This window comes from Streptomyces sp. T028, from assembly GCF_048159505.1.
Classification (GTDB): Bacteria; Actinomycetota; Actinomycetes; order Streptomycetales; family Streptomycetaceae; genus Streptomyces.
Genome location: NZ_JBLRVZ010000012.1, coordinates 170,513 through 227,144 on the forward strand (window position 1 = coordinate 170,513; position 56,632 = coordinate 227,144).

General features: G+C 71.2%; 51 protein-coding genes, 1 pseudogene and 1 riboswitch (2 of these 53 cut by a window edge). Of the genes and pseudogenes, 22 read left to right on the plus strand and 30 right to left on the minus strand.

Annotated features, from left to right (window positions below; all coding sequences use genetic code 11):
* On the minus strand, positions 1-397 hold the beginning of the coding sequence (locus tag ACLZN2_RS13100) for a glycosyltransferase family 4 protein (RefSeq protein ID WP_416978593.1). It extends 746 nt beyond the left edge of the window; 397 of the gene's 1,143 nt are visible here — the first part of the coding sequence; it begins with the start codon at positions 395-397; its stop codon lies off the left edge, out of view.
* Positions 398-519: 122 nt separating this feature from the next.
* Between ACLZN2_RS13100 and ACLZN2_RS13105 the strand changes: the two genes are divergently transcribed.
* Together ACLZN2_RS13105 and ACLZN2_RS13110 are read left to right on the plus strand one after the other, a co-directional pair.
* Positions 520-1,776, plus strand: coding sequence for a glycosyltransferase 87 family protein (locus ACLZN2_RS13105; protein WP_416978594.1), 1,257 nt, complete (start codon positions 520-522; stop codon positions 1,774-1,776).
* Positions 1,777-1,918: 142 nt separating this feature from the next.
* A pseudogene (locus tag ACLZN2_RS13110) lies at positions 1,919-2,110 on the plus strand (PadR family transcriptional regulator); the annotation flags it as partial.
* Here the strand turns inward: ACLZN2_RS13110 and ACLZN2_RS13115 are convergent.
* The 5 genes from ACLZN2_RS13115 to ACLZN2_RS13135 all read right to left on the minus strand — a co-directional run bounded on the left by ACLZN2_RS13115 (position 2,098) and on the right by ACLZN2_RS13135 (position 8,271).
* Positions 2,098-3,315: a hypothetical protein gene (locus tag ACLZN2_RS13115; RefSeq protein ID WP_416978595.1), complete on the minus strand. Its 1,218-nt coding sequence runs from the start codon at positions 3,313-3,315 to the stop codon at positions 2,098-2,100. The pseudogene ACLZN2_RS13110 and the gene ACLZN2_RS13115 sit on opposite strands and share 13 nt — an antisense overlap.
* A gap of 812 nt (positions 3,316-4,127) precedes the next feature.
* A complete protein-coding gene (locus tag ACLZN2_RS13120) occupies positions 4,128-5,150 on the minus strand; it encodes an NlpC/P60 family protein (protein WP_416978596.1) in 1,023 nt (340 codons plus the stop codon).
* 247 nt (positions 5,151-5,397) lie between these two features.
* Positions 5,398-6,438 (minus strand): NlpC/P60 family protein, encoded by a 1,041-nt coding sequence (locus ACLZN2_RS13125; protein ID WP_416978597.1) that lies wholly within the window; start codon positions 6,436-6,438, stop codon positions 5,398-5,400.
* A 212-nt stretch (positions 6,439-6,650) separates the two neighbouring features.
* Entirely contained in the window at positions 6,651-7,994 is a 1,344-nt protein-coding gene (locus tag ACLZN2_RS13130; protein WP_416978598.1) for an NYN domain-containing protein, read from the minus strand.
* Between the two features lie 37 nt (positions 7,995-8,031).
* Positions 8,032-8,271 carry a hypothetical protein gene (locus ACLZN2_RS13135; protein ID WP_055541554.1) on the minus strand — a complete coding sequence of 80 codons (240 nt, stop codon included), beginning with the start codon at positions 8,269-8,271 and terminating at the stop codon, positions 8,032-8,034.
* A 163-nt stretch (positions 8,272-8,434) separates the two neighbouring features.
* Here ACLZN2_RS13135 and ACLZN2_RS13140 point away from each other — a divergent pair, with 163 nt between their 5' ends.
* A complete protein-coding gene (locus tag ACLZN2_RS13140; protein WP_416978599.1) occupies positions 8,435-9,169 on the plus strand; it encodes a rhomboid family intramembrane serine protease in 735 nt (244 codons plus the stop codon).
* Entirely contained in the window at positions 9,166-9,447 is a 282-nt protein-coding gene (locus tag ACLZN2_RS13145) for an Lrp/AsnC family transcriptional regulator (RefSeq protein WP_089101146.1), read from the plus strand. Before ACLZN2_RS13140 ends, ACLZN2_RS13145 begins: the two co-directional genes overlap by 4 nt.
* Before the next feature lie 33 nt (positions 9,448-9,480).
* On the opposite strand, the gene ACLZN2_RS13150 is transcribed toward ACLZN2_RS13145, so the two are convergent.
* From ACLZN2_RS13150 to ACLZN2_RS13175, 6 genes are all read right to left on the minus strand, one after another.
* Complete coding sequence (locus ACLZN2_RS13150; protein ID WP_416978600.1) at positions 9,481-10,857, minus strand: aminotransferase class V-fold PLP-dependent enzyme; 1,377 nt, start codon at positions 10,855-10,857, stop codon at positions 9,481-9,483.
* 139 nt (positions 10,858-10,996) lie between these two features.
* Positions 10,997-11,113, minus strand: a riboswitch (SAM riboswitch).
* A gap of 193 nt (positions 11,114-11,306) precedes the next feature.
* Complete coding sequence (gene trpD / locus ACLZN2_RS13155) at positions 11,307-12,371, minus strand: anthranilate phosphoribosyltransferase (protein WP_416978601.1); 1,065 nt, start codon at positions 12,369-12,371, stop codon at positions 11,307-11,309.
* A gap of 138 nt (positions 12,372-12,509) precedes the next feature.
* Positions 12,510-14,147: a cytochrome b gene (locus ACLZN2_RS13160; protein WP_416978602.1), complete on the minus strand. Its 1,638-nt coding sequence runs from the start codon at positions 14,145-14,147 to the stop codon at positions 12,510-12,512.
* Entirely contained in the window at positions 14,144-15,205 is a 1,062-nt protein-coding gene (locus tag ACLZN2_RS13165) for a Rieske 2Fe-2S domain-containing protein (protein ID WP_416978603.1), read from the minus strand. Before ACLZN2_RS13165 ends, ACLZN2_RS13160 begins: the two co-directional genes overlap by 4 nt.
* Positions 15,202-16,014 (minus strand): c-type cytochrome, encoded by an 813-nt coding sequence (locus ACLZN2_RS13170; RefSeq protein ID WP_416978604.1) that lies wholly within the window; start codon positions 16,012-16,014, stop codon positions 15,202-15,204. Before ACLZN2_RS13170 ends, ACLZN2_RS13165 begins: the two co-directional genes overlap by 4 nt.
* Positions 16,015-16,112: 98 nt before the next feature.
* Complete coding sequence (locus ACLZN2_RS13175) at positions 16,113-16,733, minus strand: cytochrome c oxidase subunit 3 (RefSeq protein WP_416978605.1); 621 nt, start codon at positions 16,731-16,733, stop codon at positions 16,113-16,115.
* Positions 16,734-16,912: 179 nt separating this feature from the next.
* Here ACLZN2_RS13175 and ACLZN2_RS13180 point away from each other — a divergent pair, with 179 nt between their 5' ends.
* Positions 16,913-17,314 (plus strand): hypothetical protein, encoded by a 402-nt coding sequence (locus ACLZN2_RS13180; protein WP_416978606.1) that lies wholly within the window; start codon positions 16,913-16,915, stop codon positions 17,312-17,314.
* Between the two features lie 75 nt (positions 17,315-17,389).
* Here the strand turns inward: ACLZN2_RS13180 and ACLZN2_RS13185 are convergent, their stop codons facing one another.
* From ACLZN2_RS13185 to coxB, 4 genes are all read right to left on the minus strand, one after another.
* Entirely contained in the window at positions 17,390-18,652 is a 1,263-nt protein-coding gene (locus ACLZN2_RS13185; RefSeq protein WP_416978607.1) for an Ig-like domain-containing protein, read from the minus strand.
* 131 nt (positions 18,653-18,783) lie between these two features.
* The gene (locus ACLZN2_RS13190; RefSeq protein WP_416978608.1) at positions 18,784-19,182 is read right to left on the minus strand and encodes a cytochrome c oxidase subunit 4; all 399 of its coding nucleotides are present in this window, start codon (positions 19,180-19,182) and stop codon (positions 18,784-18,786) included.
* Complete coding sequence (ctaD, locus tag ACLZN2_RS13195; RefSeq protein WP_416978609.1) at positions 19,179-20,906, minus strand: cytochrome c oxidase subunit I; 1,728 nt, start codon at positions 20,904-20,906, stop codon at positions 19,179-19,181. The genes ACLZN2_RS13190 and ctaD overlap by 4 nt, the downstream gene beginning before the upstream one ends.
* Positions 20,903-21,862, minus strand: a complete 960-nt coding sequence (gene coxB / locus ACLZN2_RS13200) for a cytochrome c oxidase subunit II (protein ID WP_416978610.1) — start codon at positions 21,860-21,862, stop codon at positions 20,903-20,905. Before coxB ends, ctaD begins: the two co-directional genes overlap by 4 nt.
* A 284-nt stretch (positions 21,863-22,146) precedes the next feature.
* Here coxB and ACLZN2_RS13205 point away from each other — a divergent pair, with 284 nt between their 5' ends.
* On the plus strand, positions 22,147-23,496 hold the full coding sequence (locus ACLZN2_RS13205; protein ID WP_416978611.1) for a cysteine desulfurase/sulfurtransferase TusA family protein: 1,350 nt from the start codon (positions 22,147-22,149) through the stop codon (positions 23,494-23,496).
* Positions 23,497-23,588: 92 nt separating this feature from the next.
* Here ACLZN2_RS13205 and ACLZN2_RS13210 read toward each other — a convergent pair whose 3' ends face one another.
* A complete protein-coding gene (locus ACLZN2_RS13210; protein ID WP_416978612.1) occupies positions 23,589-24,563 on the minus strand; it encodes a carbohydrate kinase family protein in 975 nt (324 codons plus the stop codon).
* A 130-nt stretch (positions 24,564-24,693) separates the two neighbouring features.
* Between ACLZN2_RS13210 and ACLZN2_RS13215 the strand changes: the two genes are divergently transcribed.
* Positions 24,694-24,906 carry a hypothetical protein gene (locus ACLZN2_RS13215; protein ID WP_416978613.1) on the plus strand — a complete coding sequence of 71 codons (213 nt, stop codon included), beginning with the start codon at positions 24,694-24,696 and terminating at the stop codon, positions 24,904-24,906.
* A gap of 158 nt (positions 24,907-25,064) precedes the next feature.
* Entirely contained in the window at positions 25,065-26,816 is a 1,752-nt protein-coding gene (locus tag ACLZN2_RS13220) for a hypothetical protein (RefSeq protein WP_416978614.1), read from the plus strand.
* A 76-nt stretch (positions 26,817-26,892) separates the two neighbouring features.
* On the opposite strand, the gene ACLZN2_RS13225 is transcribed toward ACLZN2_RS13220, so the two are convergent.
* On the minus strand, positions 26,893-27,249 hold the full coding sequence (locus ACLZN2_RS13225) for an iron-sulfur cluster assembly accessory protein (RefSeq protein ID WP_046727393.1): 357 nt from the start codon (positions 27,247-27,249) through the stop codon (positions 26,893-26,895).
* 259 nt (positions 27,250-27,508) lie between these two features.
* Between ACLZN2_RS13225 and nadA the strand changes: the two genes are divergently transcribed.
* Complete coding sequence (gene nadA / locus ACLZN2_RS13230) at positions 27,509-28,705, plus strand: quinolinate synthase NadA (protein ID WP_416978615.1); 1,197 nt, start codon at positions 27,509-27,511, stop codon at positions 28,703-28,705.
* Between the two features lie 48 nt (positions 28,706-28,753).
* Here the strand turns inward: nadA and ACLZN2_RS13235 are convergent, their stop codons facing one another.
* From ACLZN2_RS13235 to ACLZN2_RS13260, 6 genes are all read right to left on the minus strand, one after another.
* On the minus strand, positions 28,754-31,009 hold the full coding sequence (locus ACLZN2_RS13235) for a protein kinase domain-containing protein (protein WP_416978616.1): 2,256 nt from the start codon (positions 31,007-31,009) through the stop codon (positions 28,754-28,756).
* A gap of 109 nt (positions 31,010-31,118) precedes the next feature.
* Positions 31,119-31,244, minus strand: a complete 126-nt coding sequence (locus ACLZN2_RS13240; RefSeq protein ID WP_416978617.1) for a hypothetical protein — start codon at positions 31,242-31,244, stop codon at positions 31,119-31,121.
* Positions 31,241-31,924: a response regulator gene (locus tag ACLZN2_RS13245; RefSeq protein WP_416978618.1), complete on the minus strand. Its 684-nt coding sequence runs from the start codon at positions 31,922-31,924 to the stop codon at positions 31,241-31,243. Before ACLZN2_RS13245 ends, ACLZN2_RS13240 begins: the two co-directional genes overlap by 4 nt.
* Positions 31,921-33,144 (minus strand): sensor histidine kinase, encoded by a 1,224-nt coding sequence (locus ACLZN2_RS13250; protein ID WP_416978619.1) that lies wholly within the window; start codon positions 33,142-33,144, stop codon positions 31,921-31,923. Before ACLZN2_RS13250 ends, ACLZN2_RS13245 begins: the two co-directional genes overlap by 4 nt.
* Positions 33,145-33,214: 70 nt before the next feature.
* Positions 33,215-33,493 (minus strand): PspA-associated protein PspAA, encoded by a 279-nt coding sequence (pspAA, locus tag ACLZN2_RS13255; protein ID WP_416978620.1) that lies wholly within the window; start codon positions 33,491-33,493, stop codon positions 33,215-33,217.
* Positions 33,494-33,531: 38 nt separating this feature from the next.
* Positions 33,532-34,341 (minus strand): PspA/IM30 family protein, encoded by an 810-nt coding sequence (locus tag ACLZN2_RS13260; RefSeq protein ID WP_416978621.1) that lies wholly within the window; start codon positions 34,339-34,341, stop codon positions 33,532-33,534.
* Positions 34,342-34,648: 307 nt separating this feature from the next.
* Here ACLZN2_RS13260 and ACLZN2_RS13265 point away from each other — a divergent pair, with 307 nt between their 5' ends.
* From ACLZN2_RS13265 to ACLZN2_RS13275, 3 genes are all read left to right on the plus strand, one after another.
* Positions 34,649-35,245, plus strand: coding sequence for a DUF3043 domain-containing protein (locus tag ACLZN2_RS13265; protein ID WP_416978622.1), 597 nt, complete (start codon positions 34,649-34,651; stop codon positions 35,243-35,245).
* Between the two features lie 83 nt (positions 35,246-35,328).
* Positions 35,329-36,045, plus strand: coding sequence for a methyltransferase domain-containing protein (locus ACLZN2_RS13270; protein WP_416978623.1), 717 nt, complete (start codon positions 35,329-35,331; stop codon positions 36,043-36,045).
* A 155-nt stretch (positions 36,046-36,200) separates the two neighbouring features.
* On the plus strand, positions 36,201-37,280 hold the full coding sequence (locus ACLZN2_RS13275; protein ID WP_416978624.1) for a S1C family serine protease: 1,080 nt from the start codon (positions 36,201-36,203) through the stop codon (positions 37,278-37,280).
* Positions 37,281-37,340: 60 nt separating this feature from the next.
* On the opposite strand, the gene ACLZN2_RS13280 is transcribed toward ACLZN2_RS13275, so the two are convergent.
* Entirely contained in the window at positions 37,341-37,553 is a 213-nt protein-coding gene (locus ACLZN2_RS13280) for a hypothetical protein (RefSeq protein WP_416978625.1), read from the minus strand.
* A gap of 324 nt (positions 37,554-37,877) precedes the next feature.
* Here ACLZN2_RS13280 and ACLZN2_RS13285 point away from each other — a divergent pair, with 324 nt between their 5' ends.
* Positions 37,878-39,086: a bifunctional adenosylcobinamide kinase/adenosylcobinamide-phosphate guanylyltransferase gene (locus ACLZN2_RS13285; RefSeq protein WP_416978626.1), complete on the plus strand. Its 1,209-nt coding sequence runs from the start codon at positions 37,878-37,880 to the stop codon at positions 39,084-39,086.
* Positions 39,087-39,281: 195 nt separating this feature from the next.
* Here the strand turns inward: ACLZN2_RS13285 and ACLZN2_RS13290 are convergent, their stop codons facing one another.
* Positions 39,282-40,190: a class I SAM-dependent methyltransferase gene (locus ACLZN2_RS13290; protein ID WP_416978627.1), complete on the minus strand. Its 909-nt coding sequence runs from the start codon at positions 40,188-40,190 to the stop codon at positions 39,282-39,284.
* Between the two features lie 154 nt (positions 40,191-40,344).
* Between ACLZN2_RS13290 and cobT the strand changes: the two genes are divergently transcribed.
* From cobT to ACLZN2_RS13305, 3 genes are all read left to right on the plus strand, one after another.
* Positions 40,345-41,442, plus strand: coding sequence for a nicotinate-nucleotide--dimethylbenzimidazole phosphoribosyltransferase (gene cobT / locus ACLZN2_RS13295; protein WP_416978628.1), 1,098 nt, complete (start codon positions 40,345-40,347; stop codon positions 41,440-41,442).
* Between the two features lie 89 nt (positions 41,443-41,531).
* Positions 41,532-43,193, plus strand: coding sequence for a phosphatidylglycerol lysyltransferase domain-containing protein (locus ACLZN2_RS13300; RefSeq protein ID WP_416978629.1), 1,662 nt, complete (start codon positions 41,532-41,534; stop codon positions 43,191-43,193).
* On the plus strand, positions 43,190-43,894 hold the full coding sequence (locus ACLZN2_RS13305) for a hypothetical protein (protein WP_416978630.1): 705 nt from the start codon (positions 43,190-43,192) through the stop codon (positions 43,892-43,894). Before ACLZN2_RS13300 ends, ACLZN2_RS13305 begins: the two co-directional genes overlap by 4 nt.
* On the opposite strand, the gene ACLZN2_RS13310 is transcribed toward ACLZN2_RS13305, so the two are convergent.
* Complete coding sequence (locus ACLZN2_RS13310; protein ID WP_416978631.1) at positions 43,891-44,649, minus strand: hypothetical protein; 759 nt, start codon at positions 44,647-44,649, stop codon at positions 43,891-43,893. The genes ACLZN2_RS13305 and ACLZN2_RS13310 overlap by 4 nt on opposite strands.
* 73 nt (positions 44,650-44,722) lie before the next feature.
* Between ACLZN2_RS13310 and ACLZN2_RS13315 the strand changes: the two genes are divergently transcribed.
* On the plus strand, positions 44,723-45,505 hold the full coding sequence (locus ACLZN2_RS13315) for an adenosylcobinamide-GDP ribazoletransferase (protein ID WP_416978821.1): 783 nt from the start codon (positions 44,723-44,725) through the stop codon (positions 45,503-45,505).
* A gap of 6 nt (positions 45,506-45,511) precedes the next feature.
* Here ACLZN2_RS13315 and ACLZN2_RS13320 read toward each other — a convergent pair whose 3' ends face one another.
* The 3 genes from ACLZN2_RS13320 to ACLZN2_RS13330 all read right to left on the minus strand — a co-directional run bounded on the left by ACLZN2_RS13320 (position 45,512) and on the right by ACLZN2_RS13330 (position 49,249).
* The gene (locus ACLZN2_RS13320; protein ID WP_416978632.1) at positions 45,512-46,351 is read right to left on the minus strand and encodes an endo alpha-1,4 polygalactosaminidase; all 840 of its coding nucleotides are present in this window, start codon (positions 46,349-46,351) and stop codon (positions 45,512-45,514) included.
* The gene (locus tag ACLZN2_RS13325) at positions 46,348-47,034 is read right to left on the minus strand and encodes a hypothetical protein (protein ID WP_416978633.1); all 687 of its coding nucleotides are present in this window, start codon (positions 47,032-47,034) and stop codon (positions 46,348-46,350) included. The genes ACLZN2_RS13320 and ACLZN2_RS13325 overlap by 4 nt, the downstream gene beginning before the upstream one ends.
* 178 nt (positions 47,035-47,212) lie before the next feature.
* The gene (locus tag ACLZN2_RS13330) at positions 47,213-49,249 is read right to left on the minus strand and encodes a hypothetical protein (protein WP_416978634.1); all 2,037 of its coding nucleotides are present in this window, start codon (positions 49,247-49,249) and stop codon (positions 47,213-47,215) included.
* A 552-nt stretch (positions 49,250-49,801) separates the two neighbouring features.
* On the opposite strand from ACLZN2_RS13330, the gene ACLZN2_RS13335 reads away from it, so the two are divergent.
* From ACLZN2_RS13335 to ACLZN2_RS13355, 5 genes are all read left to right on the plus strand, one after another.
* The gene (locus tag ACLZN2_RS13335) at positions 49,802-51,328 is read left to right on the plus strand and encodes a leucyl aminopeptidase (protein WP_416978635.1); all 1,527 of its coding nucleotides are present in this window, start codon (positions 49,802-49,804) and stop codon (positions 51,326-51,328) included.
* 632 nt (positions 51,329-51,960) lie between these two features.
* Positions 51,961-53,349 (plus strand): dihydrolipoyl dehydrogenase, encoded by a 1,389-nt coding sequence (gene lpdA / locus ACLZN2_RS13340; protein ID WP_416978636.1) that lies wholly within the window; start codon positions 51,961-51,963, stop codon positions 53,347-53,349.
* Positions 53,350-53,410: 61 nt separating this feature from the next.
* Complete coding sequence (sucB, locus tag ACLZN2_RS13345; protein WP_416978637.1) at positions 53,411-55,225, plus strand: 2-oxoglutarate dehydrogenase, E2 component, dihydrolipoamide succinyltransferase; 1,815 nt, start codon at positions 53,411-53,413, stop codon at positions 55,223-55,225.
* 216 nt (positions 55,226-55,441) lie between these two features.
* Complete coding sequence (locus tag ACLZN2_RS13350; RefSeq protein WP_416978638.1) at positions 55,442-56,080, plus strand: GntR family transcriptional regulator; 639 nt, start codon at positions 55,442-55,444, stop codon at positions 56,078-56,080.
* A gap of 117 nt (positions 56,081-56,197) precedes the next feature.
* Positions 56,198-56,632 carry the beginning of an HAD-IC family P-type ATPase gene (locus ACLZN2_RS13355; protein WP_416978639.1) on the plus strand. It continues 4,620 nt past the right edge of the window, so 435 of the gene's 5,055 nt are visible here — the first part of the coding sequence; it begins with the start codon at positions 56,198-56,200; the stop codon falls past the right edge of the window.

Consider the following 56,632-nt stretch of genomic DNA (forward strand, 5'->3'; position numbering starts at 1 on the left):
GGGCCGCGGGCAGCTGCGCCCAGCCGGCCTCGTGCCCGTGGGTGGTCGCGACCAGCCGCTCGGCACCGGCCTTCCGCAGCGCGGGCGCCATCAGCCCGAGCGGCGCTGCCGCCCCGAACCACACCGAGGTGCATCCGTGCTCCCGCAGCAGCCCCACGGCACGCCGGGTCGCCCCGGGCGTCGGCAGCAGCATCGTCGTGGAGTCCCGTACGACGGTGAAGGGCTGCTCGGCGTCAAAGGCGGCGGTCGCCTCGACACCCTCCCGGGTCCGCTTCCAGGTGGAGGCGTGGACGACGAGCCGGTCGGGGTCCAGCCGGAGCGCCATGTTGTGCAGGAACGCCTGGATACCGCCGGGACGGGGCGGAAAGTCGTTCGTCACGATCAGGGTCTTGTGCATCGGGGCCGACCCTATCCAAACCGCCGTCCACACCCCACTCACAGCCGTGCCGGGCCGCGCTTCACAGCCGACCGGGGAATCATGGGCCGCACGGACCGACAGGACGGACAGGACGGACACCGGTGGAGATCACGGAAGCGCGACGGCCACTCACCTGGTTGCTGGCGACCTGGGGCGTGACGCGGCTGGTCCTGCTCCTCTTCGTCTTCAAGGTCTTCCTCTTCCCCGGCCCGGACGTGACGACCGACGTGTCGTCCATCTACCAGGGCTGGTACGAGGTGCTGCGCACCGGGAGCTTCCCGCGGACGGACGTCACCTGGCAGTACCCGCCCGCCGCCGCCTTCGCGATCCTCTCCCCCGGCCTGCTGCCCTTCCTCGACTACGCGCAGGCGTTCTTCGTCCTGGCCTTCCTGGCCGACCTGGCCGTCCTCGTGCTGCTGCTGAACGCGGGCCTGCGCCCCCGCCGCTCGCCGCGCGGCGCCTGGATGTGGGTGGCGGGCGTCCCGCTGCTCGGCCCGACGGTCTACGCCCGCTACGACCTGATGGTCACCGCGGTCGCCGTGGCCGCCCTGCTCGCGGGCGTCCGGCACCCCCGGGCGATGGGCGCCCTCACCGGTCTCGCCGCGCTGCTGAAGGTGTGGCCGGTGCTGCTGCTGGCGGGCGCGGTGCGGCGGAGGGCGTGGGGCGCGGCGGCGGTCACGGTCGCCGCTCTCTCGGGGCTGTTCGCCCTGCTGATGCCGGGCGCCTTCGCCTTCCTCACCTTCCAGCGCGACCGGGGCACGGAGGTGGAGTCGCTGGGGGCGCTCGTCTTCCATGTGGCCCGGCAGTTCGGCTGGCAGGGGCAGGTGCTGCTGAACTACGGCTCGGTGGAGTTCCTCGGCCCGTACGTGTCCGTGGTGAGCGACCTGGCGCTGTTCCTGACGGCGGTCGCGTTCGGCTGGCTGCTGCTGTGGCGGCTGAGGGCACGCCGCTTCGCGCCGCACACTCTCGCCGACGCCGCCTTCACGGCCGTGCTGCTCTTCACGGTCACCAGCCGGGTGATCAGCCCGCAGTACCTGGTGTGGCTGGTCGGCCTCGCCGCGGTCTGCCTGTGCTCCCGCGCGACCCGGATGACCGGCCCCGCCGCGCTGGTCCTCCTCGCGTCCTTCGTGACGGTGCTGGAGTTCCCGGTGTACTTCGCGGACGTCGTCAACAGCACCCCCCTGGGCGTGACCCTGCTGTTCGTACGCAACGGCCTCCTGCTGACCGCCGCGTTCACGGCCGCCGTACGGCTGTGGCGCTCCACCGTGCCGGATCCCGCGCAAGAGGCTGTACGGGTCCCGGATCCCGTCGCTGATCAGGCCACCCGCGCCGGAAGGGCCGCCTCCGCCTCCTCCTGACCCCACGTACCTCGCGACACCAGCGAGCGCCGGCGCGAGGAGAACCATGCTGGAGCTGTCGATCCTGGGCTTCCTGGCCGAAGGGCCCCTGCGCGGCCCCGCGCCGGGTGCTGCCCCTCACGGACGAGGGGCGCGAGGACCTGCCGTACTGCGCCGCCGGCTGGACTTCCTGGAGGCGCCGACGAGCTTCTTCTACGAGGGCGGCGAGCCGGTGGCCGCGGAGGGGACCGGCGACCTGTTCCGGCAGGGCATGCCGCGGGTGGCGCGGGCGACGGGCGCGGCCGAGCGGGCGTGGCTCGGGGAAGCCCTGGAAGTGCTGAGTCAGCCGAGCTGAGCGCGCAGATACGCGCGCCAGTCCGCGGTGAGCTCCGGCAGGGACACCCCCAGCACGTTCCGCAGCGCGCCCTCGACCGCGCCCGCCCGCTCCTGGTGGGCCCCGACGGCCCGGTAGAAGGCGTCCAGCTTCACCTCGCCCCACCGCTCGGCGATCATGCGGCAGGCCAGCCAGCCGCCCTCGTAGGCCCTGGCCAGCCGGGCCGGGTCGCCGGAGAAGCCGAAGTCGGCGTCGGTGGGCAGCGCGGCGGGGAGGCGTCCCTCGGCGACGGCGCTCTGGAGTTCGGGCGCGACCTGACGCGGCGTGCGTCCGCTGTCGCGGTAGCCGACCCAGTCGGCGTATCCCTCGGACAGCCAGAGCGGGGTCGCGGCGGTGGTGTGGGCACGGGTGGCGACATGCGCGGTCTCGTGGGTGAGGACGACCTGCCGGCCGACCGCGCCCAGCATGGCGTACGCGTCGGGATTCACGACCACCCGGTCGGCCGGGGTCTGTGTTCTGCCGTCGGCCTCGCCGCCGGTCTCGCCGGTGGTGACGGCGGCGATGCCCCGGTAGGAGGAGGCGGGCGAGCCGAGCAGGGCCGCCATGCCGTCCAGCGACTTCGGTACGAGGACGACGACGTGCCCCGCCCAGTCCGTGCCCCAGGCCGCCGACACCGACGGGACGGCGTCGTCGGCGAGACCGGCGAAGGCGCGCAGCCGCGCGGTGGTCTGCCCGGTGCCCAGCACCAGGCTGTGCTCACCGCGTACGACGGTCACCGCACCCTGGTCCCACAGCTGCTCCGCCGCCTTCTTCGCGGGCTGCTCGGCGGTCACGCCCCACCGCCCGGCGGCGTCCCGGGCCAGCCGCAGGGCGCGGCCGACGGTGACCGGGGCGCTGTCGTAGCCCCGGATGCGGTAGCTCAGCTCGGCGTCGGCGGTCAGCGCGTCGCCGTCCCGGCGCACCGAGGTCACCCGGTACGACCAGGCCTCAAGCGGTACGGCGCGGAGCCGGGCGTAGTCCTCGCGGGCGCCGGTGGCTGCGTAGGCGTCGGCGTCGTGGTGCAGGACGGCCGCCGCCCGCCGGTCCAGCACCTGCTGCACCTCGGTCTTCCCGGTGTCCGTGGCGGGCCGCCCGCCACAGCCGACCAGGGAGGAACCGGCCAGGACGACGAGCAGCAGCCAGACACCCGGCACCCGGGCCCCACGCACCCACCTGTGACCAGCCATCCTCCCGATCCTACGGCGACCCACAAGGACGGCCTCCCACCAGGCCCGGCCCGGGGCCCAGGTCGGGGCCCGGTCAGGACCCAGCCAGGGCCCGAGGCAGGACCCGGGCAGCACCCGAGGCAGCACCCGAGGCAGCACCCGGTCAGGGCCCGAGGCAGCACCCGAGGCAGCACCCGGTCAGAGCCGAGGCAGCACCCAGGGCAGCACCCGGGGAAGGACCCAGGGCAGCACCCGAGGCAGCACCCGGCCAGGCCCGAGGCAGCACCCAGGACAGCACCCGGCCAGGGCCCGAGGCAGCACCCAGGACAGCACCCGGTCAGGGCCGAGGCAGCACCCAGGACAGCGCCCGGGGAAGGACCCAGGGCAGCACCCGAGGCAGCACCCGGCCAGGCCCGAGGCAGGACCCAGGACAGCACCCGGCCAGGGCCGAGGCAGCACCCAGGGCAGCGCCCAGGGCAGCGCCCGAAGCAGGACCCAGGACAGCACCCGGCCAGGGCCCGCGGCAGCGCCCGGGACAGGACCCAGGACAGCACCCGGCCAGGGCCCGCGGCAGCACCCAGGACAGCGCCCGAAGCAGGACCCAGGACAGCACCCGGCCAGGGCCCGCGGCAGCGCCCGGGACAGCACCACAGCAGCACCCACAGCAGCACCCGAAGCAGGACCCAGGGCAGCACCCGGTCAGGGCCCGCGGCAGCGCCCGGGACAGGACCCAGGGCAGCACCCACAGCAGCACCCGGGACAGGACCCCGGGCGGCACCCGAGGCAGGACCCAGGGCGGCGCCCGGGACAGGACCCCGGGGGCAGGGGCCAGGTCAGGGGCGGGTCACCGCGGTCACCGGCATTATTCCGACCGGGTCGTAGCGCACCGGTGCGCCTGGGTAGGGGGCGTGGATGACCTGGCCGTTGCCGGCGTACATGCCGACGTGGCTGGCGTCGGAGCGGTAGGTGACGATGTCGCCGGGCCGCGCCTGGGAGAGCGGGACGCGGTGGCCGGCGTGCGCCTGGGCCTGTGAGGTGCGCGGGAGGGCCACCCCGGCCTGCGCGTACGACCACTGCATCAGGCCCGAACAGTCGAAGCCGGAGGGCCCGTTGGCGCCCCAGACGTACGGCCTGCCGAGGGCGGAGCGGGCGGCGGCGAGGGCGGCTGCCGCGCGGCCCGAGACGGGGACCGCGTCCATGAGGCCGGGCAGGTCGGTGCGGCCGGAGCGGGAGGCCCGGCCGTAGGCGGCGCGCTCGGCGGCCGGCAGGGTGTTGAGGAGCTGCCGGGCCCGGGTGAGCTTCTGCTCGACGGCCCGTTTGTGGCCGGCGACGGCCTTGCGGCTCTTCTCCAGCTCGGCGAGCTGCCCGGCGGCCTCGGTCCGCTCCTGGGCGAGTTCACGCAGCGCGATCTGGAGTTCCCGGAGTTCCCCGGCCTGGTGGGTGGTGATCCGGTCCAGGACGGACGCCTTGTCGAGGTAGTCGGCCGGGTCGTCGGAGAACAGCAGCGCGAGGGAGGGGTCGAGGCCGCCGGAGCGGTACTGGGCGCCGGCCAGCGAACCGAGCTGCTCACGCAGGTCGTTGATGTGCCCCTGCTGCCGGGCGATCCGGTCCCGCGCCAGGCGCAGCTGCCGGCGCAGGGCGCCGGCGCGCTCGTCGGCCTTGTTGAAGGCCTCGGTGGCGTGCTCCGCCTCCTCGTAGAGGCGGTCCATCTCGGCACGGGTGTCGTCGTGCGGCGCGGCCGAGGCCGGTACGGCGGTCAGGGCGCCGAGTGCGGCGGCCGCGGCGGACAGCACACCCAGGGCGCTGGTGGCTCCCCGGTCGAACCCGGACGGTGCAAGGCGGCGATGGGACCCCACGGGAAGCCGCACTCCTTCCACTGGCGGACGAAACGCGGCAGACAGTAGCCCCGTGTCAGGGGGGTGGCCAAAGACCTCGGCGGGCAGCACAAGGCGACGCCCCGCCGCTGACGCAGGTCACCGGCGGGGCGTGGGGTCACATCGGGTTGTGGCAATTCGCCCGTTCGGGCGGTGCCGTGTCCTGATCTTGGACGGATCCGGACCTCGGACGGGTCAGGACCTTGGTCGGGTCAGGACCTTGGCCGGGTCAGACGCGGACGCCCCACATGAAGGGGCCGCCGATCGTGCTCATCGACTCGTAGCGGACGACCGTGCCGGTGCGCGGGGCGTGCAGGATCTGGCCGTTGCCCGCGTACAGGCCCACGTGGTGCAGGTCGTTGAAGAAGAACACCAGGTCGCCGACCTTGAGGTCGCTGACGGAGTAGATCTTCGTGCCGTAGCTGGACTGGGCCTCGGAGGTGCGCGGGATGGAGACGCCGGCCTGGGCGTAGGCCCAGGAGGTCAGGCCCGAGCAGTCGAAGGAGTTCGGGCCGGACGCGCTGTAGACGTACGGCGAGCCGATCTTGGACTGGGCGGCCGAGAAGGCGGCGGCGGCGCGGCCGGAGGCGGTCCCGGTGTCGCCGAGGTCGACGCGCGAGGCGGAGGAGCGGCTGGCACGCGCGTCCTCGGCGGCCAGCGCGGCCTTCTCCTTGGCCGTCAGGGAGTTCAGGAGCTTCTGCGCCTCGGCGAGCTTGCCCTGGGCGATCTTCTTCTGCTTCGCCAGCTCGGCCCGGGCGGCGGAGAGGTCCTTGAGCTTGTCGGCGGCCTCGGCGCGCTCCTGGGCGAGCTCGCGCTGCTTCTCCTGGATCTTCTTCAGCGCCTCGACCTGCTGGGCGCTGAGCTGGTCGGCGGTGGACGCCTTGTCCAGGTAGTCGTCCGGGTCGGAGGACAGGAAGAGCTGGAGGGAGGAGTCGATGGAGCCCGTGCGGTACTGGGCGGCGGCCGCGAGGCCTATGGAGTCGCGCAGCTCGTTGAGCTCCTCCTGGCCGCGGGCGACGTTGTCCTGGATGGTGGAGATCTCCTTCTGGAGCTTCTCCTGCTTCTCCTCGGCCCCGTTGAGCTTCTCGGTGGCCTGCTCCTGCTCCTCGTAGAGCTTGTCGACCTTCGACTTCACCTCGTCCTTGGAGAGCTTCTCGGCAGGCGCCGCGTTGGCGGCCTGGGAGCTCAGGGCGACGGCAGCAGCGGCTGCGGTGGTCAGCAGGGTCACGCGTGCGCGACTCGGCTGCTTCGGTCGACGGTGGGACGCCACGGAGACGGGCTCCTTCTTTTGAGTGATCACCCGTGTGGAGGTTCGAGCACCAGACCTTAGTGACATCGCTGTGATCAGTTCAAATCCCCGGCCACAAAAATCGCGTTACGCAACGCAGTTTTTTCCCGTAACTCACGGCCCGTGACGCACGCTTGACCCTACGTTGCGTGACGATCCCGCTAATTCGGGCATTAAACCTGCAACTTCGACCTTCAGGACAGTCGCTTCAGAAGCACCGCGGAAGCCACCGGTCGGGCGCCCGCCTTCGCGACCCCGTCGGCGACCTCGCGGTCGGTCGAGGCGACGATGACGGGCCGCCCCGGGGGCTCGGCGCGGACGAGTTGGCGGATGAGTTCGTCGGCGGTGACACCCGCCTTGGAGAACAGCACCCGCACCCCGCGCGGCGGCGCGAGCAGCACCGGAGCAGCCAGTTCGGCCCCGTCGAAGACACAGGTGACCTCGGCGCCGGTCTGCGCGGCGAGCGCCGAGAGCTGCCCGAGCAGCCGCAGCCGCTGCTTCTCCAACGGCATCTGCGGATAGCCGGTCTTGGTCACGTTGTAGCCGTCGACGACCAGATGAGCCTGGGGCAGTGCCAGCAACTGGTCGAGAATGGCCGGATCGTGTTCCGACAGCGCACGAGCGGCGATGTCCTTCGGGGTCATTCGTCCCGGTTCGACCGCATCGACGGTTTCGGCGGGGCGCACGGACACCGGGGGCAACGCCAGTTCGCGGCGCAGCCCTTGGGCCGCGTCGAGCACGGTGTCCAGCAGCAGCCGTACCCGCATGTCCTCGACACTGCGCCCTTCGCGGGCCGCCCGCCGGGTGGCCTCCAGGGCCGCCTCGGCCTCTCCGAGGCGCGCCTTGAGCCGCCGGGTCTCGCTCTCGGCGGCGGACACCTGGGCCTGCCCCTCGGCGCGTACGGCCTCGATCTCGCCCTGCACCTTGCGCAGGGCCGCCTCGCCGCGCTTGACGTCGCTGAGGGCGGAACGCAGCTTGCGGTGCAGCGACTCCGCCTCCTTCTTCGCCGCGTCCAGCTCGGTGCGCAGCCGCTCTGTGTCGGTGCGGGTCTGCTCACGGGCCTGGGCGAGTTCCTCGCGCAGCCGCTCCAGTTCGGCCCGGTTCTCCTCGTCGACGCGCTCGGCGTCCGCCCGCTGGGCCTCCTCGCCGGCCGCGGTCACCAGCTTGACCCAGCCGGTGGGGCGCAGCACATAGGCCGCGGCCGCCACGTCGAGCGGGTCCGCGGCCGGGGTCGGCGAGCCGGAGTCCAGGGCTCCGGACAGCTCCGGCTGGGCCTCTCTGAACTTCTCGGCGATGCGCTGCCGGAACAGCGGATCCGTCTCCAGCGCGGCCGCCATCGCGTTGCCCGCGAACTTCGCCCGGCGGTTCGGCGCGAACCGGGCGTACTGCCGCAACTGTGCGGGCAGTTCGACGACGGTCAGGCCACCGAAGCCGTCCGAGACGATCTGCACGACCCGGCGGCGCACGCCGTCGGGCAGCGGACGGTCGAGCACCTCAGCGGCGCCGTCGCCCGGCCCCCCGCCTGCGCTCTCCACCATCCGTCACACCCCAATACCTGTACGGGGCCAGCTCCGCTCAGGAGCCGGCGCCCGGCCGATCCACGAGTTCCACCTGATCCACGGCGTTGCACCAGCGGCACCGCACCGACTCGATGGTCTCACTGACCACCTCGCGCTCCTCCACCTTCGGCTCACCGGCGAGGTCGAGGTGCACGTACTCGACGACCTTCGACGAACGCGTCACGTCGAACCGGGTGAGGTTGCCGCAGAGGGTGCAGCGCCACCGCGTGGTCGCGGTGGGCAGGGGAACCGTCATCGTGCCTGTCCTTCTAGTGTCGGTCTTCCGGTCGGGTCGCGCCGGAGGCTCCCCGCTGTGCATGGCTCGTAACCCTACGGCCTGGCGGGTACTCGCCGCTTGCCCGTCCACGGCGGCGAGGCGGAGCAGGCGGTTCTGCCCCATTACGTCATGCTCTGTGTTCATGATCGGGAACTGGAGCGGGACCGTCCGCAAGGCCCTTCGCGGCCCTTCGGCGCCGGTGACGTACGGACTGATCGCCCTGTGCTGTGCGGTCTTCGTGATCGGCCCGGCCTCGGGGCTCGACCCGGCGTACGGCTCCGGGGACGGGCTGATGGCCGCCCAGCGGGCCTACTTCCGCCGCTGGGGCGTGGTCCCGGTGGAGCTCTTCGAGGGCTCCGCGCGCGCCGTCCTGACCCCGGCCACGGCCCTCTTCGTCCACGGCAGCTGGGTGCACCTGCTCGGCAACATGCTCTTCCTCCACGTCTTCGGCGCGATGACCGAGGAGCGGATGGGCCGCGTCGAGTACACCTTCTTCTACCTCGGCTGCGGCTGTCTCGCCCTGCTCGGGTACGCGGCCGCGCACTCCGGGTCACCGCAGTCGCTGGTGGGGGCCTCCGGGGCGATCTCCGCGGTCCTCGGAGCGTTCCTGTACCTGTTCCCCCGGGCGCGGGTGACCAGTCTTCTGCCGTTCCTGTTCTTCCTGCCGCTGCGGTTCCCGGCGTGGGTGGTGCTGCCGTTCTGGGCGGCGCTGCAGTGGGTGGCGGCGGGGCAGGCCACCCAGGGGCCCGGCGTGGCGTACCTGGCGCACCTGGTGGGCTTCGGGCTGGGGTTCTGCTACGCGTGGGCGCGTTTCGGCCGTACGACTAGAGTGAGGGCCGCCCCTGCTCCGGCCCCCGAGGGAGAGAACCAGCCGTGATCACCGCGATCGTCCTCATCAAGACCAGCGTGGACCGGATCCCCGAGATCGCGGAGCGGATCGCCGCGCTGGACTCCGTCAGCGAGGTGTTTTCCGTGACCGGGACGTATGACCTGATCGCCATGGTGCGGGTCAAGCAGCACGAGGACCTCGCGGAGGTCATCCCGGGCAGCATCAGCAAGATCCCCGGGGTCGAGGCGACGGACACGCACGTGGCGTTCCGCACCTACTCCCAGCACGACCTGGAGGCGGCGTTCGCGATCGGCCTGGACTCCTGACCGCCTGAGCACCGCCTCCGGGACGACAACTTTCTACACCGCCGGGACGCAGCGGCCCTCTTCCGTCCTGTACGTCCACTTCGCGCCCTCGGTCACCAGTTCGCGTACGGCGGTGACGAAGCGGTCCACGTGCTCGTCGGGGGTGCCCGCGCCGAAGCTCACGCGGATGGCGTTGAGGGACTTCTCGCCCGGTGCCGCCTCGGGGGCGCCGCACTCGCCCTGGGCCTGCGGGGCGCTGCCCAGCAGGGTGCGGACCAGGGGGTGGGCGCAGAAGAGGCCGTCGCGGACGCCGATGCCGTACTCGGCGGACAGGGCCGCGGCGAAGTGGGAGCTGTTCCAGCCCTCGACGACGAAGGAGATCACGCCGACCCGGGGCGCGTCGTCGCCGAACAGGGACAGCACCTTCACCTGCGGGACCTCGGCCAGGCCCGCGCGGACCCTGTCGATCAGGTGCTGCTCGCGGGCGACCAGGGTGTCGAAGCCGGCCTCGGTGAGCGCCTTGCAGGCCGAGGCGATGGAGTAGGCGCCGATGACGTTGGGGGAGCCGGCCTCGTGGCGGGCCGCGCTCTCGTGCCACTCCACGTCCACTCCCCCGTCCTCGCGCCGGGTGACCCTGCGGCTGGCGCCGCCGCCCGCGAGGTAGGGGTCGGCCGCCTTCAGCCAGTCGGCGCGGCCGGCCAGGACGCCGGAGCCGAACGGGGCGTACAGCTTGTGGCCGGAGAAGGCGACCCAGTCGACGTCCAGGTCACGGACGGACACCGGGTGGTGCGGGGCCAGCTGGGCGGCGTCCAGGACGATCCGGGCGCCGTGCGCGTGGGCGGCCGCCGCGAGCTCGCGTACGGGCCACAGCTCGCCGGTGACGTTCGAGGCGCCGGTGACGCAGACCAGGGCCGGGCCGTGGCCCCCTTCAACGGACACAGCGCGGTCGGCGAGGGCGCGCTCCAGGGTCTCCACGGCCTGGCCCGGGGTGCGCGGGGCGTCGAGGTAGGTGACCCGGGCGTCCTTCCAGGGGAGCAGGCCGGCGTGGTGCTCGGTCTCGAAGACGAAGACCTGGCAGCCGTCGGGGAGGGCGGCGGCGAGAAGGTTGAGGGAGTCCGTCGTCGAGCGGGTGAAGACCAGTTGGTCGTCCGCGCGGCAGTCCAGGAACTCGGCGACCGTGCGGCGGGCGTTCTCGAAGAGGTCCGTGGAGAGCTGGGAGAGGTAGCCGGCACCGCGGTGGACACTGCCGTAGTACGGGGCGTAGGCGGCCACGTCGTCCCAGACGCGCTGGAGGGCGGGGGCGCTGGCGGCGTAGTCGAGCGCCGCGTAGGTGACTTCGCCACCCGTGACGAGCGGGACGGTGACATCCCGGCCCAGAACGGGCAGAGGGGCACAAACAGTCTGGACGGAGGCAGCGGTGGAGACGGACATGGCGGAACTCCCGTGAAGGCAGGTGGAATTCACCCCGCGAGCGGCATGGCTCGAGCGTGGGTGTGAAGGGTGAAAGGGGATGCGGAGGCGGGGCTCTGCGGCCCTATCGCATTCGCTTGCTCACGGAAGACTCCTCGACGACCCGCGCTTGCCGTAGACCTCGCTGCCTACGGCCTGGTCTTCACCCGGGGCACCCCGCCACGGACGGAGGGTTGCCGGACAGTCGGCCGGGGCCTCATGACTGTCACTCATGACCTGGTACAGCAACGTACGCGAAGTGATCGCACCCCCGCAACTCACGTCCGAATGCCGGACCCGCGCCCCTGTGGCTGCGCCCCTGTGGGCGCGCCCACAGGGGCGCGGGGCTGTATCGATATGCGGCTCCGCCGCGTGGGCGCGACCAGCCGAGACGGCGCAGCAGACGAATTACAGCTCCCCCAGCAGAGCGCTCACGCGTGGGTGGCAGCCACCCACCGCTCCAGCGCCCCCTTCGCGGCCCCCGAGTCGATGGACTCGGCCGCCCGGTCCATCCCGGACCGGAGCTGCTCCGCGAGCGTCCCCGTGCCCGGCTCCAGAGCGACCAGGGCGGCCGCCGAGTTCAGCAGGACGGCGTCCCGGACGGGGCCCTGCTCGCCGTCCAGGAGACGGCGGGCGACCTCCGCGTTGTACGACGGATCACCGCCGCGCAGAGCCTCCACGGGCACCAGCTCGATGCCGACGTCCCGCGGGTCGAAGGTCTCCTCGGTGACCTTGCCGTCGCGGACCACCCACACCCGGGAGGTGGCCGTGGTGGTCAGCTCGTCGAGGCCGTCGTCGCCCCGGAAGACCAGGGAGGAGTGGCCGCGCTCGGCGAAGACGCCCGCGACGACCGGCGCCATGCGCGGGTCCGCGACCCCGACCGCCTGGGCCCGCACCCGGGCCGGGTTGGTCAGCGGGCCGAGGATGTTGAACACCGTGCGGATGCCCAACTGGCCGCGTGCGGCGCCCGCGTGACGCAGCGCCGGGTGGAACTTGATCGCGAAGCAGAAGGTGATCCCGGCCTCCCGGGCCACCTCGGCCACCCGCGCCGGGGTCAGCTCCAGATTGACGCCGAGCTTCTCCAGGACGTCCGAGGCGCCGGAGGCGGAGGACGCGGCCCGGTTGCCGTGCTTGACGACGGTGGCGCCGGCGCCGGCGACCACGATCGCGGACATGGTGGAGATGTTGACGGTCTTGGCGCCGTCGCCGCCGGTGCCGACGATGTCGACGGTCCGGCCCGGCACCTCGATCGTGTTGGCGTGCTCGTACATCGTCCGCACGAGCCCGTTGATCTCCTCGACGGTCTCGCCCTTGGCCCGCAGCGCCACCACGAACCCGGCGATCTGCGCGTCCGTCGCCTCCCCGCGCATGATCCGGTCCATCGCCCAGGCGGTGTCCTCGGCGCTCTGGTCACGGCCGTACAGCAGGGCGTTCAGCACGTCGGGCCAGGAACGGCCCGCCGCGGTGTCGCCTCCAGCGGGGGTCACAGCGCTCATAGCCGCTCCTGGGTGTCGTACGGGTGTCGAACTCAAACATAAGAGTGCCCCCACCCTATCCAGCTCACGGGCACGGCGAAGGGCCCCGTCCGAACACCGGACGGGGCCCCTCACCTCTGGCGTGGCGACGCCGGATGATCAGTGGTGGCCGTGGCCGCTCGTGATCTCCTTGTACTCCTCGACGGTCGGCTTCGGGATCTGCTGGTCCTCACCGAAGTACGCGTTGCTGATCTTGGCGCGCAGCTTCTCGGAACGCTTGATCTTGCGCTCGACACCGTTCTCGTCGACCGTCGGTCCGACCATGGCCGGCTCGTACTGCTCGTGGGCCGTGATGGTGTGGAGCTGCTCCTGGCTGAGCGGCTCGTGGATCTCGATGAACTCACCGTGCGGCAGGCGCTTGATGGTGCCGGTCTCGCGACCGTGCAGCACCTTGTCCCGGTCGCGGCGCTGCAGGCCGAGGCAGATCCGCTTGGTGAGGAGGTACGCGATGACCGGTCCGACGAAGAAGAAGATCCGGACGAACCAGGTGATCGAGTTGATCGACAGGTTGAAGTGGGTGGCCCACAGGTCGTTGCCACCACCGACCAGCGTGATCATGTACATCGTGACCCAGGCGACGCCCAGCGCGGTGCGCGTGGGGGCGTTGCGCGGACGGTCCAGGATGTGGTGCTCGCGCTTGTCCTTGGTGATCCACGACTCGATGAACGGGTACGCCGCCATCGCCGCGAGGACGACACCGAACAGCGTCAGCGGGATGAACACGCCCAGGACCAGCGTGTGGCCCCAGAAGTCGACCTCCCAGCCCGGCATGAAGCGGATCAGACCCTCGGCGAAGCCCATGTACCAGTCGGGCTGGGCGCCGGTGGACACCTGGTCCGGACGGTAGGGACCGAAGATCCACACCGGGTTGATCTGGGCGAGGGCCGCGATGGCGGCGATCACGCCGAAGACCAGGAAGAAGAAGCCGCCGGCCTTCGCCATGTACACCGGCAGCAGCGGCATGCCGACGACGTTCTTGTTGCTCTTGCCGGGGCCCGCGAACTGCGTGTGCTTGTGGTAGAAGACCAGGATCAGGTGGCCGACGACCAGGCCGAGCATGATGCCCGGCAGCAGCAGGATGTGGATCGAGTAGAACCGCGCCACGAAGTCGTGGCCCGGGAACTCGCCGCCGAACAGGAACATCGAGATGTACGTGCCGACGATCGGCGTCGCCAGGATGGCGCCCTGGGTGAAGCGGACACCGGTGCCGGAGAGCAGGTCGTCCGGGAGCGAGTAACCGGTGAAGCCGGTGAACATGCCCAGGACGAACAGCAGGAAGCCGAACAGCCAGTTGATCTCACGCGGCTTGCGGAACGCGCCGGTGAAGAACACGCGCATCATGTGCACGAACATGCCGGCGAGGAAGATCAGCGCCGCCCAGTGGTGGATCTGCCGGATGAGCAGACCACCGCGCACATCGAAGGAGATGTGCATGGTCGAGTTGAACGCCTCGGACATCAGCTGTCCCTGGAGGGGGACATAGCTGCCGTGGTACTCCACCTCGTTCATCGACGGGTGGAAGAACAGCGTCAGATAGACACCCGTCAGGATGATGATGATGAAGCTGTAGAGGCAGACCTCACCCAGCATGAACGACCAGTGGTCGGGGAAGATCTTGCGCATGTTGGCCTTGGCCAGGGAGTAGATCCCCAGTCGGCCGTCGGCCCAGTCGGCGATCCGCTCGCCGGCCGGCGCCTTCCCGCGTTCGCGGGACTGTGTCGTCTCGTTGGTGCTCATCCGCGCTCCCAGAAGGCAGGACCGACGGGCTCTTCGAAGTCGCCGAGCGCCTCGAGGTAGCCCTCGTCGTTCACGCCGATGCGCAGCTGCGGCAGGGCGTGACCGGCCGGGCCGAAGATGACCTTGGCGCCGTCGGAGAGGTCGAAGGTGGACTGGTGGCAGGGGCACAGCACGTGGTGCGTCTGCTGCTCGTACAGCGAGATCGGGCAGCCGACGTGGGTGCAGATCTTCGAGTAGGCCACGATGCCCTGGTGGGACCACTCGAGTTCCTGCTTGTCCTTGATGTCCTCCGGCTGGAGCCGGACGATCATCAGGGCGGCCTTGGCGATCTCGTTCTGGAAGTCCTCGTCGTGCTCCTCCAGGCCCTCGGGCTTGGCGAAGGTGAGCGAGCCGACGGCCACGTCCGAGGCCCGCAGCGGCTCGTTCGTGTTCATGTTGACGAGGAGCTTGCCCTTGGCCCACAGCGTGTGGCGCAGCTTGTCCTCGGGCAGCGGACCGAGGTCGCGCAGCAGCATGACGCCGGAGAGCGGCACCAGGGCGAGCGCGCCGAACATCGTGTTGCGAATCAGGTTGCGACGGCCGAGCGCCGATTCCTTGGCGCCCTGCTTGAAGTCCGCGTGGACCTTCGCCCGGACGTCGGGCTCGGCGGCGATCGGGTGACGCTCGTCGGCGACCTCGACGTCCGACATCAGGGTGCGGGCCCAGTGGACCGCGCCGGCGCCGATGGCGAACAGCGCCGTGCCCAGGGTCAGACCCAGCGCGAAGTTCAGCGCGCTGACGTGCCCGATCGGGAAGACGAAGATCGACTTGTCGATCGGGATCGCCACGTACGAGGCGATGAAGCCGACGGTGGCGAGCATCGACACCGTGAACAGCAGGGCGACCGTGCGCTCGGACCGCTTGGCGGCCCGCTCGTCGATGTCCTGGACGCGGTGCTCGTGGGGCGGCAGTCCCGGGTCGGCGAACGGGTTCTTCTCGTCCGCGACGGCTACCCCACCGTGGCCGTGGGTGTCCTGCTCAGCGGGCAGGTTCTCTTCTGGAATGTCTTGGCTACTCATGACTTCTTGGCCTTTGCGGTCCGAGCGGCGACCCAGACGGCGACCGCGATCAACGCACCGAGACCGAAGATCCACGCGAAGAGACCCTCGCTGACCGGGCCGATGCCGCCCAGCTCCAGACCGCCCGGGTTCACCGTCTCGTCGCTGTCGATCGCGTTCAGGTACGCGATGATGTCCTTCTTGTTCTGCTCCGTCAGCGTGGTGTCCGGGAAGGACGGCATGTTCTGCGGGCCGGTCTGCATGGCCTCGTAGATGTGCTTCGCGTCCACGCCCTCGAGCGTCGGGGCGAACTTGCCGTCGGTCAGGGCGCCGCCCTTGCCGCCGGTGGCGTGGCACTGGCTGCAGTTGGTGCGGAACAGCTCGCCGCCCTTGGCGATGTCGGCGCCCTCCGTGCCGTACTCGGCCTCGGTCGGGACGTTCGGGCCTGCGCCGAGGGAGGCGATGTACGCGGCCAGCTGGTCGATCTCGGCCTGCGTGTAGATGACCTTCTTCCGCGGCACCTGGGCGCCCTGGGAGGTCGCGGCCGGCATACGCCCGGTGCCGACCTGGAAGTCGACGGCGGCGGCGCCGACGCCGACCAGGCTCGGGCCGTCGGAGCTGCCCTGACCGTCGGTGCCGTGGCAGCTGGCGCAGCCTACGGCGAAGAGCTTCTTGCCCTCGTCGATGGCCAGGGACTGGGCGGTTTCATCTGCCTGCGCCTTGCTCGCGGGCGCGAACGCGGCGTACAGCCCCCCCGTGCACGCCAGCGCGAGGAGTAGGACGACGAGCGCCGCCAGCGGATGGCGTCGTCGTGCGGAGAGCTTTTTCACGGATTACCCCGGTGTCAGGATCTTCTGCGTCGATGCTTCTGGGATGTGCGCTCGCGCGGCGCGAGGTGCGCTGCCGCGGGCGCGTGGAACGGGCCGGGCTACTTGATCATGTAGATCGTGGCGAAGAGGCCGATCCAGACGACATCGACGAAGTGCCAGTAGTAGGACACGACGATCGCGGCGGTCGCCTGCTCGTGGGTGAACCTCTTGGCCGCGTAGGTACGACCGAGGACCAGCAGGAAGGCGATGAGGCCGCCCGTCACGTGCAGTCCGTGGAAACCGGTGGTCAAGTAGAAGACCGAGCCGTACGGGCCGGAGGAGAGCGAGAGCCCGTCCTTCTTCACCAGCTCGGTGTACTCGTAGATCTGACCGCCGATGAAGATCGCGCCCATGATGAAGGTAACGATGAACCAGCCCCGGAGCTTCTTCACGTCACCGCGCTCGGCGGCGAACACACCGAGCTGGCAGGTGAGGGAGGAGAGCACCAGGATCGTGGTGTTCGTCGCCGAGAACGGGAAGTTCAGGAACTCGGCCTGTTCCTTCCAGTACTCGGTCCCCGTCACCGATCGCAGGGTGAAGTACATCGCGAAGAGGGCCGCGAAGAACATCAGCTCGGAACTCAGCCAGATGATGGTTCCGACGCTGGTGAGGTTCGGCCGATTGACCGACGGGTGCGCGTGCCCGGTTTCTACTGTCGTTGCTGTCGCCACGACCGACATTATGTCGGTCGCTTATCCCGCCCTCACTCCGGGGGGTGCCGTTCGGAGTGTTCGCAGGCAGGGTAGGGCCCGTATGGCCCATCGAAGTGGTGTTCCAAGCGCTGTTGACGAGGTGTTCCAGGGAGTAGCATCCGCCGCATCGGTTCTGTCCGTACGACGCTTGAGGGCACGGAGGAAGCATGCAGGCGACCGCGACGGTGCTGGTCTACAGCGACGACTCCAACACGCGTGAGCAGGTGCGGTTGGCCACCGGCCGACGGCCGGCTCCCGATGTGCCCGTGGTCGAGCTCGTGGAGTGCGCCACGCCTGCGGCGGTGGTACGGGAGCTCGACAAGGGCGGTATCGATGTCGTGGTCCTGGACGGTGAGGCCGTGCCCATGGGCGGTATGGGGCTGTGCCGGCAGATCAAGGACGAGGTGTTCCAGTGCCCGCCGGTGCTGTTGCTGATCGCCCGGCCGCAGGATGCGTGGCTGGCGACTTGGAGTCGCGCCGATTCTGCTGTGACCTTGCCGGTCGAGCCTGTGGAGTTCGCCGCGGCGTTGGCTTCGCTGTTGCGGGAGAAGAGGCTTCTCAGCGCCTGAGGGTGCCCTGTGGGGGTGTGGGCGGGTGCGGCGCCGTCGTGGCTTGTCGCGCAGTTCCCCGCGCCCCTAAAGGCCTTACAGCGCCGCCGGTCGGAGGGTGGACGTGTCCGGTTGGGTCTTGTGCTTGCCCTTGGTCAGGGCGCTGCCCGTTTTCCACTTCGGCCAGTCGACGTTCCAGTCGCCGAAGCCGTTGCCGAAGGGTTCCATCGTGTTGCCGTGGCTGTTGACGACCTTGACGACGTCGCCGGGGCGGACGTGTTCGAAGAACCACTCGGCGTTGGCGGTGCTCATGCCGGTGCAGCCGTGGCTGACGTTCGCGTAGCCCTGGGAGCCGACGGACCAGGGGGCCGCGTGGACGTACTCGCCGCTCCAGGTGACGCGGGTGGCGTAGTAGACGGGCAGGTCGTACGACTCCGAGGAGCCCTCGGCGATGCCGACCGTGGTGCTGCGCATCCGGACGAACTGTTCCTTGCCGAGGACGACCTTGACCCCGTTGCGGGTCTCGAAGCCGGGCTTGCCGGTGGTGACCGGGATGGTGTTGACCACCTCGTCGTTCTTGTAGAACGTCAGGGAGTGGGACGAGGCGTCGGTGACGGCTATGACGCGGTCGCCGATGGTGAGGTTGACGTCCTTCGACGTGGTGCCCCAGAGGCGGTCGCTGATCCGGATGCCGTCGAGGTTGCTGTGGGCGCGGATCGTGGCGCGGGCGGGCCAGTACTCCTGGGGGCGGTAGTGGAGTTCCTTGTCGTCCACCCAGTACCAGGCGCCCTGCACGGAGGGCGTGGAGTCGACCTTGAGGCCGCGCTCGACTATCGCCCGCTGGGCCGGGTCCTTGACGGGCTCGCTGAGCTTGGCGGTGACGGGCTGGCCGACCCCGTACGTCCCCGAGTCCGGGCCGAGCTCGACGGACAGGCGCTTCTTGCCGCTGGGCTTGCCGGTGTCGAAGGTGAGGACCCGGCGGCCGGGAGTGCCGTCGGCTTCCTCGGTGCTCACCCGGACCGTGTAGTGGGCGTCGGCGGCCAGCGGCTCCGTACTGTGCCAGCGGCTGCCGTCGGCGGAGAGTTCGCCCGCCACGTAGCGGCCTGAGGCGTCCACGGCGGTGACGTCGGTGATGGGCTCGTCGTCGTCCCGGGCGACGATCTCCAGGGGCTTGTCCGGGTCGGCCTTCTTCCTGCCGTCGCCGTCGGGGCCGTTGAAGGAGATCCGGTCGCTCGCGTCGTAGGGGCGCTCTGCGAGGGGGTTGCCGTCGGATCCGCAGGCGGTGACGACGCCCGCTCCGAGGGCGATCACCAGCACCGTGCAGCTGACGACTGTGCGGGGGCGGGGTGAGTGGCTCATGGCTTCACGCTAGGGAGCCGCGTCAACCGCGGCGCGCTGGGCGCCACGTATGGAGGACAAGGGTTGCGGCAAACGAAGGAGCCCGGACTCTCCTTGACGGAGTGTCCGGGCTCCCGCGGGTTCGGCGCGTGCTACTGGGTGCGGTTCTCACCGCGGTAGTACTCGAAGACCCAGCCCCAGATGCCGATGAGGATGATCGGGGCGGCGAAGTACAGCAGCCACCAGCCGATCGCGACACCGAGGAAGGCGATGGCGCCACCGGCGGCGAGCGCGAGCGGCTGCCAGCTGTGCGGGCTGAAGAAGCCCAGTTCGCCGGCGTCGTCCGCGACGTCCGCCTCCTTGTTGTCCTGCGCGCCCGCGTCGACCCGCCGGGCGGTGAAGCCCAGGTAGTAGCCGACCATGATGCACAGGCCGAAGGCCAGGAAGAGGGCCGTGGTACCGGCCGGCTCCTTCGACCACACGCCATAGACGATCGCCATGGCGAGGATGAAGACGCTCAGCCAGACGAACATCCTGCCTTGGACCTTCACTTGCCGGCCTCCTTGCTGCCCGCGATGGCACCGTGGCCGGCGTACTCCAGCTGCTCGAGCGCGGCGATCTCCGGGTGGTGCAGGTCGAACGCCGGGGATTCACTGCGGATCCGCGGCAGGGTGAGGAAGTTGTGCCGCGGCGGCGGGCAGGAGGTCGCCCACTCGAGGGAGCGGCCGTAGCCCCACGGGTCGTCGACCTCGACCTTCTTGCCGTACTTCGCCGTCTTCCACACGTTGTAGAAGAACGGCAGCATCGACATGCCGAGCAGGAACGAGCTGATCGTCGAGATCGTGTTCAGCACCGTGAAGCCGTCGGCGGCGAGATAGTCGGCGTACCGGCGCGGCATGCCCTCGACACCCAGCCAGTGCTGCACCAGGAACGTGCCGTGGAAGCCGACGAACAGCGTCCAGAACGTCATCTTGCCGAGCCGCTCGTCCAGCATCTTGCCGGTCATCTTCGGCCACCAGAAGTGGAATCCGGCGAACATCGCGAAGACGACGGTTCCGAAGATGACGTAGTGGAAGTGGGCCACCACGAAGTACGAGTCGGAGATGTGGAAGTCCATCGGCGGCGAGGCCAGGATGACGCCGGTCAGACCACCGAACGTGAAGGTGATCAGGAAGCCGGTCACCCAGAGCATCGGCGTCTCGAAGGACAGCGAGCCCTTCCACATCGTTCCGATCCAGTTGAAGAACTTCACACCGGTCGGGACGGCGATGAGGAACGTCATGAAGGAGAAGAACGGCAGCAGCACGCCACCGGTGACGTACATGTGGTGTGCCCACACCGTCACGGAGAGACCGGCGATCGCGATCGTCGCGGCGATCAGGCCCATGTAGCCGAACATCGGCTTACGGGAGAAGACCGGGATGACCTCGGAGATGATGCCGAAGAACGGCAGCGCGATGATGTACACCTCTGGATGGCCGAAGAACCAGAAGAGGTGTTGCCACAGCAGGGCACCGCCGTTGGCCGGGTCGAAGATGTGGGCCCCGAACTTGCGGTCCACCTCCAGCGCGAACAGCGCGGCCGCCAGCACCGGGAAGACCATGAGCGCCAGCAGCGCGGTCAGCAGCACGTTCCAGGTGAAGATCGGCATGCGGAACATGGTCATGCCGGGGGCGCGCATGCAGATGATCGTGGTGATGAAGTTGACCGCGCCGAGGATGGTGCCGAAACCGGACAGGGCCAGGCCCATGATGCCCATGTCGGCGCCGATACTCGGCGAGTGGACGGCGTCCGAGAGCGGGACGTACATGAACCAGCCGAAGCTGGGGGCGCCGTCCGGGGTGAGGAAGCTGGCCGCCGCGATCAGCGAGCCGAACAGGTACAGCCAGTAGGCGAACATGTTCAGCCGCGGGAAGGCCACGTCCGGCGCGCCGATCTGCAGCGGCATGATCCAGTTCGCGAAGCCGGCGAACAGCGGCGTCGCGAACATCAGCAGCATGATCAGGCCGTGCATCGTGAACGCCTGGTTGAACTGCTCGTTCGACAGGATCTGCAGGCCCGGGCGGGCCAGCTCGGCGCGCATGAAGAGCGCCATCACACCGCCGACGCAGAAGAACGCGAACGACGTGACCAGATACAGCGTTCCGATCGTCTTGTGGTCGGTGGTGGTGAGCCACTTGACCACGACGTTGCCGGGCTGCTTGCGCCTGACCGGCAGCTCGTTCTCGTACGAGTCAGCCGCCGCGGCACCCTGAGGTTCGTTGAGGATGCTCACAGTTGGTTCGTCTCCCGGTTCTTCTCGTGGGCCGTCTGCTCGATGCCCGCGGGAACGTAACCGGTCTGCCCCTTCTTGGCGAGGTCCTTGAGGTGCTGCTCGTAACGCTCGGGGGAGACGACCTTCACGTTGAACAGCATCCGGGAGTGGTCGACGCCGCAGAGCTCGGCGCACTTGCCCAGGAAGGTGCCCTCATGGTTGGGGACCACCTGGAAGGCATTGGTGTGACCCGGGATGACGTCCTGCTTCATCAGGAACGGCACCACCCAGAAGGAGTGGATGACGTCACGCGAGGTCAGGACGAAGCGGACCGTCTTGCCCTCGGGGAGCCAGAGGGTCGGGCCCGGGTTGTTGGTCTGCGGGTTCCGCTCGTTGGGGACACCACAGGTGTAGACGCCGCCCGCGTCCGCCGGGAAGTCCGCCTTGTACCGGTCCGGGATCGCGGACAGGTTCTCGTCGGTCTTCGCGTCGCCGGTGGAGCCTTCGACGTTCGCGATGTAGTTGAAGCACCAGCTCCACTGGAAGCCGACCACGTTGACCGTGACGTCGGGCTTCTTCTCGAGGCTGAGGAGCTTCGACTCGTCGCGGGCGGTGAAGTAGAACAGCACCGAGACGATGATGATCGGGACCACCGTGTACAGCGCCTCGATCGGCATGTTGTACCGGGTCTGCGGAGGAACCTCGACCTTGGTGCGGCTGCGCCGGTGGAACATGGCGCTCCACAGGATCAGGCCCCACACCAGCACGCCGACGGCGAGCGCGGCAGCCCAGGAGCCCTGCCACAGGGAGAGGATCCGCGGAGCCTCCTCTGTGACGGGGGTGGGCATGCCAAGGCGGGGGAAGTCCTTGTATGTGCAACCGGTGGCGGTCGCCAGGACCAGGCCCGCGGTCATTGCCTGCAGCAGCTTCCGCCGCATCGGGCGCCGCGGCGAGCGGTCGGAGCCGTTGGGACTCACGTAGCGCCTTCCCGAGAGTCTCGCCCGCGCTGATCGGCTGCGGCCTTCTCGCTGGTCGGTCGCCGCCCTGCGTCGGGCAGGGGTTTGGATGTTTATGCGGACCAAACCCTAGCCGACGCCCTCCGGGGGTTCTCGGGGAGGGGGGCCTACTGACTCGGGTGGTTCGCTTGTTTGGCGGCCGCGGCATCCGTCGTGGCTTGTCGCGCCCACGCGGCGGAGCCGCACATCGAAACAGTCCCGCGCCCCTTGGGTGTTGCCGTTCCCCCTCGTTTTAACGTTGCTGTGTGTCCTACTTCGACGCGGCGTCCGCCGCCCCTCTCCATCCCGTCGCCCGTCAGGCGCTGTTGGCCTCTCTGGATGAGGGGTGGGCGGATCCTGGGCGGTTGTATCGGGAGGGGCGTAGGGCGCGGTTGCTGTTGGACGCGGCGCGGGAAGCGGCCGCGGAGGCCGTGGGGTGCCGGGCGGACGAACTGGTCTTCACCTCGTCCGGGACGCGGGCCGTCCAGACTGGTATCGCAGGGGTGTTGGGTGGGCGGCGGCGGATCGGGCGTCACCTGATCGTGTCAGCTGTCGAGCACTCGGCGGTGCTCCATTCGGCCGAAGCGCACGAGGCGGACGGCGGGACGGTGACGCGGGTGCCGGTGGTGCGGAGCGGGGCCGTGGAGGTGGGGGCGTACGAGGAGACGGTGCGGGCGGACACCGCGCTGGCGTGCCTGCAGTCGGCCAATCACGAGGTGGGGACCGAACAGCCGGTGGCGGCCGTGGCCGAGGTCTGCCGGGCGGCCGGGGTGCCGTTGCTGGTGGACGCGGCGCAGTCGCTCGGGTGGGGTCAGGTGCACGGTGACTGGTCGGTACTGACCGCCAGTGCGCACAAATGGGGCGGGCCGTCGGGGGTCGGGCTGCTGGTGGTGCGCAAAGGGGTGCGGTACGCGGCCCGTGAGGCCGAGGAGTTCGGGAACCTGCCGGCCATCGTGGCGGCCGCCGCGTCCCTGCGGGCGGTACGGGCCGAGGCCGACCGGGAGGCGGTACGGCTGCGGGAGCTGACGGAGCGGATCCGGGTACGGGTGCCCGAACTGGTTCCGGACGTCGAGGTGGTGGGCGATCCGCGACGGCGGCTGCCCGGGATCGTGACCTTCTCCTGCCTCTACGTCGACGGGGAGGCGCTGCTGCACGAGCTGGACCGGGAGGGCTTCTCGGTGTCCTCGGGCTCCTCCTGCACCAGCAGCACGCTGACGCCGAGCCATGTGCTCAAGGCGATGGGGGTGCTGAGCGAGGGGAACGTGCGGGTGTCGTTGCCGGCGGGCGCGGCCGAGGAGGACGTGGAGCGGTTCCTGGACGTGCTGCCGGGGGCCGTGGCGGGGGTGCGGGAGAAGCTGGGGGCACCGGCCCCGGCCACGGCCGTACGGGAGGACGAGCTGATCGTGGACGCCCTCGGCAAGCGGTGCCCGATCCCCGTCATCGAACTGGCGAAGGTCATCGGAGACGTGCCGGTCGGCGGCCGGGTCCGGGTCCTCTCCGACGACGAGGCGGCCCGCCTGGACATCCCGGCGTGGTGCGAGATGCGGGGCCAGGAGTACGTGGGCGAGGAGCCGGCGGAAAAAGGAACGGCATACCTGGTCCGCCGGACGAGCTGACCCACCCAGGGGCGCGGGGCTGTGTCAACGTGCGGCTACCGCCGCGTGTGCGCGACCAGCCCCCACGCACCCGCACCCGAAAACGGGCTCACTCACGCAAGGTGAGCTCGCACATCCTCGGCCGCCTCATCCCCGTACGCCTTGGTGAACCGCTCCATGAAGTGCGCCCGGCGCAGCTGGTACTCCTGCGTGCCCACGGTCTCGATGACGAGCGTCGCCAGCATGCACCCGATCTGGGCGGCCCGCTCCAGCGAGACCCCCCACGCGAGACCGGAGAGGAACCCGGCGCGGAAGGCGTCGCCGACGCCGGTGGGGTCGGCCTTGCGCTCCTCGTCCGGGCAGCCGACCTCGACCGGGTCGTCGCCGTCCCGCTCGATACGGACGCCGCGCGCGCCGAGGGTGGTGACGCGGTGGCCGACCTTGGCGAGGATCTCGGCGTCGGACCAGCCGGTCTTGGACTCGATGAGGCCCTTCTCGTACTCGTTGGAGAACAGGTACGTGGCGCCCTCCAGCAGTATCCGGATCTCCTCGCCCTCCATCCGGGCGATCTGCTGGGAGAAGTCGGCGGCGAAGGGGATGCTCCGGGAGCGGCACTCCTCCGTGTGGCGGAGCATGCCCTCGGGGTCGTCGGCGCCGATCAGGACCAGGTCGAGGCCGCCGACGCGGTCCGCGACGGTCTTCAGCTCGATCAGCCGGGCCTCGCTCATCGCGCCCGTGTAGAAGGAGCCGATCTGGTTGTGGTCGGCGTCGGTGGTGCACACGAAGCGGGCGGTGTGCAGGGTCTCGGAGATGCGGACCGACTCGGTGTCCACGCCGTGGCGGTCCAGCCAGGCGCGGTACTCGTCGAAGTCCGCGCCCGCGGCGCCGACCAGGATCGGCCGGGTGCCGAGCTGTCCCATCCCGAAGGCGATGTTCGCGCCCACTCCGCCCCGGCGTACGTCCAGGTTGTCGACCAGGAAGGAGAGCGAGACCGTGTGGAGCCGGTCCGCCATGAGCTGGTCGGAGAAACGTCCGGGGAACGTCATGAGGTGGTCGGTCGCGATGGAGCCGGTGACTGCGATGCGCACGGCGTGGACTCTCCTGTGGGGAGTGGGATTGACAGTTCACGCTACCCGGTCGAGGGGCGCCACTGAAGCAGCCGAAACTACCCGATAGTAGATCTTTCTTCGCGGGCTTCGGCGTGCTTACGGTTCCGCCATGACGAACCTCGAACTCCGTATCGCCCCCGCCCCGGCCGACCTCGACGGCGGCCTCGCGTCGCTGCGGGGCGACTGCGCCCGGATGGCTCCGCACTGGGCGGCTCCGGAGAAGATCACTTCCCGTCCGGTCTCCCCGTCACTCATCCACGGCGTCACCGTCCCGGCGAGGTCGGCACGACTCCTGGAAGCCATGCCGGACTACGGCAACTAGGGTTCGGCCACCCGACCAGGGGGTCTCCCCGCATTTTCTTACGGCTTTTCCGGCCGGGGCGCTCACAGGGAACCGTGCGCTCCCCCGCCGCGTCCCATCGCTGTCCCCCGTAAAGGGGATGTGAGGTACGACAGCAGGGCAGCCGAAGGAGCGATGCGGTGAACACCGAGCGACCCGACAACGACGACGCCGCGCGCCAGCCGGAGGAGACGGGCTCCGCCGAGCAGACCGAGAAGGTCGCACAGCGGGACGGGGCCGAGGAGACCCCTGAGGCCCCTGAGGCCCCTGAGACGTCGGCGGCCGAGGCGGACGGCGAGAGCTCGGGGGCCGAGGAGAGCGCGGCGGCCGAAGTGGCGGAGACGGTCGCGGACGCGCCGGAGGTCCAGAAGGCGACGGCGGCCCAGGAAGCCCCCGAGGCTCCGGAGGGCCCGGAGGGACCCGCCGTCGACCTGGGCGACCTGGGTGAACCCCCCTCGGCCCCTCGCCGCCGCTCCCCCCTGCTCGTGGCCTCCGTCGCCGCTGCCGTGCTGCTGGTCGGTGGCGGTGGGGCGTATCTCAGCGCGCAGGCCGGCGGGGGCGGCGGTACGGGTTCCGGGGCGCCCTCCGGCGGCGGCACCCCCGGACCGCTGGTGCTGGACGACTACGCCGGGACCGGCTCCGGCGGGGCTTCGAACGGCATCGCGCCCGGTGAGCCGAACCCGTACGGGGTGGTGACGTACAAGGCCGACGGCACGCTCCCCGACGGTCCCGGTTCGGCGCCCGTGTACTGGGCGAAGGGCGCGGTCGGCAAGGACGAGGTGGCGCGGCTGGCGAAGGCGCTCGGCGTGGACGGGACGCCCGTGGTCGACGGGGAGGCATGGAAGGTGGGCGCCGGGAACGACGGCTCGGGGCCGGTGCTGCGGGTGAACCGGCAGGCGCCGGGCATGTGGACGTTCAGCCGGTACGCGCCGGGTACCGACGTCTGCAAGGGCGGTGTCGCCAAGTGCACCCAGGACCCCGCGGCCCCGGCCGCCGACCCGGTGAGCGAGGCGGCCGCGAAGAAGGCGGCGGCACCGATCCTGAAGGCCGTCGGGCAGGACGACGCGAAGGTGGACGCGAGCCAGGTCATGGGCGCCCAGCGGGTGGTGAACGCGGACCCGGAGGTCGGCGGTCTGCCCACCTACGGGTGGACGACCGGGATCAGCGTCGGCGCCGACGGGGTGGTCATCGGCGGGAACGGGCAGCTGAAGGCGCCGGCCAAGGGTGACACTTACCCCTTGCTGACCGCAGAGGAGGCGCTGAAGGCGTTGAACGCGGCGCCGGGCGGCGACCAGCGGATGGGCATCGGCGGATGCGCGAGCCCGGTGCCGCTGAAGGACCGGCTGGAGAGCCCCTGCGGCTCGTCCACGACCGGCTCGTCCACGGGCTCCCCCCAGGGAGAGACCGTGACCGTCGACGACGCGGTGCTCGGGCTCGCCCCGCACACCTCGGGCGGGCGGCAGGTGCTCGTGCCGTCCTGGCTGTTCGAGGTGAAGGGCACGGGGGCCGCGGACGAGTACCGGGTGACGCAGCCGGCGGTCGACCCGGCGTATCTGAAGGCGGCCACGACGCCCACACCGGCGCCGAGCGCCACCTCGGGCACCCGGAACGTGCAGGTGGACGGCTACACGGCCGAGGGCGAGGAACTGGTCGTCAGCTTCACCGGCGGGGTGTGCGCCGACTACGAGGCGACGGCGAAGGAGTCCGGGGACCAGGTGACGGTCACCGTGACCGAGACGCCCTGGCCGGACAAGGTCTGCATCCTGATCGCCAAGCAGTACCACCGGACCGTGCAGTTGGACGAGCCGCTCGGCAGCCGGAAGGTGGTCGGCTCGGACGGCAAGGCCGTACCGCTGGAGAAGGCGGGCGCGCGGCTGCCCGACGTCCAGTAGGAGCCGCTGCGGGAGTACGACGAAGGCGGCGGCCCCGGGGAGGGGTCGCCGCCTTCGTCGTACGTCTCGGCAAGGCTCAGCTGAAGGAGTCGCCGCAGGCGCAGGAGCCCGTGGCGTTCGGGTTGTCGATCGTGAAGCCCTGCTTCTCGATGGTGTCGACGAAGTCGATGGAGGCGCCGCCCAGGTACGGGGCGCTCATACGGTCGGTGACGACCTTGACGCCGTCGAAGTCCTTGACGACGTCGCCGTCGAGGGAGCGCTCGTCGAAGAAGAGCTGGTACCGCAGGCCGGAGCAGCCGCCGGGCTGCACGGCGACGCGCAGCGCCAGGTCGTCACGGCCTTCCTGGTCGAGCAGGGCCTTGACCTTCGCCGCGGCGGCGTCGGACAGGATGATGCCGTCGGTGGCGGTGCTGGTCTCGTCCGATACGGACATCTACATCTCTCCCGGGTTGTACGGAGGCTGCTTGCCGACGGTTGCAACCGACGGGGCCGCGGATTCATTCCGGGCCGCTGTTCTTTCATGCTCGCACACCGGCGGCGAAGCGAACAGCGACCACCCGGAGCGCCCCACGGCCTCCGCGCGCCACGTCCGGGATTCATGTCACATCGACGCGATGACCATCGTCAAAGTGACACGAAGCAAGCTATCATAGATAGCGTCAGTTCGACGAAAAGTAGAAAGGGTGCGTGACGTGACCACCGCCCAGACCACGGAGCTCGACGTACAGCCGACTCCGCTCGCCCTGTTGCTGCTCGGCCGCGAGGCCGACCCCAAGAGCGAGCGAGGTGTCGAGTGTCCCGGTGACCTGCCCTCGCCCTCCGACCCGGACCTGGTCGAGCGCGCCCGGGCGGCCAAGGAGAAGCTCGGTGACAAGGTCTTCGTGCTCGGCCACCACTACCAGCGCGACGAGGTCATCCAGTTCGCCGATGTCACGGGCGACTCCTTCAAGCTGGCCCGGGAGGCGGCCGCCCGCCCGGAGGCCGAGTACATCGTGTTCTGCGGTGTGCACTTCATGGCCGAGTCGGCGGACATCCTGACGTCGGACGACCAGAAGGTGGTCCTGCCCGACCTCGCGGCCGGCTGCTCGATGGCCGACATGGCGACGGCCGAGCAGGTCGCCGAGTGCTGGGACGTGCTGACCGAGGCCGGCATAGCCGAGCAGGTCGTGCCCGTCTCGTACATGAACTCGTCCGCGGACATCAAGGCGTTCACGGGCAAGCACGGTGGCACGATCTGCACCTCCTCCAACGCCAAGCGGGCCCTGGAGTGGGCGTTCGAGCAGGGCGAGCCCTCGACGACGAAGGTGCTGTTCCTGCCCGACCAGCACCTGGGCCGCAACACGGCCGTCCGGGACATGGGCATGTCCCTGGAGGACTGTGTCGTCTACAACCCGCACAAGCCGAACGGCGGGCTGACCGCCGAGCAGCTGCGCGCGGCGAAGATGATCCTGTGGCGCGGCCACTGCTCGGTGCACGGCCGCTTCAGCCTGGAGTCGGTCGACGACGTCCGCGCCCGCGTCCCCGGGGTGAACGTGCTGGTGCACCCCGAGTGCAAGCACGAGGTCGTCGCGGCCGCGGACTACGTCGGTTCGACCGAGTACATCATCAAGGCGCTGGAGGCGGCCCCGGCCGGCTCCAAGTGGGCCATCGGCACCGAGCTGAACCTGGTGCGCCGCCTGGCGAACCGTTTCGCGCCCGAGGGCAAGGAGATCGTCTTCCTCGACAGGACGGTCTGCTTCTGCTCGACCATGAACCGCATCGACCTCCCCCACCTGGTCTGGGCCCTGGAGTCGCTGGCCGAGGGCAACCTGGTCAACCGCATCGAGGTCGACAAGGAGACCGAGGCGTTCGCGAAGCTGGCGCTGGAGCGGATGCTGGCGCTGCCGTAGGCGGAGCGGAGGCCGGCGCTTCCGTAAGCGGTCCGCGCCGGCCGTGGTTCACCCCGACACCGGTGTCCTGTCGGGGTGAGCCGGGTCGAGGGTGAAGACCGTGCCGTCGGCGGTCGCCACCACCACGGCCCCCTTGTTGATCAGCACGACGGACAGGTTCCCGCTGCCCAGGACCTCGGCGCGGGCGGAGGACTCCCACAGCGCGGTGCCCGCCGCCGCGTCCAGAGCCGCCACCCGTCCGCTCCCGCTGGCCAGGTACACGGTGCGCCCGCTGTCGTCCAGCACGACTTCGCCCGGTGCTTCGAGGGTCGTGCGCTTCTCCCACACCAGGATTCCGGTACGGGGCGAGACGGCGCTCACCTTGCCGCTGGAGGTGCTGAAGTAGAGCGTGCCGTGCGCCAGTACCTCGAGCCCCTGGTACTTCTCGGTCAGCTTCGTCACCTCGCGCTCCCCGGTGTCGGGGTCGACGCGCACGATGCGGCTGTACGTCGCGTCGCCGCTGATGGCCGTCTGGTCGGTATCGGGTTCGACGAAGACCAGCAGGCCTTCGTCGGTGCCCACGAAGGTGCCGCTGCCCGCCGGTGACGTCAGCAGCCGCGCGGAGCCGTCGGTGGGGTCGACGACGAAGAACTGCGTGGCGTCGGAGTCCTCCTTTTCGGTGACGCACTCCACGTACAGGCGGTCGTCCTTGGCGATGGGTGAGCAGAGGTGCTTGGCAGGCAGGGACATCTTCCAGAGCTGCTCGCCGTCAGCGGCCGAGCGGGCGGTCACCGAGCGGCCGTCGCCTTCCTGCAGCAGGACCGTCCCGGCGGCGTAGACGGACCCGGGGCTGTCCTTGTTCACCTTCTGGGACCAGATCATCGTGCCGGTCCCGCTGTCGAGGGCGACGACGAACTGCTCCTTCGTCCAGCCGGACTTGTCGTTGACGATCATCTGCGCGAGGACCACGTCGTCGTCCACGCCCAGGATCGCCGACAGGTACTGGTCGGCGGGGATCCCCTCGGGCGCGATGTCGGCACGCCAGAGCGTTTTGCCCGTGGCGCCGTCGATCCGTTCCGGGAGGAGCGCGCTGCCCCCGCAGTAGACGGCCCCTTGGTCCGCCCCGCAGAACGGCGTCTGGTCCCCGTCCGTGCCCGGCGCCTTCTTCACACCGCTCTCGGCGTCCTCGGACACCGTCGTCTGCCAGGGCTTCCAGCCGGCGGGGAGGGCCCCCCAGCGGGGCGAGTCGGCCCCGGCGTACGCGTCGAAGCCCGTCGCCGGGGAATCGTCCGAGAACCCCGGCCCGAACCGCATGTAACCCAGCAGCCCCAGGGAGAGCGCGCAGACCGTGCCGACCGCGGCCCACAGGGGACGCATACGCCTGCGGCGGCCGCGGCGGCCGGAGCCGGTGGTGGTGGAGGTGGTGCGGTCGGTGGCGATCCCCGGGTCGGTCTTCGCGCCGGTCTGCAGGGCGCCCAGACGCAGGGTCATCGTGGGCGGGTCGTCGTCCGCGGGCTCGGGCAGGACGGCCGCGAACTCCGGGGCCAGCTCGTCGAGTCCGGGCCGGTCCTTGGCCTCCTTGGCCAGGCAGCGCTCCAGGACGGTCCGCAGGGGGCGTGCCACCCCTTCCAGCACCGGCTCGTTGTGGACCACCCGGTAGGCGGTCAGATAGGGGCTGTCGGCGTCGAAGGGGCCCCGGCCGGTGATGGAGTACGCGAGCAGCGCCCCGAGCGAGAAGACGTCGGAGGCGGGGCCGACCGAGCGGGCGTCGACGAACTGCTCCGGCGACATGAAGGGCGGGGTGCCGATCATCTGGCCGGTCTCGGTGAGGGTGTTGTGGTTCTCGGCCGCCCTGGATATGCCGAAGTCGATGACGCGGGGGCCGTCGTCGGCCATCAGGACGTTCGCGGGCTTCAGATCGCGGTGCACCACCCCCGCCCGGTGGATGTCCCGCAGCGCCTCCACCAGCCCCAGTGCCACCAGGCGGACTTCGGCGCCGCGGATCGGGCCGCCCTCGCGGATCCGGTCGGCGAGCGAGCGTCCGGGCACGTACTGGGTCGCCATCCAGGGGCGTGCCGCCTCCGCGTCGGCGTCCACGACCGGTGCGGTGAAGGCACCGCTGACCTTGCGGACGGCCTCGATCTCCTGCCGGAAGCGGGCCCGGAAGACACCGTCCTCGGCGTACTGGGCGTGCACCACCTTGAGGGCGACCTCGCGCCCCGACCGCGACCGGGCCCGGTAGACGACACCCATGCCTCCGGCCCCGAGACGGTCGACGATCCGGTATCCGCCGATCGTCCTCGGGTCGTCCTTGTGCAGCGGCACGACCGATTCCCTTTCGCCGCCGAGCAGTTCGAGCGCACAGCATAGGGAACCAAAGCGCCGGGAATACCGTCGGCACGACGGACAGGCGGTCCGCCGTGCCGAACTGCCCTCAGACGCCCGCCGGTTCGGGCGTCCCGTCGGGCTGTACGGTCCGCCGCTTCAGGGCCCGCTTCCTGTCCCTGCGGTCCTTGCGCAGTTCGAGTATCGCAGGGCAGGACAGGACAGTTGTGGTCACTCCACCCTCGGGCGTACCAGCCCGGACTCGTACGCGATCACCACGAGCTGGGCCCGGTCGCGGGCGCCCAGCTTGGCCATGGCCCGGTTGACGTGCGTCTTCACGGTCAGCGGGCTGACCTCCAGACGCTCGGCGATCTCGTCGTTGGAGTGCCCGCCCGCCACCTGCACGAGGACCTCGCGCTCGCGCACCGTGAGGGCGCCGAGGCGCTCCGCCCGCGCGGGGTCGTCGTCCTCACCGGTGAAGTCGCCCTGCGCGAGGAAGCGGGCGATCAGGCCCTTGGTCGCGGCCGGGGAGAGCAGGGCCTCGCCGCCGGCGGCTATCCGGATCGCGTTCAGGAGTTCCTCCGGCTCGCTGCCCTTGCCGAGGAAGCCGGAGGCGCCCGCGCGCAGCGACTGCACCACGTAGTCGTCGACCTCGAAGGTGGTCAGGATGACCACCCGGACCTGGGCGAGGTCGGGGTCGGCGCTGATCTCCCGGGTCGCGGCGAGACCGTCCGTGCCGGGCATGCGGATGTCCATCAGGACGACGTCCGGGCGCTCCTCCCGGGCCAGCCGGACCGCCTGCGCCCCGTCGGACGCCTCCCCCACCACCTCCATGTCGGACTCGGAGTCGACGAGCACCCGGAACGCGCTGCGCAGCAGCGCCTGGTCGTCGGCGAGCAGGACACGGATCGTCATACGGGGTCCTCGGCTGTCCGGGTACGGGGCTTGACCGGCAGGATCGCATGCACCCGGAAGCCGCCTCCGTAGCGGGGACCGGTGGTGAGGGTGCCGCGCAGGGCGGTGACGCGTTCCCGCATGCCGAGCAGGCCGTGTCCGCCGCCGGTGACCGGAGCCTCCTCGGGCCCGGGGCAGCCGTCGTCGAGGACGGTGATCTCGATGTGCGGTCCCACGCGTACGACGCTGACCTCGGCCTTCGCGTCCGCTCCCGCATGCTTCTGGACGTTGGTCAGGGCCTCCTGGATGAGCCGGTAGGCGGCCAGGTCGACGGCGGCGGGGAGGCTCGTGTCGTGGTCGGCGCGGGCGACCACGACCGGTAGGCCGGCGCTGCGGAAGGTGCCGGCCAGCTCGTCGAGGCGGTCCAGGCCGGGGGCCGGTTCGGTGGGGGCCTCCGGGTCGCCGGACTGGCGCAGCAGGCCGACGGTGGCGCGCAGCTCGTTGAGCGCGGAGCGGCTGGCCTCGCGGACATGGGCGAGGGCTTCCTTGGCCTGGTCGGGGCGCTTGTCCATGACGTGGGCGGCGACGCCGGCCTGGACGTTGACCAGGGCGATGTGGTGGGCGACCACGTCGTGCAGATCACGGGCGATGCGCAGGCGCTCCTCTGCGACGCGGCGGCGGGCCTCCTCCTCGCGGGTGCGCTCGGCCCGCTCGGCGCGCTCGCGGATGGCCTGGACGACGGCCCGGCGGCTGCGGACGGCGTCGCCCGCGGTGGCGCCGATGCCGGTCCAGGCGAGGATGCCCAGGTTTTCCTGCGCGTACCAGGGCAGCGGGCCGGCGAGCATGGCGGCGCTGGTGAGCGCGGTCATCGTGATCAGTCCGGCACGCACGGTGGTGGGGCGGTCGGTGGCGGCGGCGACGGTGAAGAGGGCGACGACGGCGGACATGGCGACGGGGGCGCGGGGGTCGCCGGTGATGAACTCGACGACGGAGAGGGTGCCGGTGACGGCGAGGACCGTCATGGGGGCGCGGCGGCGGAAGACCAGGGCCTCGGCGCCGAGGGTCATCAGCAGGAGGCTGAGGGGGTCGGGGGTGCGGATGCGCCAGCTGACGGTGTGACCGCTGTGGGGATCGACGAAGGAGCCGGCGAGCATGCAGAGCAGGACGCCTGCTGCGAGAGCCGAGTCGAGGGCGAGGGGGTGGGCTTTCAGCTGGCGCCGGGCTCGGGCGAGGGTGGTCACTTTGTGCTTACCGTCGCCTTTCACACGCCGGACGGGTCAAACGCCGGACGGGTTGTTCACATGATCCTTCTCACCCCGGAATCAGCCCGTCGTCACTCAGCATCTCCCGGACCTCCTCCAGGCTCGCGTCCGGGGCCGGGAGGATCAGTTCCGAGGGTTCGAGCGCGTCGTCGGGAAGGGGCTCGCCGAGGCGGCGGACCGCGGTGAGGAGGGCGTCGAGGGTGCGGTGGAAGCCGGTGTCGTCGCCGCCCTCCATCTCCGCGAGCAGCTCGTCGTCCAGCTTGTTCAGCTCGGCGAAGTGGGAGTCGGCCAGCTTCCACTGGCCCTCCCCCATGATCCGTACGATCATGTCGGCCCTCCTCGGCTCCGGTCCCCGGCGCCGGGCTGCTACTGCTTGTCGAAGCGCGGGGTGTCCTGCGGCTGCTGCTGCGACTGCGGCTGGGACTGCTGCTGGCTCGTGCCGCCCTCGATGGCCTGCTGGCCCGCGGAGGTGCCTCCGGCGAGCTCGGCCTTCATGCGCTGCAGCTCCAGCTCTACATCCGTACCACCGGAGAGCCGGTCCAGCTCGCTCTGGATGTCGTCCTTCGCGAGGCCGGTCGGGTCGTCCAGGGCGCCGGAGGCGAGGAGCTCGTCGAGGGCGCCGGCCCGGGCCTGGAGCTGGGCGGTCTTGTCCTCGGCGCGCTGGATCGCGAGGCCGACGTCGCCCATCTCCTCGGAGATGCCGGAGAAGGCCTCGCCGATGCGGGTCTGGGCCTGGGCGGCGGTGTAGGTGGCCTTGATGGTCTCCTTCTTCGTGCGGAAGGCGTCGACCTTGGCCTGCAGGCGCTGCGCCGCGAGGGTGAGCTTCTCCTCCTCGCCCTGGAGCGTGGCGTGCTGCGTCTCCAGGTCGGTGACCTGCTGCTGGAGGGCGGCACGGCGGGAGAGGGCCTCACGGGCGAGGTCCTCACGGCCGAGCGCCAGCGCCTTGCGGCCCTGGTCCTCCAGCTTCGAGGACTGCGACTGCAACTGGTTGAGCTGCAGCTCCAGGCGCTTGCGCGAGGTGGCCACGTCGGCGACACCGCGGCGCACCTTCTGCAGGAGCTCCAGCTGCTTCTGGTACGAGTAATCGAGGGTCTCGCGCGGGTCCTCGGCCCGGTCAAGGGCCTTGTTCGCCTTCGCGCGGAAGATCATCCCCATACGCTTCATGACACCGCTCATGGGCTTCGCGCGCCCCCTTCTGACGTCCAGCTCCAGCTCTGCGACAGAACCCACAGTACGGGCCCTGCATCCATTGACGCACTGTTCGGGGGCGGATGCGCTCCTCCCCGAGAACGACTGACCGGGTCCTTGCTCCGGCGTAAGGAGTAGGTGACGCTCAGGGTGGGCGCTCAGCCTCCCTTACGCCCCCACTTCCTCTCTTTTCCCCCGTCTATCCCGATCCGTCTCCACTACAGACGTCTGGTGTTGCCGGATCGTTCCCCGCCGGGCTGGGGTCCATGCCCGTGAGCGCTTACCCTTGGGTTTTGTGTTCCGTAGCCGTGCCAAGGAAGAGAAGGCCCCCGCCGACAAGGCGGCGGTGACCGACTCCAAGCAGCCCCGAGACCCGCAGGCCCCCAAGGGCCGGCCGACGCCCAAGCGCAATGAGGCCCAGTCCCAGCGCCGCAGCGTCGCCAACACGCCGACGACGCGCAAGGAGGCGTCCAAGCGCCAGCGCGACGAGCGCCGCGCCCAGCTGGAGCGTCAGCGCCAGGCGCTGGCGGGCGGCGACGAGCGGTATCTGCCGGCCCGTGACAAGGGCCCGGTCCGCAAGTTCGCGCGTGACTTCATCGACTCGCGGTTCAACGTGGCGGAGTTCTTCCTGCCCATGGCCGTGCTGATCCTGGTGCTGAGCCTGGTCCGGGTGGCCTCGCTGCAGAACATCGCGCTGCTGCTGTGGCTGGTCGTGATCGTGCTGATCGTGCTCGACTCGATCGTCACCGCCTTCCGGCTCCGCAAGGCGCTGCACGCCCGCTACCCCGACCAGAACAAGCGGGGCGCGGTCGCCTACGCCCTCATGCGTTCCCTGCAGATGCGCCGTCTCCGGCTGCCCAAGCCGCAGGTCAAGCGCGGAGAGCGGCCCTGAGCACGACGGCCTTCTCCGGGGGAGCGGCCGAGGCCTGGCTGAGCAGGCTGGGCGGGCTGCGTGATGTCGTACGGCAGGAGCTGGTGGCCCGGCAGCTCGACGAGCAGATCGCGGGCCGGTATCCGGTCGGGCAGCGGCTCCGGGTACTCGACGTGGGGATGGGCCAGGGCACGCAGGCGCTGCGGCTGGCCCGCCTCGGTCACCAGGTGACCGGTCTGGAGCAGGACGCGACGATGGCCGCGGCGGCCCGTGAGGCGCTGTCCGGGGAGCCGGAGGGCATCCGGGAACGGATGCGGATCATCGAGGGCGACGGCCGGGACACCGGTGTGCACTTCCTGCCGGGCAGCTTCGACGTGGTGCTGTGCCACGGCGTGCTGATGTACGTCGAGGAGCCGGACGCCCTGCTGGCCGGGCTGGGGCGGATGCTGGCCCCGGGCGGGCTGCTGTCGCTGCTCGTGCGCAACGCGGACGCGCTGGCCATGCGGCCGGGGCTGAGCGGGGACTGGGCGGGCGCGCTGGCCGCGTTCGACACGGTGGCCTATACCAATCGGCTCGGTCTGGACGTGCGCGCCGACCGGCTGAGCACGCTGACCGACGCGCTGGCCGGGATCGGGGCGCCTTTGCAGGCGTGGTATGGGGTGCGGGTGTTCACCGACACGGTCTCTGACAGCACCGGGGTGCCGGACGATCCCGCGAAGGCGGAGGCGTTGCTGGCGGTCGAGGAGCGGGCCGGGAGGACGGATCCGTACCGTGCGGTGGCGGCGTTGCTGCATCTTTGTGGGGTTCGGGGGGCGTTGTAGTAACACTGCGGGCCGGTGGGGGTTGATCGCGCCCACGCGGCGGAGCCGCATATCGACAAGGCCCCGCGCCCCTGGGCATGCTGCAATCGCCGTTGCTTCGCTCGTTCGGGTGAGTTGAAGAAGCCCTTCAGGCTTCTCGCCGTGAGACTCGGGGCATGGACGCTTCCCGTTTTCGGGCTCTGGGGTTCGCCCTGCTCGTGTGTTGCGCCGGGTGTTCCGGGTTCGGGGCGCCCGCCGCCACGCGGTCTCCGGAGCCCGTCACGGAACAAGCCGCGCAGGCCGTCGTGCCGCCGCCGGGGAAGGCCGCGGACGATCTGCAGAGCGACTTCCAGCGGGTGATCAGGGACGTCCTGCCGTCGGTCGTGCAGATCGAGACGGAGAGCGGGCTGGGGTCGGGCGTCGTCTACGACGGCAAGGGGCACATCGTCACCAACGCGCATGTCGTCGGGGACGGGCGGACGTTCCGGGTGACCACCGCCAACAGCAAGAAGCCGCTCACGGCGACCCTCGTCTCGTCGTACCCGGAGCAGGATCTCGCCGTGGTCAAACTGGACAGCGTGCCGGCCGGGCTCCGGGCGGCCGCGTTCGGGGATTCCTCGAAGGTGCAGGTCGGGCAGGTCGTGCTGGCGATGGGCTCGCCACTCGGGCTGTCGTCGAGCGTGACGGAGGGCATCGTCTCGGCGACCGGACGGACCGTCAGCGAGGGCGGCGACAACGGCGGTACGGGGGCGACCCTCGCCAACATGGTGCAGACCTCGGCGGCGATCAACCCGGGCAACAGCGGCGGCGCGCTGGTCGGTCTGGACGGGCGGATCATCGGCATTCCGACGCTCGCCGCGACCGATCCCGAGCTCGGCGGGGGCGCGGCGCCCGGTATCGGGTTCGCGATCCCCGCGTCGACCGTGCGCACGATCGCCGACCAGATCGTGAGGAGCGGCCGGGTCACCGACTCGGGCCGGGCGGCCCTGGGCATCACCGGACGCACCTTCGTGGACGCCGAGTTCCAGCCCGCGGGGGTGGTCGTGGTGGAGGTGAGGGACGGGGGCGCGGCCGACAAGGCGGGCATCCGGCCGGGGGACGTCATCGTCCGGCTGGGTGACACGGACATCACGACCATCACCTCGCTGACGGAGGCGCTGGCCGAGCTGAAGCCGGGTGACCGGACGACGGTGACGTTCACTCACAACGGCGACGGCAAGGAGAAGAAGGCCGAGGTGACGCTGGGTGAGCAGTGAGGCGGTGCGGAGGGGCGGCCGTGTGTGCGGAGCCGGGGCCGCCCCTTCCTGCGTGCGGGGTTACGCCTCGTTCGCGTGCAGGCTCATGGGGCCGTAGATCTCGCTGGAGTCCTCGAAGAGCCGCACCTGGTCCGCGCCGCCTTCGAGGAGGGCCTTCCACTGTTCCCCGATCCAGGACTCGGCGTCCCCCTGGGTGGTGAACTCGTCCGGCTCGACCGCGGGCTGGACCTCCGTCCCGTCGGCCTTCTCGAACCGCCACGTCCATGCCGCCATGTACGCCTCCCTGGTTTGACTTCTCCCCCAGCTGAAGCAGGGGGATTCGACCCTCGCGGGTTGAGCTTTCTGCTTCTCAGACAGCAGCTGCCCCGAACCAACGGCAAGGGACGTTGGTACGCCCAGCAGTCTTACGCCAGCTCCACAGACCTGACATCCCGCCAGCCCGGCGGTAGGCCCGGCCAGCTTGGTTTTCGCAGGCCGAACGGCACACAAGCTACCACGATGAACACGTGCAGAGCAGAAGCCGGATCTTGGTCCGGCTCCTGCCGAGCAGCCTAGTCGGATGCGCAAGAGCAGGTCAGGGGCGCGAAAATACGCTTTGTGGAAGTGACTCTGCTCGGTACCGGTGCCCCCGCGGGACTGCCCCGCCCCGACTGCCCCTGCGCGGCGTGCGCGACGTCGCTGGGCACGCACGCGCGTGCGGCGACCGCGTTGCTCGTGGACGGGGCGCTGCTGCTCGATCTGACGCCGGGTGCGGCCTTCGCGGCGGCCCGGGTGGGGCATTCGCTGAGCGGTGTACGGCAGGTGCTGCTGTCGCATCCGCACGACGGGCCGCCGGTGGAGGTGCCGGCCGGGCTGCCGCAGCCGGGGCGGGTGCCGGACGGGCGGGAGCTGGCGCTGCTGACGGGGCATCGGGTGCGGGCGGTGGCGATGGACGCGCCGGGGACCGGCTACGCGGTGACCGGTCCCGACGGGCAGCGGCTGCTGTATCTGCCGCCGGGGGGTGCGCCGGCCGGTCTGGAGGAGGGGGCGGAGCCCGCCGAGCGGTACGACCTGGTCCTCGCGGATCTGGTGGGGCGGCCGGACGCGCTGGCGAAGCTGCGGGCGGTGGGTGCGGTCGGGCCGACGACGGACGTCATCGCCGTACATCTGGACCATGACGTGCCGCCGGGCGCGGAGTTGACGCGGCGGCTCGCGGCGGCGGGGGCGCGGGCGGTGCCGGACGGTACGACGCTGGTGGCGGGGGTGTACGAGGACGTGCCGGACGTGCCGCGGCGGACGCTGGTGCTGGGCGGGGCGCGGTCGGGGAAGTCGGTGGAGGCGGAGCGGCGGCTGGAGTCGTTCCCCGACGTGCTGTACGTGGCGACCGGGGGGACGCGGGGCGGGGACACCGAGTGGGCGGCGCGGGTGGCGGCGCACCGGGAGCGGCGGCCGGGGTCGTGGCGGACGGCGGAGACGTGCGATCTGGTGCCGTTGCTGGCGGAGGAAGGGGCGCCGGTGCTGATCGACTGTCTGTCGCTGTGGCTGACGGATGTCATGGACTCCGTGGGGGCGTGGGACGACGCGGTGTGGGCGGACGGGGGTGAGCGGGCGTTGCGGGGGCGGGTCGCGGAGTTGGCGGGGGCGGTGCGGGGGGCTCGGCGGGTTGTGGTGCTGGTGTCCAACGAGGTGGGGTCGGGGATCGTGCCGGCGACCGCTTCGGGGCGGCGGTACCGGGATGAGCTGGGGCGGTTGAACGCGGCGGTGGCGGGTGAGTGCGAGGAGGTTGTGCTGGTGGTGGCGGGGCAGGCGGTGGTGCTACGGGGGTGAGGGGTGGGCCGGGGGTGGGTTTCACTCGCCGGCGTTGGCGGGGTGCCGCTGCGCCCACCCGTGCCGCCTGGGGGTACCTCCCAGGCCCTTAAGGCACTGGGGGAGGCACGACTGCCCGCAGCTGCGCAAGTTGAAGGGGCGCGGGGAACTGCGCGATCAGCCCCCACCGGGCCGCAGTCGCACGACTGCCCGCAGCTAGGTGCGCTTTTGGGCGATCACTCGGTACGCGTTTGAGAAGCGGGTGCGGCTGAGGGCCGGGGCCAGGGCGTGGTCCAGGAGGGCGGCGACGACGGTCACGGGTCCCGCTGCCCGGTGGAGGCGGGTTCGGTTCAGGTAGAGGGAGGTTGCTGTCGAGAGGTCTCGGGGGGTGTGGGGGGTTCTGCGGTCGACGGCGATGATGTCGCAGCCCTGGGACTCGAGTTCGAGGACGAGGTTGGTCAGGGGGATCAGATGGAGGTGGCGGGGCTGGTCGTAGGGGTGCCACCACTTGCCGAGGACGGTCGCGGACGCGCTCGTGGGGTCGGGGAGTTCGAGGAGGAGGTGGCCGCCGGGGCGCAGGGCGGTGAGGGCGGCGGTGAGTTCCTCCCGGGGTTCGCGGGTGTGTTCCAGGTGGTGGAGCAGGCTGACGACGTCGTAGCGGCCGCGCAGGCGGGCGAGGACGTCGGGGGCGGTGAGATGGCCGAGGTGGGCCTCGTCGAGGCGGCCCGCCGCTCTCGCCCGCCGCACGCGCGGGGTCGGGTCCACTCCGTCGAACGCCGTGTAGGCGAACAGTTCCTTCGCTTCCAGGGGAAAGTGCGCGTCCCCCGTGCCGACGTCCAGCCAGCTCTCCGGCTCCGGGAAGGGCAGCATCGCCCGGGCCGTCGCCCGCAGGTGCCCGCGGCTGGGCCGCCGCTCGCGCTGGACGTCGTAGAGCGTCAGTGCCTCGGGCGTCAGGCGCGGGTTCTGGAAGGCGTGCGCGCAGTCCCGGCACTCGTCGACCACGAAGGTGCCCGGTCTGCGGTGGCGCAGGTCCGGGGACCGCAGTCGGGTGCGCAGGCGTTTCGAGCCGCACCACGGGCAGTCGTCGCGGCGCGGGTCGTGGATGGGCCTGGGCCGGGAGGGCATGAGCGGCTCCGAGGGAAGGGCAGGACGCGAGCGCTACGACATTCCGCAGCAAAGCGGAACGTATGGGATACCGATCTTGGGTGCAAAGACGTCGCGCCTGTGGGGTGCCCATGTGCCGCCGAACCGGTCGCCCGGTGCCGGTACTGTTCGGCGAATGAGCTCGCTTAATCTCGACGACTTCACCGATCTGATCGAGCGCCCCGACGGCGGCGTCCGCCGCGACGCGGAGGCCCGCCGGGAACGTCAGATCGTGCCGCCCGGAGCACTGGGGCGCCTGGACGACCTGGGTGAGTGGCTGGCGGCGGCGCAGGGTTCGGTGCCCGTGCGGCCGGTCGTACGGCCGCGGGTGGTGCTGTTCGCCGGCGACCACGGCGTCGCCGAGCTCGATGTCTCGGGCCGGCCCGCGGGCACCGCCGCGGAGCTGGTGCGGGAGATCCTGGAGGGCGGCCGGCCGGTCTCGGTGCTCGCCCGGCGTCTCGACGTGCCCGTGCGGATCGTGGACATGGCGCTGGACTGCGAGCCGGAGGCGTTCCCGGAGGACGTCGTACGGCACCGGGTGCGGCGCGGCAGCGGCCGGATCGACATCGAGGACGCGCTGACGATCGAGGAGGCCGAGGCGGCCTTCCGGGCGGGTATGGCGGTCGCGGACGAGGAGGCCGACTCCGGTACGGATCTGGTCGTCCTCGGCGATGTGAGCGTGGGCGGGACCACGGCGGCCGGGGTGCTGGTCGCCGCGCTGTGCGGGACCGACGCCTCGGTGGTGACCGGGCGGGGCGGCGAGGGCATCGACGATTTGGCGTGGATGCGCAAGTGCGCGGCCATCCGGGACGCGCTCCGACGGGCGCGGCCGGTGCTCGGGGAGCAGTTGCAGCTGCTGGCGACCGCGGGCGGGGCCGACCTCGCCGCGATGACGGGCTTTCTGCTGCAGTGCGCCGTACGGAAGTTGCCGGTCGTGCTGGACGGGGTCGTGACGGCCGCGTGCGCGCTCGTGGGGCAGCGGATCGCGTTCCGGGCGCCGGACTGGTGGCTGGCGGCGAGCAGGAGCGGGGAGCCGGGGCAGGCGAAGGCGCTGGACCGGATGGCGCTGGAGCCGCTGCTCGACCAGGGCGTGAAGGTCGGGGAGGGCGCGGGGGCGCTGCTGGCGCTGCCGCTGGTGCAGGCCGCGGCGGCCCTGGCCGCCGAGCTGCCGGAGCGGCCGGAGAAGGCCGAGGCCGCCGAGGAGGAGCCGGAGAAGGAGCCGGAGAAGGAGTGAGTCGGCGGCGGCCGGTCCGGCACCTGCCGGGCTGCGCCGTCGTGGCTTAGCACCGTCGCGGCGGAAAATGGGACATATCATCCCCTCCTATGGGAAACGCCCGGGTCGCCGCCGCTTTCGCCGTCTGGTACCTGCGTGCCGTCGCCTTCGTCAACTTCCTCAGCGCGGTGTGGGTTTCCCTGGGGCAGGACGTGCGGCGGCACAACCAGGAGGACCTGTTCACGCCGTATCTGCTGACCGCCGGCTTCGCCTCCGGTGTGTTCACGGCGTTCCTGGCGATCACCATGCGGCGTCGCAAGCGCGCCGCGTGGATCCTCAACCTCGGGCTCGGCGGGGCGTTCCTCGCGCTGCTGGCCTTCGCGATGGTGTTCCCGGAGATCCGCCGGCACCCGCAGAACTGGGTGTCGCTGGCCCTGACGGCCGCCTTCGTCGGCGCGCTGGTGCTCGGGCGGCGCGAGTTCTACGCCAAGGGTGACCGGGCCAACCCGAAGCTCGCCGCGACCGTGGGCGCCGGCGGGCTGCTCGTCTCGTCGCTGCTCGCCGCACTGCTGGTGACGGCGACCAACCAGGCCCGGGGCCACTCCACGTTCGCCGAGTGCTGGCGCTACGGGACCCTCCGCCTGGTCTCGATCTCCGACTTCCGCTCCCCCGGCATCGCCACCCCGAACTGGGTCGACGTCACCGTCAACGTGCTGAGCACCGTCCTCGTCCTCGCCGTCCTGTACGCGGCCTTCCGCTCCCGGCGGGCCGTGGACCCGCTGACCGAGGACGACGAGAAGCGGCTGCGGGAGCTGCTCGACCGGCACGGCGAGCGGGACTCGCTCGGGTACTTCGCGCTGCGCCGGGAGAAGAGCGTGCGCTGGTCGCCGACCGGGAAGGCGGCGGTCGCCTACCGGGTGGTCGGCGGGGTCTCCCTGGCGTCCGGCGATCCGCTCGGGGACCCGGAGGCCTGGCCGGGGGCGATCGAACCATGGCTCGCCGAGGCGCGGGCGCACGGGTGGATCCCGGCGGTGATGGGGGCCAGCGAGGAGGCCGGGACGGTGTACGCCCGGCACGGGCTGGACGCCCTGGAACTCGGGGACGAGGCGATCGTCGACGTCGCCGAGTTCACCCTGGAGGGCCGGGCCATGCGGACCGTCCGGCAGGCGTACAACCGGGTCCACCGCGCCGGGTACACCGTGCGCGTACGGCGCCACGAGGACATCCCGGCCGCCGAACTGGCGTATCTCCTGCGCCGCGCCGACGACTGGCGGGACGGGGCCACCGAGCGCGGGTTCAGCATGGCGCTGGGGCGGCTCGGGGACCCGGAGGACGGGCGCTGCGTGATGCTGGAGTGCACGGACGCGCACGGTGATCTGCGTGCCCTGCTCTCCTTCGTGCCGTGGGGCCCGCAGGGGCTCTCCCTCGACCTGATGCGACGCGACCGGGACTCCGACAACGGCCTGATGGAGTTCATGGTGATCGAACTCCTCCGGCGCGCCCGGGAGGTCCAGATCACCCAGGTGTCGCTCAACTTCGCGATGTTCCGCTCGGTCTTCGAACGTGGCGCACGTCTTGGCGCCGGGCCGGTGCTGAGGCTGTGGCGCTCCCTGTTGAGCTTCTTCTCCCGCTGGTGGCAGATCGAGTCCCTGTACCGCGCCAACGCCAAGTACCGGCCCATCTGGGAGCCCAGGTTCCTCCTCTTCGAAAAGAGCGCGGACCTCCCCCGTATCGGCCTCGCGTCGGCGCGCGCGGAGGGGTTCCTGCGATGAACCCCCGCGTCGCCCGCTGGGCCCGTGCCGAGTGGGGGCCGTTGTACGGGGACGTGCGCGAGGTCCTGGTGGAGCGGCGGTGGCGGGCGGCTCCGATGACCCTCGCCGCGGTGTGCCTGACGTCGGCCATACAGGTCATGCAGAACCAGCCCTGGGGCTACCAGCCAGTCCAGGACCTCGGCGCGGTCCGGGCCCAGGACCCCCTGTGGCTCGCCCTCCTGCGCACCCCGCTCTCCCTCTTCGTCCCCGCCCTCGACCTGCCGGTCTGGGGTGCCCTCGCCCAGATCCTGCTGGTCTTCGGCCTCGCGGAGATCTGCCTGGGCCGCCGACGCACCCTGGCCGTGGCCTACACAGCGACCCTCGCCGGCACCCTGTACGCCCGCGCCGGCATCGCCCTCGGCTGCCTTCCCGCCTCCGACGCCGCGGTGGTCGACACGGGCCCGTCGGCGGCGGTGGTGGGCCTGGCGGTGTACCTGGGCCACCACTACCGGGCGTACGTCACGGCGGGCGCGGTGATCGCCGCGATAGTGCTGGAGGTCCTACTGAAGAGCAACTTGGCGGGCAAGGAGCATTTGGCGGCGATGGCAGCGGTGGCATTGCTGTGCGCGGCACGATGTCCCACCAAAGGGGCGCGGGGAACTGCGCGAGCAACCACAACGCACCCGCAGGCGCCAAACAACAAACGCACCCACACTCATTAGGCGCCCTTGCGAGAAAGCTCCGCATCCGTCTTCCCCCCGAGCCAGTCCCCCAGCACCCGCCCCGGCCCCACCCACCGCCGATCATGCCGGTACGCCCGCAGGATCGCCCTCGCCCGGGCGTGCGGCCGCCGCCGGTAGAACCGCCGCGCCCAGGGCGACCCGGGCCGGGCCACCCGCACCACACCGATCAGCCCGATGAACGGGATGAACACACTGATCACCGCCATCTTGATCTTGCCCTTGAACAGCACGGCCAGCGACAGCAGGAAGTTCACGGCGACGGTCGCCAGCACGGTTCCCCGGTCCTGAAGCTCCGCGTCGCTCATGTCGTTGACGCCGAACGGCGCCGCTCCCACCAGCAGCAGCCCCCCGAGCGCGGCCGTCAGCACGACCGCCTCCAGGCTCTTGCGTCCCGCTTCCGTCCAGTACACGTCGTCAAGGTGCAGGATCAGCGCGAACTCGTCGAGGACGAGCCCCGCGCCGATGCCGAAGACCACCGCGAAGGCCCCGGCGCCGAAGCCGCGCGCCCCGCTCGCCACCGCGCCGAAGCCGCCCGCGACGATCAGTACGACCCCGGGGACGACATGGTGGATGTGGACCCCGCCGGAGCTGATGTTGCCGAAGGGCCCCCTGCCCGCCCGGATGAGGCGGGTGATCATCCGGGTGATCAGGAAGGTGAGGACGAACGCGGCCAGCGCGAGGAGCAGCGGGAGTTTGCCCGGCTCCACGATGTTGCGCTGCAGCCAATCGCCCATGTCCCCAGTGTCGCGGGCGGTGGGGTGGGCTGCCTGGCGGAACAGGCGGCCGGGCTAGTCTGCCGCCGTGTCCATGACCCCGCCACCGCTCCACGGTCTCCGCTTCGCCTTCGGCACCCTCACCGTGCTCCCCGTGCGGGTGAGCCGCTGGGACCGGGAGGCGGCGCGCGGCGGCATGCTGTGCGCGCCCGTGGTGGGGCTGGTCGTCGGGGGCTGCGCGGCCGGCCTGGGGCTGCTCCTGCTGTTCCTGGGCGCGGGCCCGCTGCTCGCCGCCGTCGCCTCCGCCGCCGTACCCGCCGTACTCACCCGGGGACTGCACCTGGACGGGCTCGCGGACACGGCGGACGGTCTGGGCAGCGGCAAGCCCGCGGAGGACGCGCTGCGGATCATGAAGCAGTCGGACATCGGACCGTTCGGGGTGCTCACGCTCGTGTTCGTGCTGCTCGCGCAGGTGGCGGCGCTGGCGCGGCTGTACGACGACTCGTGGGCGCGGGGTGCCGTCGCCGCCGTGGTCTCGGCGGTGGCGGCCCGGCTGGCTCTCACCCTGGCGGCCCGCGCGGGCGTCCCGCCGGCCCGCCCGGAGGGCCTGGGCGCGGCGGTCGCGGGCGTGGTCCAGGTACCGGCCGCACTGGCACTGACGGCCGTGTTCATTGCCGCCGCGGCAGCCGTCGGCGCCCTGTCCGAGGGCTACGACGCCGTCCGCACCCCCCTCGCCCTGCCGGCCGCGCTCGCCACCGCCGAACTCCTCCTCCGCCACTGCACCCGCCGCTTCGGCGGAGTGACCGGGGACGTGTTCGGCGGTGTGGCGGAAACAGCGGCGACAACGGCTCTGGTGGCCCTGACCCTGGGCGCCTGAACAACCTCAGCAGGCCTCGCGCCACACCCCCAGTTCGTACTTCTTCAGCAGGGAACTCAGTTTCAGCCGCCTGGACTCGGCGCAGAAGTCGCTGGTCGGAAGTTCGTACTCGACATGGAAGACGGCCTTGTCCGCCTCGATGAACGGCGTCATGTCCGCGCACTCGTCGTACTGCGCGCACTGCTCGTTGACCGCGAAGTCGAAGTCGTCGACAAGGGCGGGGATCTGGTCGAGGTCGTTCTTCAGGCCGACGGACATGCCCCGCTCGTGGGCGAGGCGGGCGATCAGCCGGTTGTAGCGGAGCTGGTCCGCCGCCTTCAGCGGGAAGCCGGTGGTGTTCTTGTAGCCGTCCATGTTGTCCGGCTCGACCGCGTCGAAGCCCTTCTCGCGGCACATGTCGAGGCGCTCCGCCATCAGGGGTTCGAGGACGTCCACCGCGCGGATGTCGAGCCAGCGCTCGCCCTCCCAGCCGTTGCCCTTGCCGATCACCGACTTGGGGAAGTCGTCGGCGTCCGGGCGCCAGTCCTCCCAGGCGCCGGTGGACAGATAGCAGATGACCTTGCGGCCGTCCCCGTGCAGCTCGGCGACCGTCTCCTCGGACTGGTCGAAGCCGTCGATGTCGTACACCGGCACGTCCACGGAGGTGTCCACCTTGCCGCTGAGCTGCCACTGCCAGCCGATGCCGGGCCGGGGCTGCCAGTGCTTGCCCGTGGCCGTGCCGCCTGCCGCCGTTCTGTCGTCCTTGTCGTCGGTGCCGCCCTTGCCGTTCTTGCCGTCGGAGACCGTCGTGCAGCCCGTGAGCAGCAGGAGCAGGGACGCGGTCGCGAGGAGGGATCGCGTGTTCATCGGTGGGCCGTCGCTCTTCCCAGGAGTGTGCGGACCAGCAGCGCCTGGACGGCGGCCGCCGTTGCGTACACCGTAAGGGCCACCCCGTGCGGGTCGGTGAGGTGGGTGAGCAGGGCGAGGGTCTGGGCGAGGGCGGCGGCGCAGCAGACGGCGGCCGTGCCGAGGACCGCGCCGAAGGACTGCAGCAGCAGCCAGGTCCACAGCACCACGCCCAGCAGGAGCAGGTCCGTGAGGCGTACGGCGGTGAGGGCGGGCGCGTCCGGCCACAGGGCGTTGGCGGTCAGGCCGAGGGCCATCAGGACCAGCAGATAGCCGGCGAGGCACTCGGCGCCCGTGCGCAGGGTGGCCCGCCGGAAGGCGTGCGGGGTGCCCGTGGAGCGCAGTCCGGCCAGGCTGCCGCTGCGGAAGCGGTACAGCAGCCATTCGGCCGGGCCCATGCTGAGGGTGAGCGCCACGGCGGAGGGCGCGGCCGGCGCGCTGTGCTCCTGCCCCGCCAGTACGTCGCCCAGGGCCGCGTACAGAACGAGGGCGCCGCTGCCGAGACCGAACAGGGCGTACGGCAGGGAACTCGCCGGTCCGGGGGCCCCGGCCCCGCCGGGTGATTCCCGCACGGAGGGTGCCACCGAGAGCAGTCCGAGCAGCATCACCGTGGCCTGCGAGCCCGCCAGCAGGGCCAGGCCCACCGGGTCGGGGAGCGGGTGGGCCAGGGCGAGCAGGGCGCCCGCCGTCAGCGGCGCCAGGGCGGCCAGCAGGGCCCGCTCTGCGGCTGGCCTGTCGGGAGCAGGCCCTCGTGGCCGGTCGCGCCCACGCGGCGGAGCCGCAGATCGATACAGCCCCGCGCCCCTTGAGGGGCGTTGTGGTTTACGGCAGGTTCAGCGTCAGCGCGGTCTGCAGGCCGCCCGCCGTGGTCCAGTCCGAGCGGCTGCCGGCGTACGGGGTGCCGAAGACGGAGCTGCTGAGGAGCTGCTGCTTCTTCGTGCCCTCGGGGGCGGTGACCGGGATCCGGGTGCCGTTCGGGGCGGTGATCGTCACCGTGTTGCCGATGCGGTACGCGGTCACCTTGTTGGCGGCGACGGCGGCCTGCCAGGCGGCGCGGCGCTGGAGTTCGGTGCCGATGGCGCTCTGGCGGAGGTTCTCCAGCGGGGTGTTGTCCGCGAAGAGCGCCTTGTAGTCGTCGAGCACCTTCTCCATGACCGGGTAGAGCAGGCGGTCCTCGGCCAGGTTGGACTGGTGGGCGTAGTGCGGCCGCGGGTCGTTGCTGATGGCGTGACCGAGGTCGGTGCGGGCCTCCTGCGGGACGATGAAGTCGTCGTAGCCCGTGGCCGTGTCCAGGGGCTGGGACAGACAGGTGGAGGCCGCGTTGCCCTCGCAGATGCCGCTGCCGCCGTCGGCCTGGGAGGTGTAGATCCAGTTGTACTCGTCGGCCATCTCGGCCTTGGTGCCCGTGTTGTAGTACACGTTCATCGGGTAGCGCGGGACGGTCAACGCCTTGCCGACGGCGCGCTGTTCGGGCTCGCGCGAGTTGTCGGACGCGATCCACTTGACGCCGTTGTCGGAGAGGGCGCCGGCGAGGTCGGGGTTGTCCTCGGGCTGCTGCGGGAGCGTCCTGAGGCCGGAGTGCTCGCCGGTGACCAGTTCGGTGCGGTCGACCAGCAGGCCCTTGTCCGCCGCCCAGTTGTTGTTGTCGCGGATCTGCGCGGAGATGTCGGCGCGGCTCATGTACTGCGTGGAGCCGTCGGCGTTCTTGGCGCAGCTCCACGGCACGGTGGAGGTGTCCTGGACGCAGCCGAGGAACGGGTGCTTGTAGGTGTGGTTGATCCAGCGGTACTCGGCCTTGTCGGCGAGGAGTTGGTCGGCCATGGCGTCGGTGCCGCCGTTCTCGGTCTTCCACTCCTCCCCGGCACCGGCGTTGTAGACCATGTCCATGGTGAAGCCGTGCTCCCGCTGCCACTGGGCGGCGTACGCGGCGTCGGCGGCCGTCATCCGGATCGGGGTGCCGTCGTCGTCCCCGCCGCCGACGCAGTCGATGTCGCCGGGCGTGCAGTTGCGCGCGGCGTCCCAGCGGGCGTCGGGCGCGAAGACGTCGTCGACGTGGACGGCGAAGTAGTTGCGGGCCCGGCCCAGGTGGACGCCCTGGGTGAGCCACTCGACGATGCCGCGGGCCAGTAGCCGGAACTGCTGCTGGTACTGGTTGTAGGCGAACGTCACGACCAGTTCGCGGCGTCCGTCGTGGGTGTACTCGCCGACCAGGCTGCCGGTGCCGCTCCCGCCCGGCAGGGGCGCGTCGACATAGCTGGTGTAGCCGGCCCTGGGCGCGGCCAGGTAGCCGTAACTCTCGCCGATCGTGGGCGAGTTGTCCTCGAAGGTGAAGCCGCCGTCGAGGTAGCCGAACCAGCCGGCCTTGCCGGCCGTGGTGACGGACGCCTGCTGTCCGTCGAGGGAGCCCGCGTGGTTCGCGTACTCCAGGCCGACCTCCGGGTGTGCCCAGGTGTAGGCGTCGACCTGCGGGATGCCGTACGTCTTCTCGTACGTCTCCAGCGCCGTCTGCTCGGCCGAACCGGCCTCGAACGGTGCCTCGTTGGGCAGTACGACGCCCTGGAACCTCGCCCTCGGCGTCCCGTTCACGGTGTCGGCCAGGAAGGCCGCGGTGATCGTCGGCCGGCTCGCGGAGTTGAGGTCGACGACGGTGTACGGGATACCGGTGCTCTTCAGCTGGGCGGTGATGGCCTGCACGGGGGTGTCCCCGTTGTCCACGACCAGGACCCTCAGGTCGATCCGCGGCTCCCCTGCCGCGGTGGCGCCGGGTGCCGCCCCCAGACTCAGCGCCGTCAGCCCCGCGGCCGCCATGAAGGCGGCGGCGTTCTTGGCGTTTCTCCACATGCGCGCACGGTGCGCCATGGTGTGTCCTCCCCCAGAGATGGATCCCCGCGCGGGCAGCAGGCATGGCTGTGCCGATACGGCGAAGAATCCGTGGAAATCATGCGAAACAGCGAAGTGATCACTTCGCCGGAACCCGACGAGTGTGACCCACCTCATGGAGTGCGGGGATCCAGAAGTGGCTACGACGCCACCGACAGGTGAACGCTCGCGTGCATGAGCGAATGCGCAGGCACGCGTAGGCTCGTCGCAGGGTTCGTCACGCCGGTTCGCCGCGCCGGAGTGACCTACCCCGGGTGCGACCGCTCCTCCGGCCGAGATCAGACCGTGCCGTCGGAGTCCCGTCGTCCGCCCGAAGGGCGGGCCTCGCGGTGTCCGGTGCGTGCAGCTGCAAGGCGGAGGAGGGAGTCGATGCGGAGCATCGGCGACTGACGACAACGCCGCAGATGCACGTGCCGGGCGCCGCGAGGCAGGCGGGACTCCGACGGCACGGTCTAGGGTCTGCAGCCGGGCCCGGTCGACCCACCCATTCCGGCCACAGCAACTCCACATCGGAAGCGAGAAATCACCACAGTGACTGCTCTCACTCTCAGCACCGCCGCGGCGCCCGGCCTGCGGGCCGACGCGATCGTGATCGGTGTCGCCAAGGGCGCAAAGGGCCCGATCGTTGCCCCAGGCGCCGAGCCTGTGGACAGCGCCTACGACGGCCGCCTCGCCGGCGTGCTGGAAACCCTCGGTGCCACCGGCGCCGAGGGCGAGGTGACGAAGCTGCCCGCCCCGGCCGGCTTCAAGGCGCCGCTCGTGCTCGCGGTGGGGCTGGGCGCGGAGCCCGAGAAGGACGCGTCCTTCGACGCCGAGGCGCTCCGCAAGGCGGCCGGCGTGGCCGCCCGTGCCCTCACCGGCTCCAAGAAGGCCGCCTTCGCCCTGCCCCTCACGGACGCCGACGACGTCGGCGCGGTCGCCGAGGGCGTGGTGCTGGGCGCGTACTCCTTCGACGCCTACAAGCAGAACGGCGCCGACGCCAAGGCGAAGAACGCCAAGGCGCCGCTCGCCGAGGCCGCGCTGCTCGGCGGGAAGCCGCGTGACGCCGCCCACAAGGCCGCGCTCGCCCGAGCCACCGCCGTCGGCGAGGAGCTCAACCGGGCCCGCGACCTGATCAACATGCCGCCGAACGACCTCGACCCCGCGGCGTTCGCGACCCTGGCGCAGACCGCGGCCAAGGAGCACGGCATCAAGGTGCAGGTGCTCGACGAGAAGGCCCTCGCCAAGGGCGGCTACGGCGGCATCCTGGGCGTCGGCGGCGGCTCCGCGGCGGCCCCGCGCCTGGTCAAGCTGTCGTACACCTCCTCCAAGGCGGACAAGCACCTCGCCTTCGTCGGCAAGGGCATCACCTACGACTCGGGCGGCATCTCGCTGAAGCCGGCCGGCCACAACGAGACCATGAAGTGCGACATGAGCGGGGCGGCGGCGGTCTTCGCCGCCGTGGTCGCCGCCGCGCGGCTCGGCCTCGAGGTCAACGTCACCGGCTGGCTGGCGCTGGCCGAGAACATGCCGTCCGGCACCGCCACCCGCCCGGGTGACGTGCTGCGCATGTTCAGCGGCAAGACCGTGGAGGTGCTCAACACCGACGCCGAGGGCCGACTGGTCCTCGCCGACGCCCTGTGGGCCGCCTCCCAGGAGAAGCCGGACGCGATCGTCGACGTGGCGACGCTGACCGGGGCGATGATGCTGGCGCTGGGCAGCCGGACGTTCGGTGTCATGGCCAACGACGACGCGTTCCGCACGGCGGTGTACGAGGCCGCCGAGGAGGTCGGCGAGCCTGCCTGGCCCATGCCGCTGCCGGAGCACCTGCGCAAGGGCATGGACTCCGCCACCGCCGACCTCGCGAACATGGGCGAGCGGATGGGCGGCGGGCTGGTGGCCGGGCTGTTCCTGCGGGAGTTCGTGGGCGAGGGGATCACCTGGGCGCACCTGGACATCGCCGGGCCCGCGTTCAACGAGGGCGGGCCCTTCGGGTACACGCCGAAGGGTGGTACGGGGACCGCGGTGCGGACGCTGGTGCGGCTTGCGGAGCTGACCGCCGCGGGTGAGCTGGGCTAGCCGCCTGGGCTGGGGGACTGTGCGCCTGATCACTCGGTTCCGTCCGTCCGTGTGGCGGGTGCGGGCCGGATGTGGCTTGTCGCGCAGTTCCCCGCGCCCCTCGGTGGGGCCGGTCTCCCCCGTCACAAGGGAGCCCAGCCGGTCGCGCCCACGCGGCAGAGCCGCAGATCGATACAGCCCCGCACCCCTCGGTCGGGCCGGTCCCCCCGTCACAAGGGAGCCCAGCCGGTCGCGCCCACGCGGCAGAGCCGCAGATCGATACAGCCCCGCACCCCTGGGTGGGACCAGTCACGCCCGTCACAAGGGAGCCCAGCCGGTCGCGGCCGCGCGGCGGAGCCGCAGGTCGATACAGCCCCGCACCCCTCGGTGGGGCCGGTCCCCCCGTCACAAGGGAGCCCGGCCGGTCGCGGCCGCGCGGCGGAGCCGCAGGTCGATGCAGCCCCGCGCCCCTTGGTTGGATACGTGGGGCGTCTCACATAGGTGCCCCGTGTCTCGTTGGCCTCCGACAAGTGCGAGGATGGGCGTCGGCAGGACAGGGCCCCCACCACAGGGCCGAAGAAAGAGCGGCCGGACACCAGCCGCCGGCGGTCAGCGACGACCGGCGCACGGCGCACATGCATGGAGGACGTGACGTGGCGAACGACGCCAGCACCGTTTTCGACCTAGTGATCCTCGGCGGTGGTAGTGGCGGTTACGCCGCGGCCCTGCGCGGGGCGCAGCTGGGCCTGGACGTCGCCCTGATCGAGAAGGACAAGGTCGGCGGCACCTGCCTGCACCGGGGTTGCATCCCCACCAAGGCCCTGCTGCACGCGGGCGAGATCGCCGACCAGGCGCGCGAGAGCGCGCAGTTCGGCGTCAAGGCCACCTTCGAGGGCATCGACATCGCCGGGGTCCACAAGTACAAGGACGGCGTGATCTCCGGCCTGTACAAGGGCCTGCAGGGACTCGTCGCCTCCCGGAAGGTGACGTACATCGCGGGTGAGGGCCGCCTGTCCTCCCCGACCTCCGTCGACGTGAACGGGCAGCGGATCCAGGGCCGCCACGTCCTGCTGGCGACCGGCTCCGTGCCGAAGTCGCTGCCGGGCCTGGAGATCGACGGCAACCGGATCATCTCCTCCGACCACGCCCTCGTCCTGGACCGCGTGCCGAAGTCCGCGATCATCCTGGGCGGCGGTGTCATCGGCGTCGAGTTCGCCTCGGCGTGGAAGTCCTTCGGCGCGGACGTCACCGTCATCGAGGGTCTGAAGCACCTCGTCCCGGTCGAGGACGAGAACAGCTCCAAGCTGCTGGAGCGCGCGTTCCGCAAGCGCGGCATCAAGTTCAACCTCGGTACCTTCTTCTCCAAGGCCGAGTACACCGCCGACGGCGTCAAGGTCACCCTGGCCGACGGCAAGGAGTTCGAGGCCGAGATCCTGCTGGTCGCGGTCGGCCGCGGCCCGGTCTCCGCCGGTCTCGGCTACGAGGAGCAGGGCGTCGCGATGGACCGCGGCTACGTCCTGGTCGACGAGTACATGCGGACGAACGTCCCCACCATCTCCGCCGTCGGTGACCTCGTCCCGACCCTCCAGCTCGCGCACGTCGGCTTCGCCGAGGGCATCCTGGTGGCGGAGCGTCTGGCCGGTCTGAAGACCGTGCCGATCGACTACGACGGTGTCCCGCGCGTGACGTACTGCCACCCGGAGGTCGCCTCCGTGGGCATCACCGAGGCCAAGGCCAAGGAGATCTACGGCGCGGACAAGGTCGTCGCTCTCAAGTACAACCTGGCGGGCAACGGCAAGAGCAAGATCCTCAACACCGCGGGCGAGATCAAGCTCGTCCAGGTCAAGGACGGTGCCGTGGTCGGCGTCCACATGGTCGGCGACCGCATGGGCGAGCAGGTCGGCGAAGCCCAGCTGATCTACAACTGGGAGGCCCTGCCGGCCGAGGTCGCCCAGCTCATCCACGCCCACCCGACGCAGAACGAGGCGCTCGGCGAGGCCCACCTGGCCCTCGCGGGCAAGCCGCTGCACGCGCACGACTGACCCCTCGGTCGACGAAGCGACGACACAGACTTCCGCAATCTCGTAAGGAGCAACCGAAACCATGGCGGTTTCCGTAACCCTTCCGGCGCTCGGCGAGAGCGTCACCGAGGGCACTGTCACCCGCTGGCTGAAGGCCGAGGGTGAGCGCGTCGAGGCCGACGAGCCGCTGCTCGAGGTCTCCACCGACAAGGTCGACACCGAGATCCCCGCGCCCGCCGCGGGCATCCTGGCGTCCATCAAGGTCGCCGAGGACGAGACCGTCGAGGTGGGCGCCGAGCTGGCGATCATCGACGACGGCACCGGCGCCCCCGTCGCCGCCCCGGCCCCGGCCGCCGAGCCCGCCGCGGCTCCGGCCCCCGTGGCCGAGACCCCGGCCGCCCCCGCCCCGGCCCCCGTCGCCGAGGCCCCGGCCGCCCCGGCCCCGGTCGCCGAGGCCCCCGCCGCCGCGCCTTCTGGTGGCGCGACCGGCACCGACGTGGTCCTGCCCGCGCTCGGTGAGTCCGTCACCGAGGGCACCGTCACCCGCTGGCTGAAGTCGGTCGGCGACAGCGTCGAGGCCGACGAGCCGCTGCTCGAGGTCTCCACGGACAAGGTCGACACCGAGATCCCGGCGCCCACCTCGGGTGTGCTGCTGGAGATCGTCGTCGGTGAGGACGAGACCGCCGAGGTCGGCGCCAAGCTCGCCGTCATCGGCGCCCCGGGCGCGGCTCCGGCCGCCGCTCCGGCCCCGGCCGCCCCGGCTCCGGCGCCCGCCGCCGCTGCCCCGGCCGCTCCCGTCGCCCCGGCTCCGGCGCCGGTCGCTCCGGCCCCGGCTGCCGCGCCCGCTCCGGTCGCCGCCGCCCCGGCCGCTCCGGCCCCCGCGCCCGTGGCTCCGGCCCCGGTCGCCCCGGCGCCCGTCGCTCCCGCGCCGGCCGCCGCCGAGCCCACCGACGAGGGTGCCTACGTCACCCCGCTGGTGCGCAAGCTCGCCGCCGAGAACGGCGTCGATCTGGGCTCGGTCAAGGGCACCGGCGTCGGCGGTCGTATCCGCAAGCAGGACGTCATCGCCGCCGCCGAGGCCGCGAAGGCCGCCGCCGCCGCTCCGGCTCCGGCCGCCGCTGTGACTGCCGGAGGCCATGCCGCCGCCAAGAAGGCCCCGGCGCTGGAGGTCTCTCCCCTGCGCGGCCAGACCGTCAAGATGCCCCGCATCCGCAAGGTCATCGGCGACAACATGGTCAAGGCGCTGCACGAGCAGGCGCAGCTGTCCTCGGTCGTCGAGGTCGACGTCACCCGGCTGATGCGGCTGCGTGCCCAGGCCAAGGACTCCTTCGCCGCGCGCGAGGGCGTCAAGCTCTCCCCGATGCCGTTCTTCGTGAAGGCGGCGGCCCAGGCGCTGAAGGCCCACCCGGTCATCAACGCCAAGATCAACGAGGCCGAGGGCACGATCACCTACTTCGACTCCGAGAACGTCGGAATCGCGGTGGACTCGGAGAAGGGCCTGATGACCCCGGTCATCAAGGGCGCCGGCGACCTCAACATCGCCGGTATCGCCAAGGCCACGGCCGACCTGGCCGGCAAGGTCCGCGGCAACAAGATCACCCCGGACGAGCTGTCCGGTGCGACCTTCACCATCTCCAACACCGGTTCGCGCGGCGCGCTCTTCGACACGATCATCGTGCCGCCGGGCCAGGTCGCGATCCTCGGCATCGGTGCCACGGTCAAGCGTCCGGCCGTCATCGAGACGGAGGAGGGCACGGTCATCGGCGTCCGCGACATGACGTACCTGACCCTGTCCTACGACCACCGCCTGGTCGACGGCGCCGACGCGGCCCGTTACCTGACCGCGGTCAAGGCGATCCTGGAGGCGGGCGAGTTCGAGGTGGAACTCGGCCTGTAACTCGCCTTAGGCGCTCAGTCGGTGCCCCCACCCGGAGACTGCGGGTGGGGGCACCGACCTGTAGGGGCGCGGGGCCCGACGCCGAAACCGATCATGTGCGCCTTGTCTCACCTGCGTAAAAGCGCCCCCGCACGCCTGCCCCCGGAGCAAACCGGCCGTATTGTCTAAGCGTCAACGCCCCGGGGCCCATGGGCGGCCCCTCCTTAAGGAGCACTCATGACCGCGCCCGTCGTCCACTCGCTGCGCGAACAGATCCGCGAGCACATCGTGGAGGGGATCGTCAGCGGGCGCTGGAAGCCGGGCGAGCGGATCGTGGAGCGGCGGATCGCCACCGAGCTGGAGGTCAGCCAGACCCCGGTGCGTGAGGCACTGCGCGAGCTGGAGGCGCTGCGGCTGATCGAGTCCGCGCCGAACAAGGGGGTGCGCGTCCGCAACCTCACGGCCACCGACCTGGAGGAGATCTACCCCGTCCGGGCCGGCCTGGAGCAGATCGCCGCCGAGATCGCGGCCCAGCGGCTGGCCGAGGACACCTCGGTGCTGGAACCGGCGGTCACGGCGCTGTACGAGGCGGACCGCGCGGCCGACGGCGAGGCGCAGGTGCGGCACACCGTCGCCTTCCACCGCGAGATGGTGCGCGCGGCGGGCAACAGCGTGCTGCTGCACACCTGGGAAGGCCTCGGCATCGAGGTCTTCACCGCGCTGTCCATCCGCTGGCTGGGCACCCGCCAGCAGTCCTACGCCGAGGAGCACCAGGCCCTGGTGGAGGCCTTCCGCCGACGCGACCCGAACATCGGCCGCCTGGTGAAGGAACACGTCCTGGGCTGCGCCCCGCGCGCCACCGGGGAACACGGCTGACAGGGCCGCCGTACGGCGTGGCCGCGTAGGACGAATCACGCATACACGCCCATACTGGGAGAATCCGCGTGTCCTTCTGGGTGCCGCCCAGCGCGCCCGTCGGCCGATGGAGGCCGCTTGATCCGGTCCGTGTTCTCCCCCACCGCCGTCTCCAGGTCGATGCTGTCGCTCTCGGCGGCCCTGGGCTCGGTGCTGTCCGAGATGTTCGGCGCGGCCACGCGGCGGTTGGCCGCGGGCCGGGAGTCCCCCCGTGTGTGGCGGACCACCGGCGGCGTCCAGATCGAGCTCCGCCATCTCGGCGGACCCGGCACCGCCCACGCCGCGCGCGAGCTGGAGGCCGCGCTGTTCGCCCTGCCGGGAGTGACCCGTGCCGAGGTCAACGGCGTGCTGGGCTGTGTGTACGTCGGGTGCGCGGACGACGCCGACACGGAGAGCATGACGGCCCTCGTCGCCGACGCCGAAGCGGACGCGGGCAGGACCACCGCGAAGTCGGTGGCCGGGGGCGAGGGCGAGGAGGGGCCGGGTACGGATCCGCCGAAGGCGCCCGGACCG

Coding starts and splice junctions, on each gene's coding strand:
- ACLZN2_RS13115 (WP_416978595.1), bottom strand. CDS start 3,315: ATGGCTGGTCACAGGTGGGTGCGTGGGGCCCGGGTGCCGGGTGTCTGG.
- ACLZN2_RS13130 (WP_416978598.1), bottom strand. CDS start 7,994: ATGGTGGAGAGCGCAGGCGGGGGGCCGGGCGACGGCGCCGCTGAGGTG.
- ACLZN2_RS13135 (WP_055541554.1), bottom strand. CDS start 8,271: ATGACGGTTCCCCTGCCCACCGCGACCACGCGGTGGCGCTGCACCCTC.
- ACLZN2_RS13140 (WP_416978599.1), top strand. CDS start 8,435: ATGATCGGGAACTGGAGCGGGACCGTCCGCAAGGCCCTTCGCGGCCCT.
- ACLZN2_RS13150 (WP_416978600.1), bottom strand. CDS start 10,857: ATGTCCGTCTCCACCGCTGCCTCCGTCCAGACTGTTTGTGCCCCTCTG.
- trpD (WP_416978601.1), bottom strand. CDS start 12,371: ATGAGCGCTGTGACCCCCGCTGGAGGCGACACCGCGGCGGGCCGTTCC.
- ACLZN2_RS13160 (WP_416978602.1), bottom strand. CDS start 14,147: ATGAGCACCAACGAGACGACACAGTCCCGCGAACGCGGGAAGGCGCCG.
- ACLZN2_RS13165 (WP_416978603.1), bottom strand. CDS start 15,205: ATGAGTAGCCAAGACATTCCAGAAGAGAACCTGCCCGCTGAGCAGGAC.
- ACLZN2_RS13175 (WP_416978605.1), bottom strand. CDS start 16,733: ATGTCGGTCGTGGCGACAGCAACGACAGTAGAAACCGGGCACGCGCAC.
- ACLZN2_RS13180 (WP_416978606.1), top strand. CDS start 16,913: ATGCAGGCGACCGCGACGGTGCTGGTCTACAGCGACGACTCCAACACG.
- ACLZN2_RS13185 (WP_416978607.1), bottom strand. CDS start 18,652: ATGAGCCACTCACCCCGCCCCCGCACAGTCGTCAGCTGCACGGTGCTG.
- ACLZN2_RS13215 (WP_416978613.1), top strand. CDS start 24,694: ATGACGAACCTCGAACTCCGTATCGCCCCCGCCCCGGCCGACCTCGAC.
- ACLZN2_RS13225 (WP_046727393.1), bottom strand. CDS start 27,249: ATGTCCGTATCGGACGAGACCAGCACCGCCACCGACGGCATCATCCTG.
- ACLZN2_RS13245 (WP_416978618.1), bottom strand. CDS start 31,924: ATGACGATCCGTGTCCTGCTCGCCGACGACCAGGCGCTGCTGCGCAGC.
- pspAA (WP_416978620.1), bottom strand. CDS start 33,493: ATGATCGTACGGATCATGGGGGAGGGCCAGTGGAAGCTGGCCGACTCC.
- ACLZN2_RS13260 (WP_416978621.1), bottom strand. CDS start 34,341: ATGAGCGGTGTCATGAAGCGTATGGGGATGATCTTCCGCGCGAAGGCG.
- ACLZN2_RS13275 (WP_416978624.1), top strand. CDS start 36,201: ATGGACGCTTCCCGTTTTCGGGCTCTGGGGTTCGCCCTGCTCGTGTGT.
- ACLZN2_RS13280 (WP_416978625.1), bottom strand. CDS start 37,553: ATGGCGGCATGGACGTGGCGGTTCGAGAAGGCCGACGGGACGGAGGTC.
- ACLZN2_RS13290 (WP_416978627.1), bottom strand. CDS start 40,190: ATGCCCTCCCGGCCCAGGCCCATCCACGACCCGCGCCGCGACGACTGC.
- cobT (WP_416978628.1), top strand. CDS start 40,345: ATGAGCTCGCTTAATCTCGACGACTTCACCGATCTGATCGAGCGCCCC.
- ACLZN2_RS13300 (WP_416978629.1), top strand. CDS start 41,532: ATGGGAAACGCCCGGGTCGCCGCCGCTTTCGCCGTCTGGTACCTGCGT.
- ACLZN2_RS13305 (WP_416978630.1), top strand. CDS start 43,190: ATGAACCCCCGCGTCGCCCGCTGGGCCCGTGCCGAGTGGGGGCCGTTG.
- ACLZN2_RS13310 (WP_416978631.1), bottom strand. CDS start 44,649: ATGGGCGATTGGCTGCAGCGCAACATCGTGGAGCCGGGCAAACTCCCG.
- ACLZN2_RS13315 (WP_416978821.1), top strand. CDS start 44,723: ATGACCCCGCCACCGCTCCACGGTCTCCGCTTCGCCTTCGGCACCCTC.
- ACLZN2_RS13320 (WP_416978632.1), bottom strand. CDS start 46,351: ATGAACACGCGATCCCTCCTCGCGACCGCGTCCCTGCTCCTGCTGCTC.
- ACLZN2_RS13330 (WP_416978634.1), bottom strand. CDS start 49,249: ATGGCGCACCGTGCGCGCATGTGGAGAAACGCCAAGAACGCCGCCGCC.
- sucB (WP_416978637.1), top strand. CDS start 53,411: ATGGCGGTTTCCGTAACCCTTCCGGCGCTCGGCGAGAGCGTCACCGAG.
- ACLZN2_RS13350 (WP_416978638.1), top strand. CDS start 55,442: ATGACCGCGCCCGTCGTCCACTCGCTGCGCGAACAGATCCGCGAGCAC.